Here is a 57,671-nt window from a genome sequence, read left to right on the forward strand (position 1 = left end):
TTGTCCCGCACCGGAAAAATGTTGGCCTGCGATCATGAAGGAGTGAGAGCCGATATCTTAATTTTAGGAAAGGCGTTAAGTGGAGGAGTATTGCCTATATCCGCAGTGCTTGCTGATGACGAGGTGATGCTTTGTATTAAAGCAGGCGAACATGGGTCTACTTATGGAGGCAATCCTTTAGCTTGCGCTGTTGCTATTGCTGCATTAGAGGTGCTTAAGGAAGAGAATCTAGCTGAGCGATCAGAAAAATTGGGTAATATCTTTAGAGCTGAATTAAGAAACTTAAATAATAAATACGTTAAAGAAGTACGTGGAAAGGGGCTGTTAAATGCTATTGTGATTGAACATAGCAACCCCGATGCAGCGCAGTATTTTTGTGTAGAGTTGTTAAAGAACGGCTTGTTAGCCAAACCAACTCATGGCGACAAAATTAGATTTGCTCCACCTTTGGTAATATCTGAGGAGGAACTAAAAAAGGCTATTGATATTATTGCTACAAGCCTTGATGTTTTGAATACAATTTAATAACGTGTTGTTATTTTTTTAAAGGTGGTCGTCTTAGACCACCTTTTCTGCATAATCATTATTTATGCAATTCACAATAAACCTATACCTGTCAATTAGGTCAAAAGGTTAAATTTAATAGCTTATGAAGCAGTTTTCCACATTTCTTTTGCTTTTCTTTGTCTTCTCTACAGTAGATGCTCAACGTCGTCAAATTCAGGAAGATATTTTTGGTAATTTAGAGTCCATTTCCAACGATAAATCTTACAAAGCCAAACTTGAACGTAATATTTTTGATGATCTGGTGTTTACGGACAGTAAAAATAATAAGCTGCATTTTGAAAAGAAATACTTAGAAAGAGAGTTCCCAGGTGTTCTGGCTGATAAGAAAAAGCAATCCGAAATGCTTACCCGGTTGATACGAGAAAATAGACGTCAGTCATCATATTCTGCAAAGTTTAGTATTGATATATTTGATAATCTAATAATTGAAGACAATCAAGGGTATAAACTGAAACGTGGGACTGATATTTTTGGCAATGAAAATGTTGTTGAGGAATACGGAGGTACAAAGACTTCTTTTAAGCGGACGCTGAACGGCGGACTAGAATACATTGATGGAACGGAGAAAGCTTCCCTATCAAAAGATATCTTTGATCGATGGATTTATAAAGATAGTTTCGGAAATGAGATTCAGTTTGGCAAGAGTTCCTGGGAAAGAATTCTTCGAAGATATCATAGCGAAGAGTCGGTATTTAACGGGCTACTTGACGACTACTTTTATCGTTAAGGTCAAATACCTTTTTATGTAAAATAAAGATCGACGTATGCTGTCTGATCTTATCTTTTTTGTAGATTCAAACCAAAATTGAAGGTCTTGAAAAAAATACAGCTACTTTTGGTTATTTTTATTCTTTGTTCATGTTCGAACAAGAAGACTCAAGAGGTGACTGCCGTTCGGTTGGATTTGTCTAAGAATTATCAACGGGCTTTTGATTATCTAGAAAAAGGACGGTCCGACAGTGCTTTTATAGCATTTGAAAAGATCAAAAGCTTAGCGGTCGAGGCAAAAGACAGCCTCAACATAGCCCGTTCTTTGATCCAGATGGCTTTTATCCTTAGAGAGGTTGGAGATTATTATGCTTCGCAAGAGTTCTCTTTAGAAGCAAATAGATACTTGGATAGTACGGACACTACCCATAAAACTTATTTCAGCTCCAATTATAATAGCCTAGCTAATGTGACAAGTGCGCTAAAAGATGTGCAGAATGCGCTCGAGTTTTATGATAAAGCTATACAATATTCTACAGATTCGCTGAATACTAAAGAGTTTTTAAATAATAAGGCAAGGACATTGTCGGATGCGGGAAAAGGGAACGAAGCGTTGAGGATTTATGAGCAGATATTAAATGATAGAAACAAGAATGATAACGAATATGCCCGTTCACTAACAAACTATGCCGTCGAACGCGAGAAGTTGGATAAAAAATACAACCCGTTATCGGATCTTCAAAAGGCATTACGGATTCGTTTGGGCAGGAATGATCAGTGGGGGTTAAACTCTAGCTTTAATCATCTTGCTTTGTATTATGAAGATAAAATACCGGACTCGGCTCTTCACTATGCAAAATTGAGATACGACATAGTTAGTAGACTCAAAAAACCTGATGAGTGTCTAAAAGCGCTGTATCAATTGATAGCGGTTAGTCCAGAGGATAAAGCTAAGACCCTTTTTGTTCGCTATAGAGCATTAGGGGATAGTTTACAACGGGTACGCTCAAAGTCAAAGAATCAGTTTGCGTTGATCCGCTATGAGGTTGAAAGGAGTAAGTCTGCAAATCTTAAGCTTGAAAAAGATATTAATGACAAATTGTATAGCATCAATATGCAAAGACTGTTAACGATAGGTGGGAGCATAGTAGTTTCAATTTTAGGCATATTCGGTTACGTGTGGTACAAGAGGCGTAAACAACGCCTACTGTTGGAGAATAATAATCGTATTAAAGAACATCAGTTGAAGACATCTAGAAAGGTTCATGACGTCGTTGCCAACGGATTGTATCGGGTTATGACGGAGATTGAAAACCGTGACGATATAGATCGAGAGGGTATATTGGATCGACTAGAGGGAATGTATGAAAAGTCAAGAGACATTTCTTACGAAGTTCCCACTTCTGATAGGATCGATACCCAGTTGTATAATGAATCATTGGGGATTATGTTGCGCTCCTTTGCTACTGAAAATCGTCAGGTAATTTTAGCCGGAAATGATTTGGAGCAATGGACGGCTGTGCCGGTTAATGTTAAAATTGAGATTGAACAGGTACTTCAAGAACTCATGGTAAACATGCGCAAGCACAGTGAAGCTGATCGGGTGGTGATTCGTTTTGAACGAGCTACAGACATTCTTCATATTTATTATATGGATAATGGTATTGGTATACCCTCAAATGTCAAGAAGGGGAATGGATTAAATAGTATAGTCAATCGGGTGGAAAGTATACGCGGCAAAATTACATTTGTTAATGAGCAGCGGGGAGGTCTGAAAGTTCATATTTCGACTCCTATCTCTTAAAAATCTATTGTATGTTTAAAAAGGTACTTATTGCAGAGGATCATGAAATAGCTAATATTTCAGTACAGAAGACACTCCAGGAACTGGGTATTGTCGACACCAAGTATGTGTATTATTGCGATGATGCATTGACTTGGATACGTAACGCGATTCGTGACGGAGATCCTTATGATTTGTTAATTACCGATTTATCGTTTGAAGATGATTATAATGCACAACATCTTTCGAGCGGGATTGATCTCATTAAAGCGGTAAAGATGATACAACCTCAGATTAAAATTATGGTTTTTTCTGCTGAAAACCGAAGTAGCGTGATCGAAGAGCTTTTTAAGATTCATGATATTGACGCATATGTCCGTAAAGCAAGGAGAGATGCACAACATTTGCGGGATGCTTTACAAAACACCTTTAATGATCGAAAATATCAATCTCCAGATGTTAAACAAGCCATGCGCGATCGCAACACGCATGAATTTAGTGTGCTGGATGTGGGGATTGTTTCTCTTTTGTCTCAGGGAGTACTGCAAAAAAATATCCCTCAATATTTGCAGGAAAAGGGTATCAAGCCCTCAGGATTAAGCAGTGTAGAAAAGCGACTTGGGATGATGAAGGATTTACTCGGATTCTCGAAGAATGAACAATTGGTTGCCTACTGTAAAGACATCGGTATAATATAGCATTTCGTATTGTAGTACTGACTTTCAAAGCTTTTTCCATACAATAGATATTTAATTGGTTAAAAAATGTTAAATGCATTTAGAATTTGCTGTCTAGATGTAAATTTGAGCCGAAATGAAAAGGACGTTATGGATGACGCTTATGGTAATTTGGATAGCTTGCTGTCCGCTATTGCTATTACTTTCCAGTCCAGTCGTGCCGTCTCCCTCGATAGCACATATCACAACATCTCACTTTAAGCCTTTTAAAAGGTTACAAGCGGAGCAACAGTCAGAATCTCCTTTTACACAGCAATCTATTATTGAAGGTACGAGTGAACTCGATTTATTTTCTGTTGTACAGAAATATTTGTCCTCACCTCACTTTTTCTTTTTGCTTGTTTATGGAGGACTGCTTATTCAATTTTTCTTTTTCTTCAAGCGACGGTTACCACTGTGTTATCACCTGGCTCCTCAAGCCCAGTATCGATATTTAACACAGCGTGTATTATTGATTTAGAATATCCACTTTGCCGAAAAGAATATCAACCCTGATACATTTCGGTTTTTATATTCCCTACAGATATTTTTCTAATGTTGAGCCTCTGCTTAGTTGCTGGTGGCAGTATACCGCTGATTTATATACGGGGATTTTTCTGGTGATCAAATAATCTATATCGTGATGACGAACTATATGTTGGTTGTTTACGAAGAGGAAATGGGTTATTCTATAAAAAAAACAAAAATTTATATTTCGATGAAAATCAATGCATTTATTGCAATTGGCGCTGCCCTATGGGTTTCCTGTTCGCCTAAACATGAAGAAAAGACAAGAGAAGAAAAGTACGCATTTACTTCGCCCTTAACAATTGATACTTGTCTAGTGCGAGAGTATGTTTCGCAGATCCGTTCACTAAAGAATATCGAGATAAGAGCACAAGAAAAGGGGTATCTGCAACAGATCTATGTGGATGAGGGACAGTATGTAACTCAAGGGCAGTTGCTTTTTAAGATCATGCCAACCTTGTATCAGGCGGAATTTGAAAAGGCTAAAGCGGAGGCTGATATGGCTTCGATCGAACTTCAAAATGCTGAAGCTTTGCTAGCGAAGAACATCGTAGCAACTAATGAGGTTAAAATGGCCAAAGCCAAATATGAACAAGCTAAGGCGGAAATGTCAATTGCAAAGGCCCACCTTTCGTTTACGGAGATTCGTGCCCCTTTTAGTGGTACAATAGATCGTATTCCACTGCGCCTTGGAAGCTTGATTGATGAAGGAGCGTTGTTGACCAATCTTTCGGACAATAATCAGATGCAGGTTTATTTTAACGTGTCTGAGCGCGAGTATTTAGACTATCAGCATGATAAAAAAACTCGGGGAGAGGACAATGTCGATTTACTTTTGGCTAATAATGAAGTATTACCCTACAAAGGTCATATTGAGTTGATTGAGAGCGAATTTGATAACGAAACAGGGAGCATCGCTTTTCGTGCCCGTTTTCCAAATTCGGAGGGTGTATTGAAAAATGGGCAGACCGGAAAAGTACAAATGAAAGTTCCGCTAAAGCAGGCCATAATTATACCTCAAAAAGCGACATATGAACTGCAAGATCGTAAATATGTTTTTTTGGTAGACAAAGCAGGGGTGGTTCACGCTAGACACATTGTCGTATCGGGGGCATTGCCCGACCTGTACATTGTAGCGTCTGGATTAGAGCCTGAAGAAGTGATATTGCTGGAGGGCGTCCAAAAGGTGAATGAAAATGATAAAGTGAAAGGGGAGTATATCAAACCACAAACTGCTATTGCTAATCTGCGCGTACAAGCAGAATAAGACTTAAAAAAGACAGAATATGTTCAACAAATTTATACATAGGCCCGTGTTGGCCATCGTTATTTCCTTGGTTATTGTTTTTCTTGGTGTTATTGCAATATTCTCCTTGCCTGTTACGCAGTTTCCATCGATTTCGCCGCCAAAAGTAAACATCACAGCCGAATACCCCGGAGCTAACGGGGAGTTAATGATTAAGTCCGTTATTATTCCTCTAGAAAGAGCTCTGAATGGTGTGCCGGGAATGAAATACATGGCTTCTGATGCCGGTAATGATGGAGAGGCTACCATCCAAGTCATATTTAATCTTGGTACAGATCCCAATCAAGCATCCTTAAATGTGCAGAATAGGGTGGCTTCCGTCGTTAATAAACTACCTCCTATCGTGGTGCGGGAAGGAGTAAAGGTGACACGGGAGGAATCAAATATGTTAATGTACATCAATATGTATTCGGAAGATACCACCTTGAATGGTAACTTCTTGTTTAACTATACGGATCTGAATGTCCTCTCTGAGTTGAAACGAGTGGATGGTGTGGGTACAGCCGAAATTTTGGGAAACCGGGAGTATGCCATGCGAATATGGTTGAAGCCGGATCGTATGTTGGCTTACAAGATTTCGGCCGAAGACGTTATGAAAGCACTTTCAGAGCAGAGTTTAGAAGCATCTCCAGGTAAAACGGGTGAAGCTTCGGGTAAGCGATCACAGGCTTTTCAATACGTATTAAAATATTCGGGTCGATATACGAATGAGGAGGGTTATGCAAATATTGTGGTTCGTGCTAATCCAAATGGTGAATTATTGCGATTAAAAGATGTTGCTGAGATAGAGTTTGGAAGCGCTTTGTACGATTTGTATTCCACACTGAATAACAAGCCTTCCGCAGCTATTACGCTGAAGCAATCGTATGGAAGTAATGCTTCACAGGTTATTAAAGATGTCAAAGCACGGATGAAGGAGCTCGAGCCCAGTTTTCCCAAAGGAATTAAGTACGAGATTAGTTATGATGTATCCAATTTTTTGGATGCATCTATGGAAAAAGTAGTGCATACTTTGGTTGAGGCCTTTATCCTGGTAGGAATTGTAGTGTTCTTATTTTTAGGTGATTGGCGTTCGACTTTGGTGCCTACCTTGGCGGTACCTGTTTCATTGATCGGGACATTTGTTTTGATGCAGGTCTTCGGTATTACCATAAATCTGATTACTTTATTTGCGTTGGTATTGGCTATAGGCATTGTTGTGGATGATGCTATAGTTGTAGTCGAAGCTGTACATGCTAAGATGGAAGCAGACCATCTATCTCCACTCAAAGCCACCAAAAAGGCTATTCATGAGATTGCCGGAGCAATTATCGCTATTACTTTTTTGATGGCGTCGGTATTTATTCCTGTTGCATTTATGTCGGGGCCCGTTGGCGTGTTTTATCGGCAGTTTTCGATAACAATGGCGACTTCTATTATCTTATCTGGTATTGTAGCGCTCACATTGACACCGGCACTATGCGCTATTTTATTAAAAAATAATCATAGTAAGAAGCGGAAGCTTTCTCCTTTGGATCGCTTCATTGCTGCATTCAATCGTTTTTTTGAAGGACAGCTCGGCATGTATCAATCTGTTCTGGCGAAGATTGTCAATAAGCGAGCTTTGACCTTTTTGATTATTTTTCTTTTCAGTGTTGGTGCATATTTTATGAACAATAGTTTACCGAGCGGATTCATCCCGAATGAGGATCAAGGTATGATATATGCCATCATCCAAACGCCTGCGGGAGCCTCTCTAGAGCGAACAAACCAAGTGGCAAATCGCTTGCAGACATTGGCTAAAGATATAGATGGTATAGCTTCAGTATCTTCAATTGCTGGTTACGAAATCCTAACTGAGGGTACCTCTGCGAATTCCGGTACTTGTCTGATCAATCTCAAAGATTGGAATGAACGTAAACATAGTGCACAAGAGATAATAGAGCAACTAGAAGAGAAGGCTAGTGATATTCCGGGAGCGCAGATAGAGTTCTTCCAACCACCCGCAGTTCCTGGGTATGGTGCGGCAGGCGGTTTTGAACTGCGGTTGTTGGACAAAGAGGGAAATGGCGATTTTCAGAAAATGGAGAAGATAAGCCGTGATTTTGTTGCAGAACTAAATAAACAACCAGAACTCTCTTCGGTTTTTACATTCTACAATGCGAGTTTTCCGCAGTATATGTTGAATATTGATAATGATATTGCTCAGCAAAAAGGGGTGACTATCGAGAATGCAATGAACACGCTATCTACGTTGATCGCTAGTAACTATGAAACGAATTTTATAAAGTTTGGACGTCAATATAAAGTGATGGTGCAAGCACTACCTGAGTATCGTGCATTGCCAGAGGATATCTTGAAATTATACGTAAAGAATGATAAGGAAGAAATGGTGCCATTTTCTGCTTTCATGCATATGGAAAAAGTATATGGATTATCTGAAATTACACGACATAACATGTTTAATGCCTCCGAAATCAGTGGAGCTGCAGCACCAGGACATAGTAGTGGTGAGGCTATTAAGGTAATCACAGCGGTCGCCGCTAAGAAATTACCTAGAGGGTACGGTATAGACTGGGCAGGTATATCCAAAGATGAGGTAGGACGGGGTAATCAAGCTATTTATATATTCTTGATCTGTTTGGGATTTGTGTACCTGGTGCTGGCTGCACAGTATGAGAGTTTTATTTTACCTCTCGCTGTTATTCTCTCGCTACCTGTCGGAATCTTTGGTGCCTTTTTTCTACTCAAACTTTTTGGGTTAGAGAATAATATTTACGCACAGATAGCTTTAGTCATGCTTATCGGTCTACTTGGCAAAAATGCGGTATTGATTGTAGAATTTGCAGTTCAAGAGCGTCGGAATGGAGCCAGTATTTTGCAGGCAGCAATGGAAGGAGCCCGTGTACGTTTTAGACCTATTTTGATGACATCTTTTGCTTTTATTGCAGGATTGATTCCATTGGTATTTGCTTCGGGCCCGGGGGCTTTAGGTAACCGTACTATTGGTACTGCAGCGGCCGGAGGAATGTTTTTCGGAACTGTCATTGGTGTCTTATTGATACCAGGGCTTTATTACATTTTTGCCCGGATGTCTGACGGAAAACAATTGATAAAAAATGAAGAAGACAACCCATTAACCGAAGAAATAGATCACCATGGATAATAAATTGAACTTAAAATATCTGGTATTTGCAGTTGTAAGCTTTATGATGACAGGCTGTAAGGTACCCGTGCTAACTGCACAGAAGCCAGTACTTAACCTGCCTCAAGTCTATTCGGAGGGAGAACAAGATAGTACTACTTGGGCCAATATACCTTGGAAGCAATTTTTTAAAGATCCTAATTTGCAGCAATTGATCGATACCGCCTTGTCCAATAGCAAGGAGTTGAAGATGGTCCTGCAAGAGGTAGAAATAGCCAAGAGCGACGTGGCGCTTCGCAGAAGTGATCTTTATCCGAAAGGAGGTGTTCGGATTGAGACGGGGATAGAGAAAGTTGGACGTTACACCAGTCAGGGAGCAGGCGATGCCTCGACGGATATGGAACCAGGACGACACATGCCAGATCCATTGAGTGATTTCGGGATTACTGCTTCTGCACACTGGGAAGTGGATATCTGGGGCAAACTACATCAAGCACAGGATGCGGCAAAGAACAGATATCTAGCAACTGTTGAAGGCAAAAATTTTGTGCTTAGCAATCTGATAGCAGAGATTGCTACTTCGTATTATGAGTTGGTTGCAGTGGATAATCAATTAGAGCTGGTTCGTCGTACGATCGATTTGCAAAGTCAAGCGTTAGAGGTCGTTATGGCACAACGTGCCGTAGGACGTGTGAATGAACTAGCTGTGCAAAAATTTAAGGCCGAATTGCTAAAAACACAGGGATTCGCCTATAAGCTTCAACAGCAAACTGTTGAAGTCGAAAATAAGATTAACTTTTTACTAGGGAGATATCCGCAGCGGATATCTCGGAATAGGGACGTTTTGATGACGGAACTTCCTTCAGAAGTAAAGTTGGGTATTCCTGCACAAATACTTCATAATAGACCGGATGTCCAACAGGCTGAACTGGAACTGAAGGCTGCTGATCTGGACGTTAAAGTAGCTAGAGCAGAGTTTTATCCTTCGCTAGATATCTCCGCTGCGGTAGGTTTGCAGGCTTTTAAACCATCTTATCTTATCAAAGCGCCGGAATCTATGTTGTATTCGCTGGCTGGAGATTTATTTGCCCCCCTAATTAATCGGGGAGCTATACAGGCCGAGTTTCGTGCTGCCAGTGCTCGTCAGTTGCAAGTATTGTATCATTATGAGCAGGTCGTACTTAATGCTTATTTGGAAGTAGCTAATCAAATGTCAAGTATATCAAATTTACAGGCTGAGATTGAAAAACAAGATAAGCAAGTGCAAATATTGAACGAAGCAATTATCGTCTCAAAAGAGTTGTTTATTGGAAATAGAGCAGAATATCTGGAAGTATTGACTACACAGAGGGACGTATTAGAATCTAAATTGGATTTGTTTGAACTGAAAAAATCACAGTTTTTGTCCCTGATCAATGTGTACAAGGCTGTAGGTGGTGGATGGAAATAATCAAATTTAAAGAAAAGTGCTGCTTTACGGGTTCCCGTAAATCTAATTTACCACAGTTCTTACCTTTGTGATCGTAAAATATGGTAGAGCATGTAAATACATGATTTAGCTATGGTTTACACACAAACACAGCAGACGGCCATGAGCATATTCTTCGATTCAAACATTACATTCCTTTTGAGAGAAGGAACTATTACCAATTCCATCATAAAGATGAAAAGAATCTGCAACCTGTTGACTCGACAATCTGAAAGCTTCGGTGACCTAGAGCGATCGATCTATTTGAGTCAACAGGAACATGGTCATGTTTATTATGTTGACGAAAGATCTATTCCCCTGCTTTTGGGAGTTTGTTTAACCCTGAACCATTTATTCCCTGATTCTTCTGATTTTGCTCAACTGCTGTTAGAGTCCAACGAAGAGACCGATAGAAGAGAATTTAACGCTGGAGTATTAGCTGATCCTCAGCTCTCGGATATTGTTGCGGAGTATGAGACGCATTTGAGTGAGCGATTTCACGATCGTACAGAGAGACAAAAACTGAGAGTGGCTATCTTAAATCTTTGTGCAGAATTTCGCTTCCATATCACACTAAGCAAGACTGTTTAATACTATATTAATCTTTGACCTTTTTATCAGGTGATCGTAAATGCAGATAAAAATTATTTGCTAATTTTGATATTAAGTACTACTTTAGATTAACAATAGATATAACGTAATCAAATAAAACCTTTTTTAAATCACATATTAAGTTTAAGGAGCGCTATGGTGAAGTTAAAATTCATATTAACTTAACCTAAGCTTCGATTAAAAAGGATAATTTTGTGTTTTTACTGATTTCTGACTACTGGAGCGGTCCACTCGACAGAAAATTAGCGAAAAATATGAAATCAATTATTTTAAAAAGAACCGAATTGAAACGTACAGCCTTTGCGCCTTTGTGCGTTTTTATCGGTATGACATGCGCGCTATCATCCTGCGATAAAGATAATAAAGAAGCTGGATTAATAGCTGGAATACAAGTTTCCGAAACGGAGAGTTTCGAGGAGAAGGCTGGAGAGATGATTTGGAAAGCCGATGGTGGTCTAGATACGTTGTACGTAACGAGTAATTCTGCATTACGTGTGTCGTTCGAAACGAATGAAGTCAATAACTGGGTGCGGGTAGATAAGATAGAGGCCATCGAAGGGACGAATAAGTCCCGTGTTATTTTGGACGTATTGCCCATGGATAAAACCTATAAGAAGCGTGTCGGTGTGTTGAATATTAATAATAGTGATGCTTATTCAGGCGTGTTTATCCGACTAAATCAGGGATATAATACGCGGATCGAAGAAAATTTCATTTGGTTAAAATATGGGATTGGCTCACCATTAGACTTAAGTAAAGCTATTGCTATGACACAATGGACCACCGCGCAGAAACAAATCGGCTGGACGAGTACAAATACAGGCTCTGCCCTAGGGATGAATGGTTATATGCTGTTAGGAACCAGTGCTAAAGGGGGAGATCTATCGTCACCAATATTTCCCGGATTGGAAAAAGATAGCCTGTTATTATTGACTTTTGATGCTATTGGATATACAGCTAAAGATGGGCAAAAAGATGCTAATAAGTTAACAGTAAGTTTGGTCGGTGCTGAATTTGCCGATGGTAAGTCTAGTAAGTTGATCAGTCTGGACTACTATGACTACCAATCTGCTCTGTTGACGACTAATATGTGGGACAAAGCTCATTTCTCTTTTGTAGTAAAGAAACCAAGTCTCAACCCTGCAGCTTCAACTATTCAGTTGCAGTTTATGACAGGAGACCATGACAGCAATGCAGCCAACAGGGTCTTTGTCGATAATATAAACCTCTATATAACGGATCAATTTATGCCTGTTAAGAAATAATAAAGAAACAATTTCTTAAACATAAGGTAACTTCAAGGATATACAAATTCGCTTAGTTTGCATAATTAATTGGGACTGATACTACAAGATGGAAGTAATGAATGGTGTTTTAGAAGATGATGAATTCGAAAGGTTTTTATTGGGGGATGCTAAGGTCTTTCAGAAAACTTTCGACTTCTATTTTCCTATCATATTCCGTTACGCCTTAAGTAAGGGGACAGAACGGGAAGATGCCGAGGATATAACCCAAGAGGCATTCACATTACTATTTTTACATCGTGACAAAATCAGGAGTTCTAGTGACCTCTATCCCTATTTATACGTGATTGCTAAACGTCTGTGTATATCCTTTTTTAGAAAGAAGATAAGTGGAGCAAAGATTGTTCAGGAAGCTTCCCTGGAATGGCCAGCTATTTCTTTGCATTTAGAACAAAAAATTGACTTTGTTGAATTGAACAGTCTCCTTCAACAGATAATAACTACATTACCTAGGCAGCAACAAGAAGTTTACCGTCGATTTAAACTTGATGATGAACCCCAAAAAGATATCGCTGAAAGCATGGGGGTCTCTAGACATACTGTTAAAAACCACCTTCAGGCTGCAAGCAAATTGGTACGTCTCAAGCTGCAGAAAATCTATTCTTTTCTTATCTAACGGTGTTTTACTTTTTTTAAAAAAAGTAAGATCTCCACTAGTACATTTCTTTTTGACTTTCGTTTATAGATAAAAATTGAGAACGATTGGACAAGAAAGAACTATATATTCTAGTAAAACAATATCGGGCAGGTACTATTGAAAAGAGTGACCTGGAACGCCTACGTAGTTTTCTCGAAACTGAGGAAGGAGTCCGGTCGCTAGAAGAGACATGGGACGACGAATTTGAGCCTTCATATTATGTCGGGGATAAGCCGGTACAGGAACGAGTCTTTCAGAAGATTTCCGACGATCCACGTATCGCTCCGGTAATAGCACAACCTAGACCTTCTTTCGCGAATAAATTCAACAAAATCGCTGTGGCCGCTGCATTAGTAGTTGGTATAGCTTCTGCATTATGGTGGTATGACAGGGAACAGATAGTGGAAGTTTATGCGACACAAAACGGAGAGACTATCTTGCCTGGAAGTAATAAAGCTCGGATTCAGTTTGAGGATGGTAATTTTATTGAGTTAGATCAGATTACAAGTGATACGATTATCGCTGATAAGGGGCTTCGTATCTTCAAAGCTGCTGATGGTAGCGTAAGCTATGCATACAATGATGATGGCGCTATTCGGAGAGAATTGTACAACACGATTGTGACGCCTAGAGGAGGAGAGTATAGTTTGATATTACCTGATGGATCTAAAGTATGGCTTAATGCAGCAACTAAGCTTAAGTATCCATTGAAATTTGCAAAGGACAGTAGAATGGTTGAGTTGGATGGTGAGGCTTATTTTGATGTGGCTAAACATAAAGAAGCACATAGTTCTGTACCTTTTTATGTAATGAGTGGTAAGCAGAAGATTGAAGTTTTAGGAACACAATTTAATGTAAATACCTATGGATCTACTTATAAAACGACATTGGTGGAGGGGCGTGTAGCTATGCATTATGAGGGAGTTTCCAAAACTCAGTTTTTGACACCTTCACAACAGGCCGTCTATTCTACACGAACAGGGATAAATACCGTAAAGGTTGTCGATCCTTCATACAGTACAGCCTGGCGATCCGGGAAATTTGCCTTCGATAATGTCTCTATTTATGAAGTAATGGATGAAATTGCCAGATGGTATGATGTAGAGGTAGTTTTTGAGGGAGATATGTCGCAGGTCAGATACTCAGGAAGTATCTCAAGATTTGAAAAATTTGAACAATTGTTACAATTAATAGAGTGGACCGACCTAGTAACATTTAAAGTGCAGGGAAGGAGGATAACTGTCATGAAATAGTGCTAGCTAGCCTTAGCATATAAAAAAGCAGGAACGTTGGAGCCGTCCCTGCCGGGTATGCCCTAAGGCATTTTTAGATTGAAACAGAATGTATTATTAATCTCAACCTATTAACAAATGTATGAAAAAAAAAGGTTAGGGGCGGGCTATGCCTTTAACTTACCTAAACTGAAAATTCCATTGTATATGAAATTGACATGGATTCTGATTTTAGTAGCCTCCATGCACCTTAGTGCAAGTACCTTTGGGCAAAAGATTACGCTGAAAGGGAAGAATGTTCGTTTGGCCACTCTATTGAAAGATTTTGAAAAACGTAGCGGGTATACCGTATTTTATGCACAGGGGATATTACCCAATAATACGATCAGTAATGTCGAATTGGTAGATGTTGAAGCCTTGGATGCCCTACGAAGACTATTGGTTCCATACCAATTGGATTTTAAACGTAAGGATCATAGCATCGTGTTATTCTCAAAAAATGATCAGAATAGAAAGAGTACACTAGGTAATACTGCTTCAATAGAGGCACAACAACACGTATTAAAAGGAAATACAAAGACAAGTACAGGGGCTGTGCTCGCCAATGTAACGGTGCGCGACAAATCCACAGGAAAAGTAACGCGGACCGATGAGTCTGGTACTTTTACGCTAGAGGTGGATCTTCCTACTGTATTGGAATTATCGCTATTGGGCTTTGATAAGAAAGAGATCAATGTAAACAGTGTTAGTGAGTTGCAAGTAGTAATGGTCGAGAAAGTTACCGATATGGAAGAAGCGGTAGTAATCGGTTATGGCCAAGTCAAGAAGAAGGATTTAACAGGCTCGGTTGTCAACATCAAAATGGAGGATGTTAAAGATGCACCTGTGTTGTCTGTCGATTTGGCTTTGCAAGGACGTGTGCCTGGTGCTGAGTTTACGGCGACGACGGGCGAGCCGGGAGCTACTACTTCAATACGTATACGAGGCACCCGATCAATAACAGCGAGTAATGAACCTCTGATCGTCGTGGATGGTGTAATGGATGCTGTGAGTAGTCTGACGGATATCAATACCTCGGATATCGAATCGATATCGGTTTTGAAAGATGCGTCGGCTACAGCAATCTATGGTACACGTGGTAGTAATGGTGTTATTATTGTCACAACTAAACAAGGGAAGTCTGGAAAAGATAATATTACGTTACGTAGTACAGTTGGCCTTTCTCAACTCCCAAGGAAGCTTGATATTATGAATGCTTCCCAGTATGCGCAGTATCGCAATGATTATGCACTATTCACATCGGCCGATCCATATGGCGATATTACCATTAATTCACCAATGTCGGCATACCCTTATCCAGATCCCAATGCACTGGGAAAAGGAACAGATTGGGTAGATGAGATAACTCGTATTGCGCCTTATCACACCCACAATCTTTCGTTATCCGGTGGTAAAAATAAAAGCAGTTACTATGCTTCGATTGCATATGATAATACACAGGGAATTATTCAAGAAAGTGGGTTAGGTCGCTTTACCGGACGTCTGAATCTAGACTACCAGCTTTTTCCATGGATGAAAGTAGGATTTAAGTACAGTTATACAAAACGGGATGAAAACAAAAACCTGGTTACTATCGGCGGCACTAATTGGTGGAGTGGTGCGATCTATTTAAATCCCATGATAAAGGTTTATGATAACTTTAATGATCTTTGGTACTCTGGGCAGAAGTTTAACTCGCCGCGTTCGATCCTGGATTCGGATGTCATCAATAATATTAAACACGACGGTACAACGAATACAGGGTATATTGAGATAGAACCTATTAAGAATCTAAAAGTAAATTCTCAACTGACTTATTATGCTTACGGTAGGCATACTTTTGAATACGAACCAGGAAATTTGCCAGCTAAAGCAGACAATGAAGGAGGAATGGCTTATAGAGCAGAGTATACACAGAGTAACCTGATGAGTCAGACGACATTGAATTATCTCAAGAAATGGGACGATGTACATCATCTGGATTTTACGGCTGGTTTTGTAGGACAGAAAATAACGGATGACAATCTTACGCTACGTGGTGAAGGTTACCAATCAGATGCGATCCTTTGGAATAATATGAATGCAATTCCTGATAAGGAAAACTACGTAGGAGGGTCAGGTAACACGACTAAGACCTCCATGTCTTACCTAGCCCGTGCCAATTATAATTACAAAAGCAAATACTATCTTACGGTAACAGGACGTAGGGATGGCGCTTCTAACTTTGCGAAGAATGAAAAGTGGGCGTTCTTTCCTTCTGCTGCGTTAAAATGGACAGTGAGCAATGAGGAGTTTTTAAAGAACTCTTCTTGGATTAATGATTTCTCTATACGTGCTAGTGCTGGACGTACCGGCAACGATGGTATCTCTTCCTATAGATCGTTGGCGGCACTTTCTTCTTCAACTAGCGGTTATCTCTTCAATGGATCACAACCAGTAGCATTCTATCCGTCACGGTTAGCTTCGGAAGAACTGTCCTGGGAAAAAACAGATATGTATAATATCGCCACAGATATTGCTTTGTTTAACAACAGGGTGAATATGACATTTGAAGCTTATCTATCCTACACCAAGGATCTTCTGCTCGATGTGCAGACTCCTACACAGACCGGATACGCTACACGTTTTGCCAACGTAGGAAAAACGTCTAATAGAGGTGTCGAGTTTAGCATTGAGACACGCAATATACAGAAAGACAAGTTCTCTTGGACCAGTACATTTTCGATCTCGCACAACAAGCAAAGAGTAGATGATATCGGACATTACGGTTATGTAAGTGCCTATACGGCGGCTGGCAATAACGGATACATGATGTATGGTTATGTGAAAGATTATCCGTTGAATGCCTTATGGGGATTCCAATATGCAGGTACATGGAAGTCACAGGAAGAAATAGATAGAAACAAAATCACTAGAGCTTATGTTTCTGCTTCTACACAACAGTATCGATTGGGTTCAGCTCGTTATATAGACGCTAATCACGATGGAATATTTAATGAAAATGACCTTACCTATTTAGGCAACGCAGATCCGTTGGTACATGGTGGTTTTCAGAATAATTTTAGATATGACCAGTGGACACTTGGGGTATTTCTCAACTATTCTTTGGGCGGTAAGATTTACAACATCTCCGAACAATGGATGGGAAATGGTAGCAACTTTGCCAATCAGTATGCATACATGTTGGATGCGTGGCACCCAGTTCGTAACCCTAATTCGGACCTGCCTAGGGCTGGATCTGTGGATAATATAGCGTCTAGTCGTATGGTTTATGATGCCAGCTTCCTGAGATTGAAGAGTGTATCTGTCGGGTATACTTTAGATTTGGGCAAGTGGACAAAAAATAAGTTGCGGGATGTACAGTTTGGTCTAGCTGGAGAAAATTTATTCGTTTGGAAGAAGTACAACGGATTCGACCCAGATGTTTCATCGTCTAGTGGTACTTCGACATTAAGAAGGCTTGATATTGGGGCCTATCCAAAGCCTAGAACTATTGTAGGCAGTATTCAAATCAGGTATTAAATCAAAAAAAGTCTATAAATGAAACGTTTATTTATATTTTTTCTTAGTAGTCTACTTTGGACAGGGTGTTCGATTGAAGAAGAACCTACATCCTTTGTCAATACGGACAATTATTACTTAACAGAAGCACAGTGTATTTCAGGGCTCAACTCTACATATATTCCTCTAAAAACTATTTATACCTATACGTATTTGATGGCTACAGAAGGAGTTAGTGATTTGATGTATATAGCATCAGGTACGCTAGACGCACAACTGGACATATCGCCTGCCCAGCCTCGGTTTGGACAGAATATGTGGACGTTGGGTTATCGTGGAGTAATGTATTGTAACTCTATCATCGATGGAATAAAGCGTTCGCCTCTCTCTGAGGATAGCAAGAATAGACTATTGGCAGAAGGAATGATTATGCGTGCTTATTACTATTGGTTCTTGACATCTACATTTGGCGATGTACCTTTTTATACGGAAGATGTAGCAAATGCCGAAGTTTTGGATCGGGTTTCAAAATTAGGAAGAATGCCGGCAGTTGCGACCCGTGATTATCTGATTGCGGAGTTACAGGAGTATTTGCCACATTTAGCCCAAGTACGTACCAATGATGTACCCGGCAATCGTTCGGGGGCAGCAATGGGATGGATGTTGATCGGTAAACTTGCACAGTGGAATAAGAAATGGGATGTGGCAAAGGATGCTATGCAGAAACTAGAAGCTATCTACGGTGATTTTAACAAATATCCATTGGGAGATATAGCCCTGAAGAATAAGAATATTTTAGAGTCTATTTTTGAGATTCAATTTACCTATTCCGAAACGGGACTACAGGTGACTACAAACTCAGGGGCTATATGTATGCCGACTCGCAGTACCGGAGCTATCTATGATGGCGTGGAGATACCCGAGTTGGGTACTAATGCGACCACTTGGTCTCCACTTCGTCCTAATAATTTCTTTTTTCAAAGCGTGATGCGTCGCGGTAGTGAGGATTTGCGTACGAATCTGAATATGGCTTGGGACTATAAGGGGGTAGCATTCAAAAGTACAGCTACACGACCTTGGTTAGGACCTAAATTTTGGACCTATAATATGTACAATGTCGCCGACGGGAATAATCAAAGAGTATTTCGTTATGCAGATGCCTTGTTGATGCAGGCAGAGAACTATATGGAACTTAGGGATCAAACTGCTGCTATTAAGTATCTGAATATGGTCCGTAACAGGGCGGGTTTAGCAGATTACGAGTTCAAAAATTGGGACCTATTGAGAGAAGAGATCCAAAAGGAGAGGGGCCGTGAGTTATTGGGCGAATATCAACGTAAGTACGACTTGGTACGCTGGGGAATATGGTATCAAGCTACTTATGACTATACAGACTATGCTGCACTAAAAAATAATATGCTGCCTTGTCATGAGTACTATCCTATACCGGATATAGAAGTGGTTAAATCGGGCAATAATCTAGATAATAAAGCTTACGAATTTTATGGAAAAGGTTAATACGTATATGAGAATGCAAAGTGTTAGATTATACTCTTTTCTAGGGGGGCTCTTTTTTGTGCTGGCCACATTACTGATAGTATCCTGTAAAGATAAGGACGAATCTGAACCTATAATAGAGGAGCCAAGCCCTGAGGAACTGGTGTTGCCTGATACATTGAAGGTGATCAGTTATAATATTCTTGAGGGCATGAAAAATGATAAGGCCAACAACTACAATAAATTTGTAGAATGGATCAAATCGCAAGCTCCGGATGTCTTAGCACTACAGGAAGTCAACGGGTTTAATCAACGTGATTTAGAAAAATTGGCAAAGCGCTATGGTCACAATTATGTGATTACCAATCCAAAGTCTACGGATAATTATCCAGTAGCGTTAACATCAAAATACCCTATAGAATCAAGACGCAGGATTACACTTAATGTGTCTCATGGAGCAATCTTCGCAAGACTTAAAAATACAGACTTGAATATTGTGGTTACTCATTTTTGGCCGCAAGCTTACTGGAAGACTGTGGGGGACAACTTGGGTAATGATTACCGCCTACAGGAAGCTAATGTCGTATTGGATAGTACAATACGTAAGTTTAGCAAGGAGAAGGACTGGGTGTTTATGGGGGATTTCAATTCGGTATCACGCAGAGATTATGAACCTTCAGTGACCACCAATAACTATTGGGCAATTGATGAAATTATGGAGGCAGGCTATGTCGATGCTATTCATTACCTACATGGTACTAAGGAAGATGGTACTGCCAAATACGATTTCCAATATCCAGGCCGGCGGATTGACTTTATATTCGGTACGGAATCGGTATTGAAAAAAGTCACTAAAGCTCAGCCGATCTACGACGAGTTTACAAAAGTCTATTCGGATCACCCTCCAATGATGTTTCATTTACTACTCTAGTATTTAACGTTCGAATAATTCAAAAATGAATAAGATAAACATATATAAATTGCTTTCCTATAAAAGTCTTGCACTTATTCTGTTAACCCTATTGATGGGCTGTGAAAGAAAGTTCGACTTGGGGCTATCGTTGTCGGTCAACTCCAACGAGATCCACCTCGAAGCTACAGAAGGAAAGACCAAAATTATGGTATACTCGGATGGTGGTTGGAATGTTGCGGTCAAAGAGGAAGCCGACTGGTTGGCGTTGGATCGCACCTCTGGAACAGAGAATTCAGATATTCTGTTTTCCTATTCTCAGAACTTTGGCGTATCACGATCTGCCACCTTGGTCATATCAAAAGGAAAAGAGAAACAGGAAGTAAAGGTAATACAGGCTGGACTGAATGCAGCGTTTCGATTCTCTAAGTCAAAATACACGATTACCAAAAATCCATTCCAGATTAACCTCCCTATCGTTAATGATTTAAAGTCTAATATTAAGAACATTAAGATAGATTATCTCTATGATGATGAGACTTCTGAAAAATGGGTTACAGGGGCTACTTTTCTAGATAACGGATTGCAGTTTAAAGCTTTGGAAAACAATGCTGGAAGAAATCGCACTGTACGTATTTATTTAACTGTAGTCGATGGCTTCGATAAAGAATATACCGTATTTACCGATGTAGACCAGTCATTACAGGATCCGGTTTTGGTACCTCGTAAGCAGGTGTCTGTACTTACGCGGAATGCCAAAATAGATACTGTTATTGTTAAGGGAAATGTAGGTGCACTATTTCCTGATTTTGAACATGTGATAACGTATGAGCAAGGGGCTGATTGGATAGAAAGGGTCGAGTTGGCCAATGATAGTTTATTGATGATTGCGGTTCGACAAAACAACTCTGGAGAGAGACGACATGCTCAGGTACAATTGAAGTATACGAACAATGGTGTCAATTATATCAATCTGATACACCAGGTGGAACAATCGGCTGATGATTTCGAGTATTTAACCATAGACGAACTGAAAGCGCTGATTCCAGCTGAAGCGGGTGAGATCAAACTGAGTATGCCTCTTAAGGTCTTGGAAGCCTTTGTGATTTCGGATGCAGGTAATGCGAATATGGACGTAAATCCTAATCGAGCATTCAATGATATAGACTATGATGAATCACCTAAGACTGCTTACGTACAGAATGCGGAAGGTAGTTCGGGCATACGTTTAAAATTCGTCAATAAGGGCGCAAATAGTTTAAAACGTTATAGTAAGGCGACGTTATCTATAGATGGTCTCGTATTGATGAAGGAAGCTAACCCTACTCGCTACACAATCAAAGGACTTACGCCCAGTACCATAGTTAAATCCGAGATAGGTAACGCAGCAAGCTTACCGATGAAAAATAAAGCTATAAATGAATTAAAGGATAGCGATATATATACCTACGTTAGTCTAAAAAATACAAGTGTATCTGTCCCATATGGTAGTTATGTAAATGTCAATATGGGCTATGCCGGCGTCTTTAATTGGAATCAGGCGGGTGCCAGTACACCTTATGTAGATGCAGTGCCTACTGCAATATATGATGACCAGGGAGGTAGTTTAAAAGCTATTGTCAATGTAGCTGCTTCTTGGAGCCGTAGTACATTGCCAACTGGATCTGGCACTTTTTCCGGTATCGTCGTGCATCATAAATTGATCAAATACGGTTATGGCGAAGGTGAAATCGGCCGCTATTCAATACGACCCGTGAGCCAGTCGGATATTAAGTTAAATGAAGGGGAAAAAGCAAGTACGCTAGTGGAGTGGAAATGGATGAACCCAAGTAATCTCTCTGCCACAGGTACTATACAGAAAGAGGGGGACAAAATCCTTCCTGCTGTAGGTAAGGGTGAGATGAATTGTACGGTGGCTGGAGCACCCTCTTCGTTAGGCGCACATCCTATTTACCATACCGATCCGGCTTCTAAGGTTGTCCCTAGTTCTGCAGTGCAGTATAACACAAAATGGTGGAATACGACGACAAATAGAGGAGAAGGCTTTGTGTTCAAATTCTCAACGACAGGGATCAGCGCGAGACAGTTGCTGTTCAATTTTAGCCAAGGAGGTGGATCTGGTACAACAGCAACATTGAATGTACCTACTTACTGGGAGATTGCGTATTCCTTGGATGGTGTTGATTATACGGTGCTTCCGAATTCGACATATGGTATCCGACCATTAGCGGGATGGGGTTTGAATCATATGTATACCGCTAATGGCTTGAACTCTTTTACATTTAAGTTGCCTAATGATTTGTTGAATAAACCAAACGTTTTTGTCAGGCTACAGGCACAGAAGGATATCTGTGGAGCCAATACCGCAGATGGAGCAGAGAGTGGAAAGATTATCGCTTCTATGGCTGCGGTAACTGTACGCTTGGGGGCAGTAGCTGTTAAGTATATACCTTAAAATTAAGATAGAAAGATGATTAAACTACAATATATCGGAGTCTTTTGCTTGCTCTTACTGATTTTTGCATGCAAAAAGGATGATGCAGAGTATCTCAAATTTTCGGAACTAGGGGCTGAAAAAAAGGAGTATACCATTCCGGCTACAGCTGGACAGCTGGAAGTCAAAGTATTGTCCAGTAGCAATTTTGAAGTTGTATTGCCTCAAGAGCAATCTTGGTTAAAGGTAAATAGTGATAAAATGAAAGGAGACACAAGCTTCTTGTTAGATCACGAAGCCAATGTAGGTTTTCCTCGTAAATCAGTTGTCGCTTTGTATGCTCCTGAAAGCGAGCGTTATGATACTGTTATGGTAAAACAGAACGGTACGAAGCAACCTATACTAAATTTTCCAACATTGAATACGACAGTATTGGGTGACGGAGGAATAGTAGTTAGTAAGTTAAAGACGAACATTCCCTTGGAAGATATGACCATAAAAGTTATTTATCCTACTCCAGATGTGGAGGCTTGGATAAACACAGATTTCGCATATGATCCCAATGCAGAAAATTTTAGTTTTACCGTAAAACCGAATACTTCGCAGACTGAATTACGAAACGTGCAGATTCGCCTTTCTTACAAAGATGGATGGGATGTTGAACATGTGTCCACACTGTATCTTTTGCAAGCTAATGCATTGAATGAGTTTGGAATGCAAGCCGATTTCTCTGAGATACGTGTTTGGGCAGGAGAGAAGATTACATCCGATTTATTTATCGAAGGGCATGTCGTTAGTGATGCAGGTAATCCTAATGTAGGCGATGCACCTCAAACGACACCAACAGCGATCAATTATACGGAAAATGACCGTACTGTATATGTACAAAGTTTAGATGGACGCTATGGTTTCCGTATTTTGACGAGCACGCCGTCTGATAATATCTTCAAAAGATATAGTAAGGTGCAGATTTTGTTGAAAGGTGTTGGTGTAGAACGAGAGTTGAATCCGAATCGCTATACGCTGACTGGTGTTACATCCATGATGGTGATGAGACAGGAAGAGGGAGCTGCTAGCCAAATCGCGATCAAGCAGAAGCATATGAGAGATCTAACAGATGACGATATTTATACCTTTGTGACATTGAAAGATGTGGAGTTTCCGATTCGAAAGGGATCCTTTACTCCGATTAATGAAGGTTATTCTACGTTGTTTTCGGCTCACCGTATCGGGAAGTATCCGTTATTAATGCGTGATAAAAATGGAGATGATTTCTTTACAATGACCAATACACGTACCGCTTATCGTAGAGATGGTAGCATGTTGCCGGCGGGTTCAGGAACGATATCCGGTGTCATTGTTCATGAGAAGTTTAGCCGTTTTGAGTACCAAGATGCCGCATTGGAGCAGGATTATGGTAATATTGGCCGCTATCAGATTCGTCATTTGGCAAAAGAGGATATCAAGATTGCAACAACGTTTACCAGTGGCTTTTCGGAATTACTTACAGAATATCAATATCCGAATATTACAAATGGTATAGCTTTGCCTACCTTGGGAAATAATGGTAGTATTACTTTTTCTGTTAATACAGTTAATCTGAGTAAAAGTGTAGACTATAGTTACTTGGGAGCTGTCGGGAAAGAAAACTTAGGAAATACAAACCAATACGGTAATGGGGTGTTGACAGGTGCTGGTAGTAAGCAGAATACCGAAACTACAACAAATTCAGATGGTAAGGGGGCTGTAACAAATGCCGCAATTACCGCTAAGGATACATGGTGGAATTATGAAAAAAATAGAGGAGAAGGATTTGTAGTAGATTTTTCAACTTTGGGAATCAATACAAACCAACTTTCGCTACAGTTTACTGCATTAAATCTAGTTGGTTCTACAGGTAAAGGAGCTCCTCGGTACTGGAAAGTAGAGTGGTCTGAGCATGGAAATATGGATGGGACTTGGACTAAGATCAAGAGTTATACAGTGCCAGACGCACCATTATTTGCAAATACGAATATACACCAATTAGCTGCTTACAAGAATATCAATATCAAGTTGCCGTTGGCATTGTTGGGCAAATCGAAGGTGTACATAAGATTGGTTGTCGAGAGAAACCTCGCTTCAAATGGAAACAGCTATGCTAGCGAACCGTTAGATGAAGCGACCTCGACGGGTATTGGTTATTTAGCAATTCGTTATAATAAATAGAGATATGATAAAAAAAATTATAGGACTGTTCGGATTGTGTGCACTAACTTGTATTACTGCGTTTGGACAATTACAAAACAATCTACCCCTACGTTTAAAAGTAGGGGTATATAATCTTGGTCACTTTAATCAAGGCCGATTGGGAGGATTTCAAGGTGATGGAAAAATGATGCAGGCAGAGCTGTTTCGTTGGAAGAGTTGGATTGGCCAACAAGGCCTTGATTTATTCGCCGTCAATGAATGGAATCGTTTTTTTGATAAAGACAGTACGGTGTTAGCAGAAGAAGCCCTGTTAAAGCCGTTTTATAAAAACGTATATTTCGGTAAGGAGAACAAATGGATATATAATGGCATTGCTACCAATTATACATTGGAAAACATACGCCAAGAGAAATGGGATGGCGATTACTATGCTGTAATTGGTGATTTGAAAGTCGGGGATAAGACCATTACAGTAATCTCTTCACATATCCCATGGCAGAAAGAATGGCATGATAGTTCTATTGCAGCCCTTTTGGCTAATTTAAAGAAATATGAATATTTTATCTGTATGGGGGATATGAATGCTTTTGATAAAGTTCAACTAAAATTTACCGAAGCTGGATTCAATATGGCGAATGGTGGAGCACAAGGGTGGTTTGCTACAGCAGCAGGTACTAATGCTGCTGAAGGTCGAGTGGGAGCCGTGCCCAACCGGAGTATTGATAATATAGTAACGAGTAGTAATATTAAAATTATGAATGTGACTGCGCCATTTACACATCTGAATGATTTGGATCATCTTCCGATTTTAGCAGACTTAATCGTCACATGGTAGTATGGTAGGGAGTTCAGCAAAAGAACTCCCTATGTTTTATACAGGCGGTATCATCTTATATATTCTCATCCTGCATCGCAGGCATATTGATCTCTTTGACGCAACTAGCGTTGGATGTATTTGTTATAAATCGAAGTGCGTTAATAACGTCCACTAGGGGAATAAACTCCTCATTATTCTGTTCATCTGCTGCCGTGGCCAAATATCCTAGATTTAAAATGGATACTCCGATTTTATAAGGGCGAAAATTTTCTCTTAAAGCATGTATAATCCCCCGCAGTGCAAATTTAGTAGCAGAAAAGATTACTTCCTTGCCACTATGGTTGTCCAGCCCCCATGTAGAACCGATCAAAATCACTTTGGCATTATCTGCTTGTTTCAGATTATGGATAACTGCCTGTACCGTTAATAGGCAGGACGTGATATTTGTATTTATGATAGAGATGATTTCGGATTGGGACAGGTGTTCGAAATCATAGTCCGGAGAAAAAGCTTGTTCCTCCCAGATTCCGACATTATATATAAAGTAATCTATCCTTTGGTTATGTATCTGATCTTTTAGAATCTGGGTGGACAAAGCTGGGTTTGATAGATCCATTGAAATCCACTTCATGTTTTTCTGTGTGTCTAAATAGTCGGGTTCACTTCTTGAAATACCTAATATCTTATCTGTTGTTTGGGGCAGCTGTTGTGCTATGGCTCTTCCAAGTCCTTTACTCACTCCAAAAATTAGATATGTTTTGTTGTCCATTCGCTTTTTAGTTGATTCTTTCGCTAATTTGCCGCACTGTTTTTACAGTTCGTTCTATCTTTTTCCGATCTGCCGTTGCTGTAATTATCTAGTCGATGATCGTGTTCTTTTTTTTCATTTGGACACCTTAACGGTAATGATTTTATGGCTATTTTTTTCGATGCCAATATCTAGTCTGTCGCGTTGGGTCAGGCTATGTTGCAATAGCGATAAATATGATTTAAAACTACTATGTTGCTGATCTAACCAGAAAGAGGAGGCCATAATGCCTATTTGTACCCGATAAGTAGAATCACCTTCTGGTTCCAATTGTTCAATCACTTGACCTTTGTACCATAGGATATCTTTTTTCTCTTGGTTTGTGGCACAGGAAAGCAAGAAAAATCCAGCTATTACGATAGAGAGAATATTTTTAAGCATACATTCTAAATTAGAATCAAATTTACATTTTTGACCGAATTTAAAACTGATAATACTATGTTTTTTGTCTCCAGATAAATGATACTGCTTTTAATGCCTTATGATATGCGGGACAAATCGACTTTGATCCGTTGTGATGGGCATATCCGATTCTCTAAAGGATATACCACAGGATTCCTGTCCGATTATCCAACTACCTATAATGGAGAATCCAGAGTCTTCACGATGTAAATTAGCCAGCTCTTGGTATACAAATCCCTCTTCACCGTATTCCCCTTCTGTAGAATAGATCATCTGTTTGTCGTAATACATCTCAATATTAGCTCCTTCTCTAGATAGAATGGGTTTCTTTACAAAATGTTTTAAATGATCTGGCTCTTTAAAGTAGGCCGCTAGCAGATTTGGATGATTTGGAAACAATTCCCATAAAATCGGGAGAATCGCTTTGTTGGATAATAGCATCTTCCAGGAGGGTTCGATCCATTGTGTTTGGTTGAGATCATTAATGATATGAACTCCAAATTCTTCACGTACCATCCATTCCCAAGGGTATAGTTTGAATATAGATTGAATAGATTCACCTTCTACATCTACAAAGTCGCGACCGGTCCAGCCGATATCATCTATATAGATTAGTTTGGTCTGTAGTCCTGCTTGGATGGCTGTATCCCGAAGATACTCCAGATTTGTAAGATCTTCGAGAGTCTCTTTTGCGCAGGCAAAATGTAAAATATCCCCTTTAAGGTAAGGTTTTAGTTCGCCCCAGCTGTTGATCAGTTGTTCGTGAATGCTATTGAATTGGTCGGTGAGTTCTGGAAAGTAGTGTTTTTTCCAGTACCACTGCACTATACCGGTTTCAAATAATGAAGTTGGTGTATCGGCATTGAACTCTAGCATTTTCAATGCTCCGCTGCTGGCATCGTAAGCGAAGTCAAATCTACCGTAGATAGAGGGGGCATCATTCTCCCAAGTACGTTCGATATGGTGAATTATAAACGGAGGAATATGGAAATGATGATAAAGTTTGTTTTTTATAATATAATCTACTGCCTCTAGACACATCGACCATAATTCGTTGGTCGCTTTATAGATAAGATCGGCTTCTTTGCTACTTATCTCATAGTAATAATCATCGACCCAATAGGGGGTTCCACCCAGACTATGGTATCCGTACCCAATAGCTTCCAATCGAGACTCCCAGCTGGGATCTATACGTAATTTCTTTATTTGCATTACGATCCAGCCGATGCTCTAGGGGTAGTGGTAGCACTCTTACCAAAACCACCTCGTTGTGCATTAAAAGCAGCAGCCTTCGCCGCATTGGTGCCGGATACAGACTGCGGGTGCAGGCTATTGTTAGCATATCCCAATACGCCTCCCATATGTCTGAATGCCATAAACCAAAGTAAAGAAGATCCCATACCACCACCGGTACCATGTCCGGAACGGTAGTTGTCTGTGACTTCTGTATAAGCTGCGGTAGAATCAGCTCGCATATATACACGTTGCTTTCCATCCGTATGCTGTTGTTGTGGTTGGGCACAAGACGCTAATACAGAGGTGATAAGTACAAGTTGGATATTTTTTGCAGATGACTTTCTCATTATTGTACAGTTACGTAGATAGGTACTTTACTCAAAGTTTTTGTCGAATCGACACCATCCCAAGTATTGGGAGCAGCTGCTGTAACGATAGTGTCGTTTTTTGCGGCGATCTGTTCTCCGTTGTACCAGATATGCTGGGTTGTGATGTGTAGTACAGAGTCTCCTTTTACAACCGTTTTCAAAGTGACTTCTCTTGCAGATTTTTTGTCTAGTTGTTCCAATTTTTGATCCTTTTCTTGATTACTACAAGAAACAAGTGCCAATATAGAAAATACTCCGATTAGATATTTCATAATGTCCATATACCTTACAAACTTACAAAAAATAGGTCTGATAGGCAATAGAGTAGATGTGAAAGGGAGTGGTCAGATTATTAATTTTTTAATAACTATCGTTATCAACGACTGCATTTACGGCTGTCGTTTTACGGAACGTGGTATAATCGCATCCATATCTAAAATTTGTACATCCATACATTTGAGATGTACAAATTTTATTCGATATGTTCTTAATAAAACGAAGTTCGCCACCACAGCGTTCACATTGCTGCGAAGGACTTGCTAATGGGCCAACATGATCGAGATGAAGTTCACGGATAAACTTGGACTGCTTGTTTCTGTTTAGTAGAAAATAAAACTTTTCCTTAGCCCTGGTCATAGCGACATAGAACACCCTTCGTTCTTCGCTGTTAGGATATTGGTCGTCACCTGACAACAGAAGATTTAGAACCTTATCATCACTTAACTCTGCAGGAAACCCATATTTACCGCTTTCGCAATTTATTAGGATAACAATATCGGCTTCAAGTCCTTTTGCACTGTGTACTGTTTGAAAATCAATTTTCTTATCCAGTTGTAGTTGATTATTGCGGACTGTATTTCCGTGTCTATCGATTTGAATATCGCGAAGTAGGCTGTGAATCTCGATGTAGGAGTGCTTTTTTGAAACTTTTACGTCAGGGGCATCTTGGATACGATTGATATCATGTTGATACCTACCTAGTAACAGCATGGATTTATGTTGTAGCTTTTGTCCATACTGCGCATACAGTTTTTGTAATACATGGAGCAGATCTTGGTTAAGATGTGATATGTTGTCCTGTGTGTATTCGAAAAAAACTTCTGTTTTTCTATTGCCTGGATTTCGTAGTGTCTTCTCTATTTGATAGGGGTTCTTTAGGATGAAACGGGATGAAATACTGATCATAGGTTCCGCAAATCGATACGTGTTTTCAATCTTTCTGACTACTGTATGCCCAAAGAACTCTCCAAATTGATTAAATAGTGTTAGATCACTGCCAGAAAAACGGTAAATAGATTGCCAGTCGTCTCCGACAGCAAATAATTTGCAATAGCGTTGTTTTTTTAAAGCTAAAAGGAGTTTGCAGCGATTGATCGAGAGGTCCTGAAATTCATCGACAATGATATACTTATAAGCGTGTTGGTACCGATTGTTTTTTACCTTTAACGTGGCGCTGTGGATTAAATCGTCAAAATCTACCTTTTTGAGAAACTTTAGTCTCTCTTGATAAGCTAGTTGTATGCGATGGACAATGTCGAAAAACTGTTCATTACGATTTTGAAGTTCTCCATCCTGTCTGAACTGCTGACTGTTACTTTGAATTAACCTGTCGAAGGTCTGACCACTGGATTTGAACAGCGTAATGAAGGTTTGTATTAATTTGAGGACGGCATCTATTTCTTTGCCATAGGCTTCTTCAAGGATTTTATAAATATCTTCATTCGATTTCCGTCGCAGTGGAACTCCGTATTTTGACAGATGACTGATTAGGGTCTCTTCAATTGTTTTTTCCTTAAACTCATGCGCATAGGATTTGATATATCTGCTGCGGTAAGACTCATGTAAGTCATCACTCCAGATTAAGGTATCCTTGTACTCAGCCGTAGGGAGATGGTCTATAAAGATCAGATGATCTTGAGGAAATGGACAGGTTTTGATCCGCTGTGCGTCATAACCGTTGAGATAGATTGTGAATGTGGGCTTATATCTTTTTAATTGTTTATCTAGAGCGGCTTTTTCCTCTTCGCGCAACGAGACAAAAAATGGGGTCTCATAGCTGTAGGGTATATCGTGTAAAAAAAGAAAATTGGCTATATAGCAGTGTTCTCCATTCTTGACAAATTCCCCAACCATGCTCTTATCATGTCCATGCATGAGGAACCGACGCTTGGCGAGTAAACCCTGTATGGATTCGAAATCGCTGTCTTTTAAATAATCGATATAAGCAGCATCGTTTTTAAATTCACTATTGTTTAAGATGGGACGGAGTCCGTTGAGTACAAAATCGTTGAATGAGGATAAATATGTTTTATCTGTGCACATACGGTGATGTATGTCAATGATTGTTCGTTCAACTTCGTTTGGGGGTAGAATAGCAGGTTCTGATTCTCCGTCTTTAATGATCTGATAAGCAAGAGCATGAAAAGTGCGACAATTGATACCTAAATGGGCTAGTTTTTCTTTTAGATCGTCTGCATTTTTTTTGGCAAAGGATAAGACTAGTATATCTGTTGGTTTAGCCAACTTATTGTAAAGTAAATAGGCTATCTTCGCTTGTACTGTAGTTGTTTTTCCACATCCAGCTCCAGCAATGACTAAGGTATTATCATCGTCATGTAGGATCGCATCAACCTGCTGTTTGTCCAAAGGATGCGAGAGCAAGGTCTGAAAATATTTTTTACTTCTGTTTTTCTCCCGTTCTAGAAAAGAGGTGTTGTGGGCTATTCTAAGCTTTTCGCCATGCGTTACATAAGTGCGTATAGCTTGGTAAGATGATGACAAGGAGTTATCTAGATGAATATTTTTTTTAAAAGTAATTGATGGAAGCTTACGCTCGATATATGCTACTTTTTGAGCCAATTCGTTATTTGAACAGTAGGAATCGGTAAAAGGTAGGATCTGTTTGTAAATGGTTTGGATAACAGATGCATGGGTATTAAGGTATTTATGGTATACAATATCATCAGCATCTGATTTTTGTTGTTTGTCTTCGTAGTGTTGTTTACTCCTCAGATAATTGTATCGTAGTGCAAGTCCTATAAGGACAAGGCAGATTGTAACTAGTATACTGGCAAATGTAAACATGAACTTGGCGTAATGCTGCGAAGATACAAGTTTATCGGAGCTAAAGTATCCTTCATGTCACGGTGTGGAAAACTATATCCGCTCCCAAGATCGAATTTGAAATATAGTCTTGGGAGCAGTGTATAATCTGTGCTATAATACGGTGTCTAGCGCCAGCCTAATGCAGGAGCTACATGGGTCAAGAATGACGACAATACATGTACATTGTATTCTACCCCTAGTGTATTGGGAATTGTTAACAGCAGAGTGTCAGCCTCCTGGATCGCTTCGTCTTCAGCAAGCTCTTTGATGAGTTGATCAGGTTCTGCTGCGTAGCTGCGCCCAAAGATCGTGCGTTTGTCGGTCTCAATGACGCCGATCTGATCGGATTTGTTGGCTTCTTGTCCAAAATAGTAACGGTCTAAATCATTGACCAAGGCAAAAATAGAGCGACTCACCGAAACTCTTGGTTTATGAGAATGGCCCGCTTGTTTCCAGGCTTCTCGGTACAATCTTATCTGTTCGGCTTGTTGTACATGGAATGGTTTCCCGCTTTCATCGTATTTCAGCGTCGAACTTTGTAAATGCATTCCATTTTCCGCTGCCCACACTGCAGTAGCATTGGACGCAGCACCCCACCAGATTCTATCACGCAAGCTTTCAGAATGGGGCTCCAACCGTAAAAGCCCTGGAGGATTAGGAAACATGGGGTAGGGATTGGGCTCTGCGAAACCTATACCGTTGAGTTTTTCTAGAAATTCAAGTCCTTTTTTGCGTCCCATATCAGCATCTGTGTCACCCTCGTCGGGTTCATAACCAAAATACCGCCAGCCATCTATCACTTGCTCAGGCGACCCTCTACTGATACCCAGTTGTAATCGGCCGCCCGAAATAATATCTGCTGCGCCAGCATCTTCTACCATATAAAGCGGGTTTTCGTAACGCATATCGATTACGCCGGTGCCGATTTCGATTTTACTGGTTTTAGCGCCTATTGCGGCCAGAAGAGGGAATGGTGAGGCTAATTGCTGAGCAAAGTGATGTACCCGGAAGTATGCTCCGTCTACACCTAGTTCTTCGGCGGCGACTGCCAAGTCAATAGACTGCAGCAATGTGTCGCTGGCCGAACGTGTACTGTAGGCAGGATGACTGCCCCAGTGACCAAAAGATAAGAAGCCTATTTTTTTCATATGTGTATAACGTATTTTTTATTTGTCATTAACTTGATATAATATTGTTTTTATTACATTGTTTCGAGACCCCGAGCGTATGCAGGAGGCCAAGGGACATCTACACCGAGATCATAGGCAAACTGAAGTACCAGGTGTGGGTTTTGTAAAAATCCACGACCTATTAATATAAGATCAGCTTGTTCCTGCTGTAGTATTTGCTCTGCTTGTTGGGCTCGTTTAATTAAGCCTACTGTCCCGGTTAGGATCGAGGTATCTTCTTTTATACGTTGTGCAAAAGGAACCTGATAACCATCTTTTACCATAATCTCCTGATGTCGGACCGCGCCACCTGATGATACATCTACCACCTCAACACCCATGGTCTTGACGATTTCGACAAGCCTAATCGACTCTTGTAAATTCCAGCCTCCATCGGCCCAATCGGTTGCCGAAATACGTAACCACAGGGATTGTTGTTGTAGTACGCTTTGTACGGCTTCAATGATCTGGACTAAAAAGCGGATTCTGTTTTCAAATGAGCCACCATAATCATCGGTGCGAAGATTGGTTAAAGGAGATAGAAACTGATGGATTAGATAACCGTGTGCACCATGAAGCTCTATAATATCATATCCTGCCTGTACCGCCCGTAAGGCGGAATCCTTAAAAGCGGTTATGAGTTGCTGTATTTGCGCGATGCTAAGAGCTACAGGGGCATGTTCTGTTACATGATAGGGGATTGCCGACGGCGCTAGGGTCTGCCACCCATTTTCTTGATCTGGTCTTATTTGTTTCCTACTGATCCAGGGTTTTTCTGTAGAAGCCTTTCGTCCTGCATGTGCGAGTTGGATCCCAATGAGACTGCCTTGCTGGTGGACAAAGTCAACAATATCTTTTAATGGAGCTATCTGTTTGTCGTTCCACAATCCCAAATCTCCATGGGAGATACGTCCATCTATGGTAACGGAAGTCGCTTCTTGAATAATTAGAGCGGCTTTTCCAATGGCAAATTGGCCAAGGTGAACAAGATGCCAATTATTGGCTAACCCGTCAATAGCAGAGTACTGACACATGGGAGATACCACAATCCTGTTCGATAATGTTTGGTTTTTTAACACAAGAGGTGTAAATAGTAAACTCATATGTATAAAAATACACTATTTATGTAGTGAAAAAAAGCCCATCTATTAGCGATAGGATTTTTCTAAAATTAATGACATAGAGACTACAGAAGTCTTTATCGTATAGTATAAAATCAATCATTTAGCAATGTCGTCGAGGCGTGTTGGGACGGTTTCAACCTATAAGTGATGACGAATGTTTTCTAGCGTTGATAAAGACGTAGAAAGTCAATTATTGCTTTTAAGAAGTTTCTAGGGGCTGCATAGTGAATGTTATGCGCTATATCGTCAAATATCTGATGTACGATTAAGTCTGGATGTTGAACAGCTAATGCACTGTTTGCCTCGCAAATGGGGATAGGATCATTGACTGAGCGAGCATCCATTATTAATACGGGGACGCTAAGGTTTTTGAATATTTTCGCAGGACGTACATTCACGATAGAAGCGGCATACTTACTGACTTTAGGACTACCAAATAAGACCTCAGACATATGGAGACTATCTTGCATATGGTAATATTCGGGCTGCCCAACATAGGTTATCCATAACGAATCTTTTGGCTTGATATAGCTAAGGATCTGAAACTGACTGCCTGTTTCATCGGGATCATATAGACTCTTATAAGCTTCAAATTTGTTGTAGTGATAACCAAAATACTTTTCTTTAATGTCCATTGGTACATTAACAAGCTGTAGTTTTTGTCTTAGGTGTACACTATCTAGGTTGAGGTAACTGTGGTCAAAGTCGACGGAGCCTCCATCTTCTAAGATTAGAGCATCTACATAACCAGGATACAATTTGTAGAAGTTGGTCGCAAGAAATCCTCCGCGAGAGAAACCGCCGATGACCGCCTGTTTAATATGTAGATGATCTAACAAAAACTTGATATCCGAGCAAAGATCATCAAAGGAGGCGTCAAATATGGGGACTCCCGTTTTGCCGGCATTATACTGATCGATAGCGATGACACGGTACTTATTGTCCACAAGATCCTGTGCAAAAGGCATGAATTCATAGGCATTGCTCAGACTGCCATGTAACCATACAAATACCTGTTGGGTAGTCGAGGTATCACCCCATTCGAGATACGATAGTTTAATGTTTTTAGTGTCGACATAGCGGCGGTGCTCGGTTTCGAACTGTTCGTATATAGCGAGATCTGATCGGAATTTGTCTTGTAGGAGTATATCGTTACGTTCCTGTGAATAGGATGCCAAAAAGCAGAAAAATGAAAGTAAGAATAGTTTAGATCGTAATAAGTACATAATATTTAGTTTGCGAACTATGCCTTTTTCAAACCTACATAAATTCGCCTTTACAAGCAATATAATTGCGTCGTAATATAAAAGCGAATTTTGTTGCTCTCCGCATCCATTTAGATTCTTTTATAGAGGAAATGTAAAAATAGTTTTTAGTGTAAAGAGGGGGGCGTATTGAAATTACGGAGATGTTACAGACAGAGCGGACTGTTTTTGATACGTTATATAAAGTTAAGTAGTGTTTTATTTTGCGAACGAGATATATCTTTAATCTGTTGAAGTTGTCTTATTATAATGATAAAACAATTTGTTCAGTCCCTTTTTCTCGGACTTCTATTGACCGGTACAGCAATAAATACATCGGTTGCACAGAAGACATCTGGCGGCATTCTCTTACGTAATGCAACAATAATAGATGGAAGATCCCATATAAAGCCTTATCAGGGATCTATACTAATAGAAGATGGCTTGATTAAAAAGATTACGAAGCAGCATATATCTGTGGACCAAGATGTACATCAGCTGGATTGTACTGGCAAATATATTGTCCCAGGTCTGTTTGAAGCACATATGCATCTAGCGACAGGCGATCTTTCTGATAGAAATAAAGCAAAGGCATCTACCGACAGAATCCTACTTAATATGGTTCACCATGGCATCACTACGGTACGTGATATGGCAGGGGATGCGCCCTATTTATTTGATTACAAAAGAAAAATCGATAAAGGGGAACTGTTGGGGCCTGATATTTTTTACGCAGCGCAATTTGCGGGACCCGACTATTTCGAAATGTTTTCCAGAGGGAGTCGCGTTAAGATGGGAAATAAGGCTTGGGAGCGTGCGATAACTGATACCACTGATATAGAAAAGGTAGTGAAAGAGGCTAAGGCCGCCGGTGTTACAGCTATTAAGACCTATGCTCAACTGTCAAAAGAAACGATGTTGAAAATTGTTAAATCAGCACGGAAAGAAGGACTGTTGGTATGGAGCCATGCTACCGTATTTCCGATACAGCCGACAGATGCGGTGGAGTTGTCTGTCAATAGTATATCGCATGCTGCCGATGTTATCTTTGAACAGATCCCCAGAGATAGCTTGACTTTAAGTTACGCCTGGTCACAGGTGTATAAGGGGCTAAAGGTAGATCCGAAAACACTGAACCCATTGTTTGTGTTAATGAAGAAGAATAAAGTCTATTTTGATCCTACAATTTTTCATGCAACGAACAATAAGTTATATTATGCAGTCGAAATCGCAAAGCTTGCTCATCAGTCAGGGGTAAAGATCGTATGTGGTACGGATTGGATTTATCCGGAAGATACTTCTATGGTTCCATTGTATGATGAAGCTCGGATTTATAAAGAAGATGTAGGAATGTCGGCATTAGAAGTTTTAGAGAGTCTCACGTATAATGCTGCGCTTGTGACAGGATTAAAAGATCGAGGGTGTTTAATGAAGGGACTGCGTGCTGATTTATTACTGTTGGACAAGAATCCGATGGAAGATATAAAAGCGCTGTTTCAACCTCAGATGGTCTTCTTGAAAGGTAATATTGTGAAGTAAGTCAACCCTACTTCACATCATTACTGATTTTAAAATCCGCGCATCTTCAAGTAGATATAGCGATTTCTTAAATATACTATCTCTTGTTTATTCGTCCTTTGAATCGACTGATGCCATTGGTAAAGGCTTCGACGACTATCCTTCCTTTCGGGAGATGGGTTAAGTCGTAGTTGTAAGTCGCATTTTTGACCGCTTTATATTCGTGTCTCTGCCACAGTACACCATCCACTGTGATCTGTACTCTCAGATCGCTTAGTTTGTTGGATACTACCGTAAGCTGTGTTTGATCGGTTACCGACCTAGGGTATAAGGAAAACGCATGTCTTGCTGTAGTCGTATCCATTGAAAAACCATCGGTAGCTTTGAAGCTAAACATTTCACCACTACCACAATCACTTTCAAATGCATGGATCAGGTTGCCTGCCATATCAAACAAACGAAGATGACCGTCTCCTTTTTGAGGTTGAGCCCAGAATTGTAAGCCATTGCCAGCAGTATCGATTAGCAGAAGTGAATGGTTTCCTTCCGACAGACGTATAGTATCTGTATACAGGGTTTCCGCGGTGAGCTGATTTGCCATTTTTTGATAAATTGTATCTTTTTGAGCGTTGATAAGAAATACGCTGTTATCTTCTGGATTTTTATTTGTGAGCAATTGCAGTACAAATTCTGAAGGGAATCTTGGAGGGGCCGTAAAAGTAGTCTGTGTATAATTATCTCCCGTCCAGGCATCTTTCTTTCCGTTAGGTTGGTTAAGCGTTAAATGAAATACGTTTTTGCCATCATGTTCCTGGATTATACCGGGTAACTGCACGTCAGCAACCTGATTGAATGGGAGATTGCCTTTCCAATGAAACGTTTTATCTGGAAACCCTTTGGTACCATACACGATAATCAATGAATGTAAGGGGGCAGCGCCTAGGTTTCTGAAAGAAATTCTTGGACCTGAACTCGCAGGATTCAATCTCGAAAAGCGCTGTTCATCGCTGGGTACCATAATAGTTTCAATAGCAACATCTGTTTTTTGTTTAGGAGCCTTATAATGGAACAAAAATGAAGAGATATTTTCTGTAGCTTGAATGTTGTCTGTTGCCACATAAGGCTCCATGATTAAGGAAACTTGATGTTTACCTGGTTTAGTAAACATGTCGATGATGTCTGGTTGTTGAAGGTCACCAGGACACCAGTATGCCCGATCATAGATCCAAGTACCACCTTGGGGGTATAGCGGATTATCGCCACATTTTTTCCACATGTCTCGTTTGTCTACCAGTTTGCCATTCAACGAAATTTCACGCCATCGGCTACAGAATTCACTACATCCACGAGGTCTATCCATACCATGACCAGTGTGTTGTATACGGATGCGACTTAACGTAGCTCCGTTTTTCGATTCATAGTTTATAGGCAAGAGGTGCGCTTCAATCTTCTCATTGGGGTCACCGTATTTATAAGCTTTATTCCATAAGGGTTCCATGCCCAGATACTCCACTACTGGAGGACCATACAGAATGTCAAAATCTATACTGAGCGCCCAACCTACCGTTTTATCTTCGTAACCGGTGTGTACATATACTATTTCAACACTGTCGCGTAGTAAGGGGGCGAAGTCCGTAACATCCACCTGCCACTTCCAGCTCCATCCCTTGTTAAATATGCTACCATAAGGTGTTAGCATTCTACCAAGTTCATAGTTGAGTTCCGGTCCATTAGTACCGCCTTTGCGACGCAATATGATATGATCTAGGTAGTCCCAGTGCGCCGTATTTAAGCTGTCAGGGCTACCCAGGGTTACGTGCATCGTCATCTTGCGAATGGAAGCATTTTTGTTAGGAAATATTCCCCAAGCCGGGTAAGGGTTTGCGGCAGTGATAGGGTCGCATATGATTGTCGTACGGTCATGCGTCGTCACATGGCTTATCGGTTTGTTTTGAGCACGAGCGCCATAAAACAATATCAGGAAAAATATGGATAGGATATGTTTTAAGTTCATGGATTTACAGTTGTTTTTTCAAACCTACATAAATTTGACTTGTCCCGCAATATAATTGCGGTTCGTTATACGTTACGTATTGCAGCATATTGGTTATTACTTTTCGTAATCTTGAATAGAATTGGAGAAATGGGTAATATTATTATTAACGGAAAGCTTTCTTCATCGTTTGATAATGTGTAGTAAGTTTGCCTATCGGCCTTGTCTCGTGTTAATCTGCTTTTATTTTCGGATGAATATTTTTCTATTATTTCTTTGTTATTTGGATTACCTTAGGAGCATACAAATGTCAGGAAGTCCCGTGTTTGACGTACTGGTCTTTAATAGTTATTAGTGATGTAATAAATGAAAAAGTTTGTCTTAATTGGAATTTTAGTGATTTCTTATATGGCTCATGGTCAGAGCCCAATGACCGAATCAAAAGAGGGAAAACAAAATTCGGCCATCTATTTTGATTACTATAGGGATTTTCAAAACTATGCAACAAATAAAAGTTGCAAATACCGTGATTTGTATGATAAGTATACAAAGATAGATTCTCTTCCTATCTATTACAAGATGACTAAAAAGCCTGACGAGTACCCCTCGCCTTGTTATGAGATAGTAGGGGATGGCACAGTAAGAACGGGTATGTCTTATCATTACACGTTTCTACTTCAGATGTTTTATAAGAGACTTAGCTGTCTTAAGGACGGAAGTAAGCTTGATTCTGATTTTATGAAGTATGAGGCGTACGACTCTTTTCGTCATGAGACCACCAGAGAGGCTATCGAGTTGCTCGGACTATATGAAAATAATCGAATAGGGGATGATGAACCTGATGTCTTATTTGAGCGTGCCAAAGCTTATTTCAAACAGGGGCTTTACATTCATTCCAATGCTATATTTGCTTTTTTAGCAACTGTAGACGAATCCTATTGTGAAGCATGCATAAATAATGTCGGTCTATCTTTTTATCACGAAAAGGCTTATAGAAAAGCCCTAGACTACTTTGAGTATGCTATAACATTATATCCAGAAGGATATTTGGGGTATTTAAATGCGGGCGCCGCTAAAAGTTATCTCCCGGTAGACTTAGGAGATCAAAATCAAAGTATTTACTACTTCAAAAAAGCCTATGAGCTTGCACCGGATAACCCTAATGTGATTAATAACTATAAAAATGCGATGAAGGGAGTATTGCAGCAGTTACAATAAAAAAAACCTCACATTATTGTGAGGTTTTTCAAGTGCGCCCACCTGGGCTCGAACCAGGGACCAAAAGATTATGAGTCTTCTACTCTAACCGACTGAGCTATAGGCGCGGTTTTTTATGTTGATCAAAAGTGCAACGTTGTTCCCTTTTGACGATGCAATTATCGATATTTGTAACGAGAAAACAAAATTTTCCATGCAAAAAATTGAAAATATTATTTTGGATTATGGCAACGTAATCTTCATGATTAACTTCGTTAGATCGCAAGAGGCTTTTACTCAATTAGGTATAGCAAATGCGGACGAAGTGTTCGCTCATCATGGGCAGATCGCATTATTTGATGAATTTGATAAGGGAAATGTCAGTCCAGCCGAATTTAGAGACGGCGTCCGAAAATTAACGAATAATTTTAAGTTGACCGACGATGATATTGACGAAGCTTGGAATGCATTATTGATTGGAGTTCCAGATGGTAAGCATGAGTTATTACTGGCGTTGAAAGAAAATTATAGAACTTTTCTACTGAGTAATAATAATGCGATTCATTACGCATATTGTATGCAGCATATTCAAGCCAAGTATGGCGTTGCGGATAATTCGGTATTCTTCGAAAAAACGTATTATTCCCATTTAGTAGGTATGCGTAAGCCAGATGCAGAAATATTCCAGCTCGTACTGAATGAAATGAACCTTGTGCCGGATCGTACCCTGTTTGTTGATGATAGTCCTCAACACCTTGAAGCCGCCTCCGCATTGGGTATTCATACCGCTTTATGTTCCGCAAAGAATCCTTTAGAGAAAATTGTGAAAGACTGGAATTTGCTTTAAAAAATATTTCAGATTATAAGATATAATCTTTACATTTGCAGGCACAAGAATTTTGCAAACGGAAGGAGGTATACAGGAACTATGATTATTATTAATGTTAAAGAGGGAGAATCTCTAGATAGAGCATTGAAACGCTTCAAGAAGAAATTTGAGAAGACGGGTGTAGTACGTGAGCTTCGTGCTCGTCAAGCATTCGAAAAGAAATCTGTATCACGTCGCATCCAAGTTAAAAAAGCGATTTACAAACAAGGGTTACAACAAGAACAAGCGTAATTATTGTTTACAGTATAAAAGAGACCAACTGAATAAGTTGGTCTTTTTTATTGTATATTATTTTATAATAAAAAGATTATTTTTTTTATCCTGAGCCACTTAGAAAAAAACAGATAAAATATGTTGTTTTTCTTTTTTAAAAATGACTTAAAATTGTATCTTCGTGCTCCACTAAGGGAGAGATGTCTGAGTGGTTGAAAGAGCAGACCTGGAAAGTCTGTATACGGGATGACTGTATCGTGGGTTCGAATCCCACTCTCTCCGCAAAAAAAAATCCTTTATCGAAAGATAAAGGATTTTTGCGTTTAGAGGAATGAAGAACCCTTCGGGCATAAAAAAAGCCTTCATTACAAAATGAAGGCTTTTTGATATTATTATTTTACCTAGACATCGATTGAATAACTCCCACATGCGACTTGAATGCAGTCCAGAATGAATTGAATTCATTATATGGGATATTGTACTCATGACAAGTCTGTTGTACGATACGATTAATCGCAGGGTAGTGTACGTGACTTATTTTAGGAAAGAGGTGATGTTCTACTTGATAATTAAGTCCGCCCAATATCCAGGTCAAGACCTTACTTTTAGTAGCAAAATTAGCAGTAGATTGGATCTGATGAATCATCCACTCTTCTTCAACTTTAGATTCATTGATAGTTTTAAACTCTGTATGAGCCACAACATGGGCCAGCTGAAATACTGTCGCTAAGCTTACTCCACATACAGCACCCGCTACCAATAAGCCGATGAGGGTCGGTAACCAACCAACCAGTACGATCGGCAAGACAATGAATAATCCAAAATGAAGGATTTTACTCGCCCAAAAAATAAGTTTCTCCTTGAGTGGGAAGTGAAATTTCTCTGAGGTAATCCCCATTTTTTGTCTAAAGTACTTTTCATAGTCCTGATAAAATACCCAAGCCAGATAAGACACCCCGTATAACAACGGGAAATAAAAGCGTTGATAACGATGATGCTTTTTTAATTCTTGATCATGGTGGATACGCATGAATTTTATTTCAATATCATGATCTTCACCGTCTATGTTGGTATATGTATGATGTGCAATATTATGTTTTAGCTTCCAGAAATAGATATTAGCTCCCAAAAGGTTAAGCGTGTAAGAGAGGGTAGTATTCAGATTTTTATTAGAGGAGAAAGAATTATGCCCAGCATCGTGCATGATGTTAAAACCAATTGCTGCTAGGTTGAAGCCAAAAAGTATACACAGCAAAATACTGATAGACCAATGTGGTTGTACAAATACCAAAATACTATATAAAGTAACAAAAGTAATTAAGAGAATCGTGGCTTTGATAAAAATCCTTCTATTCCCTGTTTTTTTTTGCAAAGTGTCTTTGAAATAATCGTTGATTTTTTGTTTAAGAGATTTTGAAAACAATGTATTTACATTGCTAAATTTGATTGATTGATTCATTAAATATTAAATGGGGTGTTCATATTGATTGCTAAATTACAGTTTCAAATTAAATTAGCTTTTCTGTAAATATACATTAAAAAAATGGTAATGCGTGAGGTGCTAGGTTAAATGAATGTTAAATAATTAACTATATCGGACTGTAGATTTAGCTGATATCAATACATATTTCCTGAACCTTAGAGGAGGATAAGAGCTTTCATCATTTACAATAGCAGATAGTTACGCTAAATGTATGGCCTTGTACTATCTTTTTTAGAGCTTTAAATATTTTAGAAACCTTATTAAGGTTTAGTCTGGATGGTGTTTGGTTTTTTTACCTTCGTATTAAATCTTAAAATAGAAAAGATAGTTTTGGTTTGGGATATACAACGTTTTTTGATTAAGTTTATACGAGGAAATATTTTGAACCTCTAATCCTCTGTATAACAAATTATTAATAAATTATGGCTTATAACATTCCAGAACAGTTTCAGGGGCTATCAGACGAACAGGTACAGCATTCCAGAGAAGAGTTTGGTTACAATCAGATGGACAGTATGCGTAAGAGTACTTGGTTAGATATGCTGTTAGGTATTCTGAAGGAACCTATGTTAATATTATTAATTGCTATTTCTGTTATTTATCTGACGATAGGCGATTACGGTGAAGCTGCATTTATGCTCGTCGCCATAATCTTAGTGTCGGCAATTTCGTTTTATCAGGACAATCGAAGTAAAAAGGCACTTGAAGCTTTAGAAAAGCTGAATGAGCCGCTAAGTAGCGTGATCCGTAATCGAAAGATCATATCGATTCCAACACATGAGATCGCGGTAGGGGACCTATGCATCACCGAGGAGGGAAAGATTATCAATGCTGACGGTAGGATTGTCCATAGCAACGATTTTTCCGTCAACGAATCCCCTCTTACAGGAGAGAGTCTTTCTGTATTTAAAAATGCAGAAAGTGACAACAATAAAGTGTACAGTGGCACGATTACAGTATCTGGATTGGCGGTATTCGAAGTGGAAAAGATAGGTAAGGAAACACGTATCGGTAAAATAGGAGCTTCTATAGCTGAGATTAAAGAGGAGGAATCTCCGCTACAAGTGCAGATCGGTAAATTTGTGAAAACTATGGCTGTCGTCGGGATAGCCGTCTTTCTTCTTGTTTGTGCTGTAAATTATTATCATACCCAGGATTTATTGGCAAGTTTGTTGAATGGTCTTACCTTAGCGATGTCTATACTTCCTGAGGAGATTCCTGTGGCATTTACGACATTTATGGCGCTGGGATCATGGAAACTTATGCAGCAGGGGATCATCATCAAAAAAAGCGCAATTGTAGAAACATTAGGTAGCACTACTGTCATTTGCACCGACAAAACGGGGACCATCACTGAGAATACAATGCAATTGAAGCATCTATATGACTACCAATCGGAAAAGATTTTTAATAGAAATGAATTCAATGATGCTAGGTTAGAAGCATTGATTGATTACGCGATGTGGAGCAGTGAACCCATACCATTTGATCCGATGGAAAAGACCCTACATCGAGTATATCAAGAGACGAGAACGGAAGACTCTAGGCCAAACTACATTCTATTTCACGAATACCCTTTGGAAGGTAAGCCTCCAATGATGACACATGTTTTCGAAAATGAAGTCAAACAGCGTATAGTAGCAGCCAAGGGGGCGCCAGAAGCTATTATTCAGGTATGTGATTTAAATGATCTTGATAAGGAAAAAGTAAGGTCCGTAATAACAACATTGGGACAACAGGGTTACCGTATACTAGGGGTTGCCAAATCGACTTTTGAAGGCAATGAATTTCCAGACAAGCAACAGGATTTTGACTTTAAGTTTTTAGGTTTAGTGGTGTTTTATGATCCACCCAAAAAAGGTATTAAAGAAGTTTTTAAACAGATTTACGAGGCAGGGATTAAAGTCAAAGTAGTAACCGGGGATAATGCTGATACAACTCGTAGTATTGCCACACAGGCAGGAATTCTTAATGCATCGAAAGCCATAGAAGGAAAAGAGATCATCGATTATTCAGATCTAGAAGTAGAAGAGGCGGCTAAAGATAATGTGCTATTTACCCGGATGTTTCCTGAGGCCAAGCTTACAGTGGTCAACGCATTGAAGCGGCAGGGAGAAGTTGTAGCCATGTTGGGAGACGGCGTGAACGATGGCCCTGCATTAAAGGCGGCCCATATTGGTATAGCGATGGGGAATAAGGGGACAGAAATCGCAAAAGCTGCTGCTTCCTTGGTGATTACTAATGACGACCTTGGCAAGTTGATTATAGGGATTGCTGCGGGTAGAAGAATATATACCAATATCAAGAAGGCAATACAATATATTATCTCGATTCATATTCCGATTATTCTCACAGTCTCATTGCCACTTTTCTTGGGCTGGATATTCCCACAGATATTTACGCCGGTACATGTCATCTTTTTGGAGCTTGTGATGGGACCGACCTGTTCGATCGTATACGAAAACGAACCTATGGAAAAGAATACGATGCAAATTCCGCCTCGTCCCATAACCGATACTTTTTTGAATTGGAAAGAGCTTAGTATGAGCGTTGTTCAGGGGGTGATTATTGCGATAGGGGTGCTCTTTGTTTATCAATTTACCGTGTCCCAAGGAGGTGGGGAGCAAAAGACACGAGCAATGGTATTTACTACACTGATTTTTGCCAATATATTATTAAGTTTCGTTAATAGATCTTTTTACTACTCTGTTTTAGAGAGTTTTAAAAATAAAAATGTGTTATTGGTAGCGATTACTCTCTTTACATTGTCGATGCTTCTCGTGATTTTGTATGTTAGTTCCGTGTCGGATTTCTTTTCTGTGACAAGTCTATCTATTTACGAGCTTGGTCTCTCGCTCGGGATAGCTTCCATTTCGGTACTATGGTTTGAAGGCTATAAATACATAAAGAGAAAATCAAGATAATGCCTTATGTTTAAGTTGTCTTTGTCTTAAATTTTAGTTTATAATTCAAGGGGTATGGAACAGGCTCTCGATGTTTTGATGGTATTTGGAAGGAATAGTTTGACAACAAGGGGTGTCCACTACCGAAATTGTCATGAGATAAGTTTTTATAAACAAAGCTTCCATAAATTTGGTTTAAGGTTATGAACTAGAATAAATTATTATGGACACAGCAATATCTCAAAAGTTAGCGGTCATTATCCCTGCCTACCGCATGCACACTCAAAGTTTTTTACAGGTATTGGATGGTATATCCGAAGAAGATGCTCTTAAAAGGGTAGATGGACGTACCAATCATCTTGTTTGGATGGCAGGAAATTACGTTAACATGCGTTATGGAATGGCGCATGTGTTAGGATTGCCAGACACAGACCCTAATCACGATTTATTCTTTATGGGAAAATCATTGGACGAAAAGAACCACTATCCAAGCTTAAAAGAACTGCTCGCAAATTTTCATTCGATCTCAGCTAAGGTGTATGCAAGATTACTGCTGGTTACCGATCAGGAATTGGCTGATGCATTCCCTATGGGGATGGGGATTCCTTTTATCGAAGAAGACAAGTTGAATTTTATCGGTATGTGTATAGGGCGGGAAGATTATCTTTGCGGACAGATGGCGTTAATGCGTCGTATATTAAATTACGAAAGTATAAGATACGACCTGTTGACCGACGTCGACTATTAGAAATACGCCTAGCAAAGTCATACTTCGTACAAGATAAAATGATGGCAATTGCCGAGGCATGGAACTTTGTTATGTCATTAAGTTCTAATGTCCTCTTTGCTTTCTGAAATAAATTAACGTCCTGTCTTGGTTAAACCTTCACAATACGTTTTCAATCGCAGGAGAAACATGGACCAGTTATAATTACACCATTGATAGTACTCGGTCATGGCGCGCCAGTCGGAATGTTTCAGTATTACTGCGGTTTGGTTATTCCGTTCCGAAAGGTCAAATGAAATCCGAGTCCCGATCCATTCCTTATCGGAATCCACACATTCCCAGCGGATACGAGTATCTTGTTGTAATTCAATGATCTTCATCTTGGTAATCTCGGCTTCATTAAAGTCAAACTCATTGATAAAGCCCACTTCCGGTTTAACAATAAGTTTTTTTGTCCAGATTTCAGAAAGACCATCTTGCGTAGTTAATACCTGATAGATTGAAGAAGCAGGTGCTTTTATATAATTTACAAGTTCAATGCTTTCCATTGTTTAGATGATTGTATAAAATGAACGTTCAGTATGCCCGTTTATTGATTTAATTCTCTATGTAAGCAAATTTAAAAAAGCAGAAACAGTTAAAACTTGCCATCTGACAAGTTTTAACTGTTTTTAAATTTATTGTTTTTGATGGATTGTCTTGAAAATTACTATATTAGGGAGTTAATCGACCAAAAGCTTTCCGATAGATAGCTTATAAACCACAATAACTGATTTATAGATTAGATGATATTTGTAATTGTACTTCTCAGCTTGTTACTGCTGATTGTCAGCATAAGCTATTTTAAGATCAATGCCTTTCTGTCTTTTCTCCTTGTATCTATATTAGCGGCTATTGCCCTTGGTCTTCCACTGTCTCAGATTCCAGCAACTCTTGAAAAAGGGATATCTGCGATTATGGGAGGACTGACACTCATTATTGTACTAGGCGCTATGCTCGGTAAAATAATTGCAGAAAGTGGAGCCGCGGAAAATATAGCTGCCGTAATGGTTCGGTTATTTGGAGTTAAACATTTACAATGGGGCATGGCATTTACAGGTTTTATCGTAGGTATCCCTCTCTTTTATGGGGTAGGCTTTGTGCTGCTTGTGCCTTTAATTTTTTCGATAGTTTACAAGTATAAACTACCCGCTGTTTATATTGGGCTACCAATGCTTGCCGCGTTATCGGTTACGCATGGTTTCATTCCCCCACATCCTTCTCCTGTTGCACTTGTCGTCCTGTTTGATGCCGATATGGGTCTGACACTGATTTATGGCTTATTAGTGGCTATACCTGCTATTGTTGTTGGAGGTCCATTATTTGGACGTACTTTAGGAAAGATTAAGAGTACTGATGCCAATTTTTTTCAACCGGTGCAACATGATCAGAACGAATCAAAGTATACGATACCAGGTACCGGTATTAGTTTTATCACTGCCCTGTTACCGGTCTTTCTCTTGATACTCTTTACCATACTCCCGTATGGTATTGCAGCGTCCAATATCTTTGCCCATGACCTTATCCGCTTTTTTGGTTCCCCATCAATTGTGATGTTGTTTGCCATCATTTTTGCGACGTTTACCTTAGGAATAAATCGAGGACGGTCCATCCGCGATGTGATGTTAATCTACACGGATGCGGTCAAAGATATAGCGATGATCCTATTGATTATAGCCGGATCCGGGGTATTTAAGCAAGTGATGGAAGAGAGCGGTGTAAGTGTGCTCTTAGCGGAGAGCCTCCGATCGTTAGCTATACACCCCTTGATATTAGCTTGGGTCATAACGGCCATTATTAGAGGGTGCGTAGGCTCGGCCACCGTCGCGGCATTGACCGCGGCTACTGTATTATTACCATTGACACACGCATCACATGTCAACCCCAATTTAATGGTACTCGCCATAGGGGCAGGAAGTTTGATGTTCTCACATGTCAATGACGCTGGTTTTTGGATGTTTAAGGAATACTTTGGATTGACAGTGAAGGACACATTACGCTCTTGGTCGGTGATGGAAGCTATTGTTGCGATTGTCGGACTTATAGCAGTACTGATATTGTCCTTTATTATATAAATAATGAATAATTTAAAAAGAAAAAAAGATGATGTATAATGCAGATGAGCAATTTGAAAAATTAGGATTAACATTACCTCCAGCGCCAACACCTAAAGGTGTTTATAAGCCCTACGTTATTGATGGAAAGTATCTCTACCTATCTGGTCATGGCCCTGTGCAGGATGATGCCAGCTTGATTATCGGTCGTATTGGTCGAGATATGGATGCAGAGGCAGGGAAGCATTCTGCCAGACAGGTCGGGCTGACGATGCTCTCTACAATAAAGACAAATCTAGGCTCGCTCAATAAGGTCAAAAGAGTGATCAAAGTTTTAGGGATGGTCAACTGCAGTTCCGATTTCGAGCGGCATCCTTATATTATTAATGGCTGTAGTGAGCTATTTGCAGCAGTATGGGGAGAGGAGAATGGTATCGGTACCCGCAGCGCGGTGGGATTCGGTTCCCTTCCCGATAATATTCCAGTAGAGATAGAAGCCTTATTTGAACTACACGAGGATTAGCAAATGAAACATTGGTATGAAGTAACCAACGTGGACAGCATTGATTCGCCGGCCCTTTTGGTGTATCCCGAGCGTATTAAAGAAAATATACAGATAATCAAGAGTTTTGTCGGTGAGCAGTGTAACCGTTTGCGTCCGCATGTCAAGACCAACAAGATGGTCGAGGTTTGTAAAATGATGATTGAAGAGGGGATACAGCAGTTTAAATGTTCTACCATTGCCGAGGCCGAGATGTTGGCGCTAAGCAATGCCAGAGATGTACTGATGGCCTATCAGCCTGTAGGACCAAAAGTAGACCGATGGATTCAACTTATAGAAGCTTATCCCAATACTAATTTTGCCTGTATTCTGGACAATGTAAGCAGTATAGAAGTTTTAGGGCGGCATGCAGCTAAAAAGGGATTAAGGCTCAACGTTTTTTTGGATATAGATGTTGGTATGGGGCGTACAGGAGCTTCAATTTCCGAGGTGCCTCATCTGTGGAATAGTCTCTGCGGTTACGATAGCTTGGTGTTGAAAGGTGTGCACGGCTACGACGGGCATATTAGCAATCCCGATCAGGACATACGTTTGCAGGAAAGCGAACTTAGCTATAAGATATTAAAAGAAGCTTTTGACTATTTGCAACTGAAAAATCCCAATATCTTAGAAATAGTCATAGGAGGTAGTCCTTCTTTTTCTAGCCATGCGACACGTTCCGATGTCGTATGTAGTCCGGGCACCTTCGTCTTTTGGGATTGGGGATACCGCCAGCGTATAGCTGAACAACCATTTCTCTACGCAGCAGTCTTGTTGACTAGAGTTATTTCCATTATTAGCCCTACCCGTATCTGTGTAGATCTGGGCTATAAGGCCGTCGCATCAGATCCTCCGCTTCCTAGGGTTCAGTTTTTAAACGCAAGCGGTCTTGAAGTCATCTTCCAGAGCGAAGAACATCTCGTATTGTCCGTGGATGATAGTAGCCGGTATTCATTAGGTACAGTATTGTACGCGGTACCGACACATATTTGCCCTACAGTCAACCTCTATAACAGTGTGTCTGTTATACAAGAATACCATAACAAGACAACATGGCAAGTGATCGGTAGAAATAGGAAGCTTAATATCTAACAACAAAATGAACAAACAACTCCCTTTTTTAATAGATGGGCATCTAGACTTGAGTATGAATGCGATGGAGTGGAATCGTGACCTGCGTCTGTCCATTAGCGAATTGAATGCCCGAGAACAGCATCTGCAGGACAAGCCAGATCGGAGTAAAGCTACAGTGACATTTGAAGAGTTACGTCGTGGCAATATCGGCCTCGTCGTTGCTACGCAGATCGCGCGGTTTGTCGAGCCAGGTAGCACACTTCCGGGTTGGTATTCCCCAGAGCAAGCTTGGGCGCAAACTCAGGGGCAATTAGCATGGTACAAGGCTATGGAAGCAGGTGGGCATATGTGCATGATTTGTACCAAAGAGCAGTTGGATCAGCACCTAAATCTCTGGAGAGACGGAACGTCTAACATGGACAAACCTATAGGGTATATCCTTAGTCTTGAGGGAGCCGACTCGCTGGTAGATATAAGCTATGTAGAGAAGGCTTATGCATACGGGCTTCGGGCTATAGGTCCGGCTCACTATGGACCAGGAAGGTACGCTAACGGAACCGATGCTAGTGGTAAGTTGAATGCAGATGGCGTTTCCCTCTTGCAGGAGATGGATCGTCTTCATATGATCCTAGATGCTACGCACCTCAATGACGATGCTTTTTGGGATGCGCTCAATCGCTATAAAGGACCTATATGGGCTAGTCACAATAACTGTCGCGTATTCGTAGATCACAACAGGCAGTTCAGTGATGATATGATCCGGGCACTGATCGAACGTCAGGCGGTCATAGGCGTAGCGCTGGATGCCTGGATGATGGTTCCTAACTGGGTACGTGGACAGTCCACACCAATAGGCACTGGCTGTAACATGGAGATCATGGCCAATAACATAGATCACATATGTCAGATTGCAGGCAGTACAGATTATGTTGCAGTAGGTAGTGATCTAGATGGTGCATTTGGACGGGAGCAGTGCCCTTATGATTTGGAAACAATAGCAGATATTCAGAAGATATTTACTATTCTCGAAAAAAGAGGATACAGTGTAGAGGACCAAGCTAAAATAGCTCATGGCAACTGGCTTCGTTTCATGAGGTCTTCATTATAATGTTGAATGCCTAGTGCCTTCAAATATGAACTAAATTCATTCCGCCTGTTTTTTCTTACAATCAGGAAAAACAGGCGGAAATATTTGCTGCCTCTCGAATGATGATCGAAGCACTGTAAGAACGTCGAAGGCGTTAGCTTTGCGATTTTTCTAATAAAGAAATGGCATCAAATAATACACCAGCTTCTCCTCTAAAGGTTCCAGAGCCCTCAGGTTTATTGTCTTTTGTATACCATTCGTAAAAACCCTTATTTTTAATAACACGATCCAGCATCGGTTTCATTTGTTCGTACGCTTCTTTTTCAAAACCATTTTTTACCAACTGCTGTATCATACGGCCACCGAACCATGTCCAATCCCCGCCATTTTGATAGCCATAAGGATACATACCTTTATTTTTGAATGAACCGGCTGGATACGTTGGGTAGATCGTTAAGCCTATTGTAGCAGCACCAGATTCTTTTACATTTTCCACCATTTTATCCAATGAAGTTTTTATTTGTTCTTTCGTTAACAAGTTGGCTTCGATCGCAATTGCAGTGCCCCCGTGATAGTAGATTTGGTTTTCATCAAAATCCGAAGAAAAGGGAGATCCATTGATGTAAATATGAGGTATGAATTTTTGATTCTTTCCATCCCAAAGATGCTTCATCGTATTGGTTGCAATACGATCTCGAATAGATTGCCACTGAGATGCTTTTTCAGGAACGAGTTCTATGTAATTATCTAAAGCAATCAAAAACATGGCATTATCATAAATGTCTAATGCGATGTGCGAATTTTCGTCCAGGTGAACACCCCAATCATGTTCAGGTTGTACATCTCCCCAATCGACCGTAGTAGCACCCCAGATCAAACCATATTCCTTGTTATATCGTTCATTCATCAAAAATTGGAGTGCAGCTTCCATTTTATCTCTAACATTACTGTTCCCCACTTTTACGGATAAAAAGGCGCTGTCCTGAGATGCTTTTACGTACTTGTAAACCGCTTGAATCAGTGATGTTTCTTGATCAGTTTCTACAGTGTTTTTATGGGCCGCGTAATCGGGAGCGAGTGGGTTTGTGATAGAGTAATAGTCAGATACTCCATTTTTAAAGCTCGATTTTTTCACAAAACCATCTGCGATATTACCATCTGGTTCCTGCAACTTAAAAAATAGGAGTAATTGGTCCTTAATCTGTTCGTGCGGGTGTACCTGCGTAGCAAGATTAATAAATGTGTTATAGTCTCTGATCCACACCTCGCCATAGCCGTCCCCAGCGTTAAAGCCAGATTTTATCGTAACAGTAGCCATATCTTTGACCAGCTGAAAACTACTGTCGTTTTTCATGTCGGTCTGCCACTTTTCCGATACTGCTTTATTTCCATTTGGATTGCAGGCAGAGAAGAGGATAGAAGATGTTAATAGAAAAAATAGGTTTTTCATCGTATGGAGTGTTTAATTAAAATGCGTCCCCTATCCGAATATCTTAATATAGCGTAGAATTACACATACAAGTGTTGCTCCAAGCCTTCAAAGTAGCACTATTCTGCAACAATAAAAATAGCCGAACCGACAGAGCGAATAGGGTCGATAAATCACATTTGTTTAAAGGTTTAAAAATTAATATGTATGAACATACAGATATATGTTTATTTTTTAATTACAATGTAATAAATCTTATTTTAGAACCTATGTTAAATATTTTTTATCCCATTTTAAACTTGTATTTATTTGTTTAGTAGTGCTTAGTGTGTTTTCTGACGCTCCTTTGTTCAATAAGTTGAGTTAACCTTATCCCTTATTTTTATTTTATGATAAGTATGAGTTTTTTTCTTGTTTTATTATTATGTGTGTACATTTTTTTAAGAGCCTCGTTAAGTCTTTTCACGGCTTGCAGTTATATAGGGGTAGCACTTACATTAATCCATTTGTCTTTCTGTCCAATAGTATGATTACCCAAGGATGTTGTTGATTTATTCCTTCGAATCTTTGTTTTTATGTATGGAGAATCTCCTCGCTATACTAAACCCCTATCGAAACTGTCCTTTAGACCAGGTGCTCGTCGTTTCCGTAATAAACTGCGACTCCTGTATGGCGGTAGCGTTCGTAAAGTTCATATGAAAGACATGTCCTCCAGTCTCTATTTCTAATCCCAGTCCAAGCGCATTATAATATTTTTCACCCCTTATTCCTTCCATATATCCCTTTTTAGATTCATCCCGTATAGGGAGGAAGTAGTCTGCTACAACGGCCATTCGTTTGCTTAGTTTTACCCGGCCACCTACACCAATGGCGAATACATTATTTTGATCACCATAGGCTGTATAATTACGATGTACGTAGGTCGGCACGACCTGTAGTGATAAGAATGAATTAAATTTTCGGGCTACAATGATTTGACTTACATAAGTCAATCTGTCGTTAAAATCAGGATAATGTACAGCCGATGTCAGGTCTTCCGAAGCCTTCATGGCACTAAGCGTTGCACTGCCAAACAAAGCGATACTTACAGGTACACTATTGTCTTGACGCTGCTGTAGTATACGATACTTGATGTTTCCTTCGTAAAGCTGTCTAGCGTCAGTTGCCCCTTTAGCCCTTGCAATGCCAATATTCAGATTATCCCATAATCCATAGTCAAATCCTATTCTGATATCCGTCGAGTTATCCAATCCAAAGAAATTTTTAGCCCCCCCAGCGTTCCCCGCAATATCTCCGAATCGGTGATCCACCCGAAAATCCAGTTCCCCTTTATTTATAGTTTCGGTTGTTCGGCCGTTAATTAGATTGCCAGCTTTGAAAATAGAGACAGTCTGACTGCTGCTAGGCCCCGAGTTTATCAATAGCGAGTCAAGGTTGTCCTGTCCGTTCGACAACTTTGGCGCGATAAACCCAATTATTGTTAGTACCGTTATTACGGTTTCTTTCATATTCATAGATTTTTTTATTGCTTATATGCTACTTCAAACTTTACTTTTACAACCTCAGCTATATTTTTACCCACCACTGTAGGAATCTTTATGTTATGATCAGCAAGCCGTACATCAAAACTTCCCTTAGCAATCAATATGTTATTAGCCGACCGAATCTGGACCTTTGTATGATATTGTTTGGAAATACCATGGATATTTAGCATGCCAGTGACCTCTAGTTCATAGGAACCCTCTTTTTCCAGTTTATTTGCTTCCAATACCTTACCTCTGAATTCGGAGGTCGGATAACGTTCACTTTCCATGTAGTTTTCGTTGAAATGTTCCTGCATCAATTTTTTCTCAAATTGAAAAGTAGAATTCCATACTTTAAATACAATATCGCCGGTCGTAGTACTGAACGCGGAGGCGCCCAGCTTGCTGATCGCTTCAATATCCTCAAGTGGGGCACTGCTGAAAAATGAAATCTGTGCATCTTTACAGCTCCAGGCTTTTGTTAGGGAAATTGCCGATGATAATAGACCGGTAAATACGGCTACAATGATTGCTATACTTTTCATGCTGAAAGAATTTAGTTTTCTGGCGTATTGCGAATATTAAACCAAGCGTTCAATAACTCGATTTCTTTTGCAGAGAGGGAGCCGTTCATAGGCATTACTTTTGTCACCAGCAGGACGTTGGCAATTTTAGCAGCATTTGATTTTACGGACGTATATCCCGAGAATGTCCATTTACCACTTCCGGCACCTCCACTGGCATGGCACGAGTTACATTTGTTTTCAAATAATACTTTCACATAGTTGTTGTACGATACATTGTCAACCGTAACCGTTGTAGGGGTAGGTTCTTCAGGTTTGGGTTCATCAGCCTGTTTTTTTGAACAGCCTGTGATTAATAATATTACTAATGTCAATAGACCTAATGAATTTACGATAGTCGATTTCATATATACTGTGTTTAAAAATGAATACCTAATTAAGCCTTTGGTGCTGTTGTAGTCTTTTCGTTGACGATAGGCCATACTCCAGGTTTTGGAAAACTTACCCCTTTGTTGTCGCCTCTTTTGCTATCCTGACCGAAGTAATACAAAGGCCAACCTTTATACGTTAATTGTGATTTTCCATATACAGTTATAATAGCAATCTGATCTTTTGTTACTATCGAAGGGATTGCTCCGGTATTGGATTGAAATATTGGCCATACAGCATCATTACTAAAGTCAGCTTTCGTGAATGTATTGGTGTTGAATTTATCAGGAGCAAAAGAATAAAGGGTACGTCCCTGACCATCCGTAAGGTATGACGTCAAAGCTTGCCCCTCTGTATAGTCATCTTTGTAAGATTTTCCATCAGCCCCAATGAGCTGAGCGTTTGCGACCATTAACAAATAATCCGGTTTTGCGACATACCATATCTTTAAAAAAGCATCTCCTTTTACATCATTTGTAGCAGCATCATTAGCATAGTAGTACAGTGGCCATCCTTTATAAGTAGACTGTTTGGTACCATCTTCTCGGGTTATTTCACCTATAAGAGATTTATCGAGTCCCAGATCTGAACTTGGGTCTGTGTTGTGGTATACAGGCCAGTTAGCGAGGCATGCCCCAGCGCAGCTAGCAATCCCTTTGCTGTCCTTAGCAAAAAAATATAAAGTTTTTCCTTTTGCATCGGTCAATACCTTTCCAAAATTTGCGTCCACCCGTGTTTGTAGTCCTTTTTTTTCTTCGACAGGAGGCGTTGTTTCATCATCCGAGCAAGCGCTCATAGAGGTCAATAACAAACATAGCTGCACGGCTACCAACGATTTTCTTACAATTTTCATTACTCTTTGGTTTAAATTACTTGATTCCTTATAACCAGTATTACGGTTGTAAATCGTAAAGGGTTGCCTGAATATGGTCCGTTTTTAGATTTTTTTTGATTATAGGCCCCGTGTCATTTATTTTAAAAAAATCGAAAAAAAAAGACAATGCTAGGCAACCATTTTAATAAATGCACCGTATTAGATAATAAAGAGTAAGAATCTTAAATTTACAGATACGAAATCATACCCCGTGGGAATACCTGAATTGGATGAAAGATTAGGAGAGCTAGTAAGGGGCTGTCTGCGCAATGATCGTAGGGCTCAAAAGGAACTCTATAGGCATTATTATGTGACAGCCATGGGGATATGTCTTCGTTATGCCAACAATAAGGAAGATGCCGCAAGTATTTTAAATGAGGGGTTTTACAAAGTGTTCTCTCATATTTCAAGTTATGATTTTACGCGATCTTTTACCATTTGGATCAGCAAGATTATGACCAATACAGCTATAGATTTTTACAGGGCAAACCTTCGCTTTACCAATCATACGCACGATTTAGAACACCTAGAATATGTAGATCATGAGGCGCAGAGTATCATAGGTAGATTGCATTATAAAGATCTGTTGCGCATGATACACTCGCTGTCGCCAGCATATCGAGCCGTGTTTAACTTGTATGCTATTGAGGGGTATCCTCATGAAGAGATTGCGCAGTTATTGGGTATTTCCATAGGTACTTCCAAATCTAATCTATTTAAGGCAAGAGCAAAGCTTATAGAAATGTTAAAAGTTTCAGATTTAGTTGGGAGTACAAAGAATATTAAATTGGAGGAGTAAGGAAGATGGAACGCAATGAAATAGACAAACTATTTAAAAAAGGATTAGAACATCCGGATGTGCATTTTGAAGAAGCACACTGGGATGCTATGGCTAAAAAGTTGGATCAGACCTCTTCAAAATCCCGGAGAAATCTGGTAGTAATTTTGTCACTTGGAGCAGCTGCAGCAGTGGTCTTATTATTTTTCGTAGTCAGAATGTTTGACCCTAGCGAGCCTGCCCCGACTACGAAAGACGCTAATTCAACATTAGCAGAGGAGCCGGCTGGTAGGATTGAAGGAAAGAAAGTTGAAATAGCACAGCCGGTTAATAAAAATATAAAGCAGAGGCAGCGAATCTTCGTTAATAAAGAAGGGTATATAGCAGCAATACGAACGACTGCTATAAAGCCAGACTTCATATTGTCAGAGCAAGAGACTGAGCCTGTTTTTGGAAGAGAGTTGGACAGTATAGAAGAGGTTCATCCTCGTTTCAGGAGGAGTAGCAATATCCCTGAACAGCTCACGTTTCGAGCGACGACTCGCGAACAGATTAAGATTTCTCCTATCTCGGATGAAGAGCCTTTATCGATTGGTATCGGCAAAAAAAGCTTGGGGACCTTAAGTATCTTGGTAGCCCCCGATCTGACCAGTGTTCGAGGGGCAGGGCAGAGCTCATTCAGTCAAAATATAGGATTGACTTACACATATCCTGTTACCAATCGTATCAGTATCTCTACAGGCGCTGTATATGCCCGCAAGAACTATAACTCACCGTACAGTTTTTATAAGCCAGTTATTAAATCTAGTTCGGGTTATTATTCAGATCACAGTCCCGATCAGGTTAGCGCTTACTGCGATGTTCTTGATATTCCCATCACAGTAGGAGTTAATGTATACAAAAGCCGAAAGAATAGTGTAAATGTCCATTTAGGGGCGTCGAGTTACTTCATGCTTCGGGAGAATTATACTTTTTTCTATGAAGGTGAAGTCGATAGGGCGTATGAGGTAAAGGGTAAGAATAGTCATGTCATGGGAGTTGCGGATTTTTCTGTTTCCTTTGAGCATAAACTATCGGATAAAATAAATATAGGCATTAGGCCATTTTATAAAATGCCACTCACAGGAATTGGTTATGGTCAGACCAAGTTAGATTCCAAGGGGGTCGCGGTTACACTCGGTCTTGATTTCTTCAAGAAAAAGTAGCAATAAGGTTATTTCGTTGATTAGCTTTTCATATTGACTCATTCTTCATAAACCTTTGGTCTGTACAGCAAATGGTTTCTTTTCTTTAGTTCAATAATTTTCATTTCTCTTTAGTTCTTATAGTACGTTGGACTAAATGATCCTTTGCAGAAAACTATATTCTGTTTTCTTCTAAGGCGGGTACAGTTAATTTTTGAAAAAAATCAAAACATTGTGTTTGAGGTTTTTGTGTTTTTTTTGTCTACGTAGTTTTGAATCAATTAACCCTTATTTGGTCTATAAAATACACGCATTGGATACCTAATATCTATCTCACTTTTTTCTAAATAGGACTACTTATAATCAAAACTTTTTTTTGTTCT

The 57,671-nt window shown here is 39.8% G+C and carries 47 protein-coding genes and 2 tRNA genes (1 of these 49 running past the window's edge); 31 read left to right on the forward strand and 18 right to left on the reverse strand.

Annotated elements, in window-relative coordinates:
• The 18 genes from rocD to B5X76_RS07510 form a co-directional block, all read left to right on the forward strand.
• Positions 1–525 carry the end of an ornithine--oxo-acid transaminase gene (gene rocD / locus B5X76_RS07430; RefSeq protein WP_079642478.1) on the forward strand. It extends 717 nt beyond the left edge of the window, so only the last 525 of its 1,242 coding nucleotides appear in the window; the start codon falls outside the window, past its left edge; the stop codon is at positions 523–525.
• Positions 526–649: 124 nt separating this feature from the next.
• The gene (locus tag B5X76_RS07435; protein WP_079642479.1) at positions 650–1,294 is read left to right on the forward strand and encodes a hypothetical protein; all 645 of its coding nucleotides are present in this window, start codon (positions 650–652) and stop codon (positions 1,292–1,294) included.
• A gap of 87 nt (positions 1,295–1,381) precedes the next feature.
• Positions 1,382–3,079, forward strand: coding sequence for a tetratricopeptide repeat-containing sensor histidine kinase (locus tag B5X76_RS07440; RefSeq protein ID WP_139375229.1), 1,698 nt, complete (start codon positions 1,382–1,384; stop codon positions 3,077–3,079).
• Between the two features lie 11 nt (positions 3,080–3,090).
• Positions 3,091–3,756, forward strand: a complete 666-nt coding sequence (locus tag B5X76_RS07445) for a response regulator (protein ID WP_079642481.1) — start codon at positions 3,091–3,093, stop codon at positions 3,754–3,756.
• 115 nt (positions 3,757–3,871) lie between these two features.
• Positions 3,872–4,255, forward strand: coding sequence for a hypothetical protein (locus B5X76_RS21630; RefSeq protein ID WP_139375230.1), 384 nt, complete (start codon positions 3,872–3,874; stop codon positions 4,253–4,255).
• Between the two features lie 237 nt (positions 4,256–4,492).
• Positions 4,493–5,569 carry an efflux RND transporter periplasmic adaptor subunit gene (locus B5X76_RS07450; protein ID WP_079642538.1) on the forward strand — a complete coding sequence of 359 codons (1,077 nt, stop codon included), beginning with the start codon at positions 4,493–4,495 and terminating at the stop codon, positions 5,567–5,569.
• A gap of 19 nt (positions 5,570–5,588) precedes the next feature.
• Positions 5,589–8,753, forward strand: coding sequence for an efflux RND transporter permease subunit (locus tag B5X76_RS07455; RefSeq protein ID WP_079642482.1), 3,165 nt, complete (start codon positions 5,589–5,591; stop codon positions 8,751–8,753).
• Positions 8,746–10,182 (forward strand): efflux transporter outer membrane subunit, encoded by a 1,437-nt coding sequence (locus tag B5X76_RS07460; RefSeq protein ID WP_079642483.1) that lies wholly within the window; start codon positions 8,746–8,748, stop codon positions 10,180–10,182. Before B5X76_RS07455 ends, B5X76_RS07460 begins: the two co-directional genes overlap by 8 nt.
• A gap of 111 nt (positions 10,183–10,293) precedes the next feature.
• Complete coding sequence (locus B5X76_RS07465) at positions 10,294–10,791, forward strand: hypothetical protein (protein WP_139375231.1); 498 nt, start codon at positions 10,294–10,296, stop codon at positions 10,789–10,791.
• 275 nt (positions 10,792–11,066) lie between these two features.
• Positions 11,067–12,077, forward strand: a complete 1,011-nt coding sequence (locus tag B5X76_RS07470; protein WP_079642485.1) for a hypothetical protein — start codon at positions 11,067–11,069, stop codon at positions 12,075–12,077.
• Between the two features lie 88 nt (positions 12,078–12,165).
• A complete protein-coding gene (locus tag B5X76_RS07475) occupies positions 12,166–12,732 on the forward strand; it encodes an RNA polymerase sigma factor (protein ID WP_079642486.1) in 567 nt (188 codons plus the stop codon).
• An 86-nt stretch (positions 12,733–12,818) separates the two neighbouring features.
• Positions 12,819–14,006, forward strand: a complete 1,188-nt coding sequence (locus B5X76_RS07480; protein ID WP_079642487.1) for a FecR family protein — start codon at positions 12,819–12,821, stop codon at positions 14,004–14,006.
• Between the two features lie 117 nt (positions 14,007–14,123).
• Positions 14,124–17,546: a SusC/RagA family TonB-linked outer membrane protein gene (locus tag B5X76_RS07485; protein WP_217699630.1), complete on the forward strand. Its 3,423-nt coding sequence runs from the start codon at positions 14,124–14,126 to the stop codon at positions 17,544–17,546.
• A gap of 18 nt (positions 17,547–17,564) precedes the next feature.
• Positions 17,565–19,043, forward strand: coding sequence for a RagB/SusD family nutrient uptake outer membrane protein (locus B5X76_RS07490; RefSeq protein WP_079642488.1), 1,479 nt, complete (start codon positions 17,565–17,567; stop codon positions 19,041–19,043).
• Positions 19,044–19,056: 13 nt separating this feature from the next.
• Positions 19,057–19,953, forward strand: a complete 897-nt coding sequence (locus tag B5X76_RS07495; RefSeq protein WP_176141010.1) for an endonuclease/exonuclease/phosphatase family protein — start codon at positions 19,057–19,059, stop codon at positions 19,951–19,953.
• A gap of 25 nt (positions 19,954–19,978) precedes the next feature.
• Positions 19,979–22,387 carry a BACON domain-containing protein gene (locus B5X76_RS07500; protein ID WP_079642490.1) on the forward strand — a complete coding sequence of 803 codons (2,409 nt, stop codon included), beginning with the start codon at positions 19,979–19,981 and terminating at the stop codon, positions 22,385–22,387.
• Between the two features lie 15 nt (positions 22,388–22,402).
• Complete coding sequence (locus B5X76_RS07505) at positions 22,403–24,574, forward strand: BACON domain-containing protein (RefSeq protein WP_079642491.1); 2,172 nt, start codon at positions 22,403–22,405, stop codon at positions 24,572–24,574.
• A gap of 4 nt (positions 24,575–24,578) precedes the next feature.
• Complete coding sequence (locus B5X76_RS07510) at positions 24,579–25,391, forward strand: endonuclease/exonuclease/phosphatase family protein (RefSeq protein WP_079642492.1); 813 nt, start codon at positions 24,579–24,581, stop codon at positions 25,389–25,391.
• Between the two features lie 55 nt (positions 25,392–25,446).
• On the opposite strand, the gene B5X76_RS07515 is transcribed toward B5X76_RS07510, so the two are convergent.
• From B5X76_RS07515 to B5X76_RS07555, 9 genes are all read right to left on the reverse strand, one after another.
• Positions 25,447–26,142, reverse strand: a complete 696-nt coding sequence (locus B5X76_RS07515; RefSeq protein ID WP_079642493.1) for an SDR family NAD(P)-dependent oxidoreductase — start codon at positions 26,140–26,142, stop codon at positions 25,447–25,449.
• Positions 26,143–26,256: 114 nt separating this feature from the next.
• The gene (locus tag B5X76_RS07520; protein ID WP_079642494.1) at positions 26,257–26,562 is read right to left on the reverse strand and encodes a hypothetical protein; all 306 of its coding nucleotides are present in this window, start codon (positions 26,560–26,562) and stop codon (positions 26,257–26,259) included.
• A gap of 90 nt (positions 26,563–26,652) precedes the next feature.
• Entirely contained in the window at positions 26,653–27,795 is a 1,143-nt protein-coding gene (locus B5X76_RS07525; RefSeq protein ID WP_079642495.1) for a glutathionylspermidine synthase family protein, read from the reverse strand.
• Positions 27,795–28,166, reverse strand: a complete 372-nt coding sequence (locus B5X76_RS07530; RefSeq protein WP_079642496.1) for a hypothetical protein — start codon at positions 28,164–28,166, stop codon at positions 27,795–27,797. The genes B5X76_RS07525 and B5X76_RS07530 overlap by 1 nt, the downstream gene beginning before the upstream one ends.
• On the reverse strand, positions 28,166–28,459 hold the full coding sequence (locus B5X76_RS07535) for a hypothetical protein (protein WP_079642497.1): 294 nt from the start codon (positions 28,457–28,459) through the stop codon (positions 28,166–28,168). The genes B5X76_RS07530 and B5X76_RS07535 overlap by 1 nt, the downstream gene beginning before the upstream one ends.
• 88 nt (positions 28,460–28,547) lie before the next feature.
• Positions 28,548–31,271: a UvrD-helicase domain-containing protein gene (locus B5X76_RS07540; protein ID WP_079642498.1), complete on the reverse strand. Its 2,724-nt coding sequence runs from the start codon at positions 31,269–31,271 to the stop codon at positions 28,548–28,550.
• 146 nt (positions 31,272–31,417) lie between these two features.
• The gene (locus B5X76_RS07545) at positions 31,418–32,440 is read right to left on the reverse strand and encodes an LLM class flavin-dependent oxidoreductase (RefSeq protein WP_079642499.1); all 1,023 of its coding nucleotides are present in this window, start codon (positions 32,438–32,440) and stop codon (positions 31,418–31,420) included.
• A gap of 53 nt (positions 32,441–32,493) precedes the next feature.
• On the reverse strand, positions 32,494–33,564 hold the full coding sequence (locus tag B5X76_RS07550; protein WP_079642500.1) for an NADH:flavin oxidoreductase/NADH oxidase: 1,071 nt from the start codon (positions 33,562–33,564) through the stop codon (positions 32,494–32,496).
• A gap of 182 nt (positions 33,565–33,746) precedes the next feature.
• Positions 33,747–34,811 (reverse strand): alpha/beta fold hydrolase, encoded by a 1,065-nt coding sequence (locus B5X76_RS07555; RefSeq protein ID WP_079642501.1) that lies wholly within the window; start codon positions 34,809–34,811, stop codon positions 33,747–33,749.
• Between the two features lie 288 nt (positions 34,812–35,099).
• Here B5X76_RS07555 and B5X76_RS07560 point away from each other — a divergent pair, with 288 nt between their 5' ends.
• On the forward strand, positions 35,100–36,368 hold the full coding sequence (locus B5X76_RS07560; RefSeq protein ID WP_079642502.1) for an amidohydrolase family protein: 1,269 nt from the start codon (positions 35,100–35,102) through the stop codon (positions 36,366–36,368).
• A 76-nt stretch (positions 36,369–36,444) separates the two neighbouring features.
• On the opposite strand, the gene B5X76_RS07565 is transcribed toward B5X76_RS07560, so the two are convergent.
• Complete coding sequence (locus B5X76_RS07565) at positions 36,445–38,361, reverse strand: peptide-N-glycosidase F-related protein (RefSeq protein WP_079642503.1); 1,917 nt, start codon at positions 38,359–38,361, stop codon at positions 36,445–36,447.
• A gap of 345 nt (positions 38,362–38,706) precedes the next feature.
• Between B5X76_RS07565 and B5X76_RS07570 the strand changes: the two genes are divergently transcribed.
• Positions 38,707–39,558 (forward strand): hypothetical protein, encoded by an 852-nt coding sequence (locus B5X76_RS07570; protein WP_079642504.1) that lies wholly within the window; start codon positions 38,707–38,709, stop codon positions 39,556–39,558.
• Between the two features lie 33 nt (positions 39,559–39,591).
• Here B5X76_RS07570 and B5X76_RS07575 read toward each other — a convergent pair.
• A tRNA-Ile gene (locus B5X76_RS07575) sits at positions 39,592–39,665 on the reverse strand.
• A gap of 86 nt (positions 39,666–39,751) precedes the next feature.
• On the opposite strand from B5X76_RS07575, the gene B5X76_RS07580 reads away from it, so the two are divergent.
• The 3 genes from B5X76_RS07580 to B5X76_RS07590 all read left to right on the forward strand — a co-directional run bounded on the left by B5X76_RS07580 (position 39,752) and on the right by B5X76_RS07590 (position 40,921).
• Positions 39,752–40,384, forward strand: coding sequence for an HAD family hydrolase (locus tag B5X76_RS07580; RefSeq protein WP_079642540.1), 633 nt, complete (start codon positions 39,752–39,754; stop codon positions 40,382–40,384).
• 81 nt (positions 40,385–40,465) lie between these two features.
• On the forward strand, positions 40,466–40,657 hold the full coding sequence (gene rpsU / locus B5X76_RS07585) for a 30S ribosomal protein S21 (RefSeq protein WP_021069236.1): 192 nt from the start codon (positions 40,466–40,468) through the stop codon (positions 40,655–40,657).
• 176 nt (positions 40,658–40,833) lie between these two features.
• A tRNA-Ser gene (locus tag B5X76_RS07590) sits at positions 40,834–40,921 on the forward strand.
• A 115-nt stretch (positions 40,922–41,036) separates the two neighbouring features.
• Here B5X76_RS07590 and B5X76_RS07595 read toward each other — a convergent pair.
• Positions 41,037–42,098 carry a fatty acid desaturase family protein gene (locus B5X76_RS07595; RefSeq protein WP_079642505.1) on the reverse strand — a complete coding sequence of 354 codons (1,062 nt, stop codon included), beginning with the start codon at positions 42,096–42,098 and terminating at the stop codon, positions 41,037–41,039.
• Between the two features lie 446 nt (positions 42,099–42,544).
• Here B5X76_RS07595 and B5X76_RS07600 point away from each other — a divergent pair, with 446 nt between their 5' ends.
• Both B5X76_RS07600 and B5X76_RS07605 read left to right on the forward strand, forming a co-directional pair.
• Complete coding sequence (locus B5X76_RS07600) at positions 42,545–45,046, forward strand: cation-translocating P-type ATPase (RefSeq protein ID WP_079642506.1); 2,502 nt, start codon at positions 42,545–42,547, stop codon at positions 45,044–45,046.
• A 202-nt stretch (positions 45,047–45,248) separates the two neighbouring features.
• A complete protein-coding gene (locus B5X76_RS07605; protein WP_079642507.1) occupies positions 45,249–45,773 on the forward strand; it encodes a hypothetical protein in 525 nt (174 codons plus the stop codon).
• A gap of 113 nt (positions 45,774–45,886) precedes the next feature.
• Here B5X76_RS07605 and B5X76_RS07610 read toward each other — a convergent pair whose 3' ends face one another.
• On the reverse strand, positions 45,887–46,300 hold the full coding sequence (locus B5X76_RS07610) for an SRPBCC family protein (protein ID WP_079642508.1): 414 nt from the start codon (positions 46,298–46,300) through the stop codon (positions 45,887–45,889).
• A 237-nt stretch (positions 46,301–46,537) separates the two neighbouring features.
• Between B5X76_RS07610 and B5X76_RS07615 the strand changes: the two genes are divergently transcribed.
• Genes B5X76_RS07615 through B5X76_RS07630 form a run of 4 tightly spaced genes read left to right on the forward strand, consistent with a single transcriptional unit; the run spans position 46,538 to position 50,568 of the window.
• Positions 46,538–47,866: a gluconate:H+ symporter gene (locus B5X76_RS07615; RefSeq protein WP_079642509.1), complete on the forward strand. Its 1,329-nt coding sequence runs from the start codon at positions 46,538–46,540 to the stop codon at positions 47,864–47,866.
• A gap of 28 nt (positions 47,867–47,894) precedes the next feature.
• The gene (locus B5X76_RS07620) at positions 47,895–48,368 is read left to right on the forward strand and encodes a RidA family protein (protein WP_245800992.1); all 474 of its coding nucleotides are present in this window, start codon (positions 47,895–47,897) and stop codon (positions 48,366–48,368) included.
• A gap of 3 nt (positions 48,369–48,371) precedes the next feature.
• Positions 48,372–49,478, forward strand: a complete 1,107-nt coding sequence (locus B5X76_RS07625) for a D-TA family PLP-dependent enzyme (protein WP_079642510.1) — start codon at positions 48,372–48,374, stop codon at positions 49,476–49,478.
• A 7-nt stretch (positions 49,479–49,485) separates the two neighbouring features.
• Positions 49,486–50,568, forward strand: coding sequence for a dipeptidase (locus tag B5X76_RS07630; protein ID WP_079642511.1), 1,083 nt, complete (start codon positions 49,486–49,488; stop codon positions 50,566–50,568).
• Between the two features lie 133 nt (positions 50,569–50,701).
• Here the strand turns inward: B5X76_RS07630 and B5X76_RS07635 are convergent, their stop codons facing one another.
• The 5 genes from B5X76_RS07635 to B5X76_RS07655 form a co-directional block, all read right to left on the reverse strand.
• Positions 50,702–51,997, reverse strand: a complete 1,296-nt coding sequence (locus tag B5X76_RS07635; RefSeq protein WP_079642512.1) for an amylo-alpha-1,6-glucosidase — start codon at positions 51,995–51,997, stop codon at positions 50,702–50,704.
• Between the two features lie 587 nt (positions 51,998–52,584).
• Positions 52,585–53,484 (reverse strand): DUF5777 family beta-barrel protein, encoded by a 900-nt coding sequence (locus B5X76_RS07640; RefSeq protein WP_139375232.1) that lies wholly within the window; start codon positions 53,482–53,484, stop codon positions 52,585–52,587.
• A gap of 14 nt (positions 53,485–53,498) precedes the next feature.
• Positions 53,499–54,044 carry a YceI family protein gene (locus B5X76_RS07645; RefSeq protein ID WP_079642514.1) on the reverse strand — a complete coding sequence of 182 codons (546 nt, stop codon included), beginning with the start codon at positions 54,042–54,044 and terminating at the stop codon, positions 53,499–53,501.
• Positions 54,045–54,055: 11 nt separating this feature from the next.
• Positions 54,056–54,430 carry a c-type cytochrome gene (locus tag B5X76_RS07650; RefSeq protein WP_079642515.1) on the reverse strand — a complete coding sequence of 125 codons (375 nt, stop codon included), beginning with the start codon at positions 54,428–54,430 and terminating at the stop codon, positions 54,056–54,058.
• 29 nt (positions 54,431–54,459) lie between these two features.
• Positions 54,460–55,305 carry a hypothetical protein gene (locus B5X76_RS07655; protein ID WP_079642516.1) on the reverse strand — a complete coding sequence of 282 codons (846 nt, stop codon included), beginning with the start codon at positions 55,303–55,305 and terminating at the stop codon, positions 54,460–54,462.
• 232 nt (positions 55,306–55,537) lie between these two features.
• On the opposite strand from B5X76_RS07655, the gene B5X76_RS07660 reads away from it, so the two are divergent.
• Positions 55,538–56,125 carry an RNA polymerase sigma factor gene (locus B5X76_RS07660; protein WP_245800994.1) on the forward strand — a complete coding sequence of 196 codons (588 nt, stop codon included), beginning with the start codon at positions 55,538–55,540 and terminating at the stop codon, positions 56,123–56,125.
• Positions 56,126–56,130: 5 nt separating this feature from the next.
• Positions 56,131–57,309: a hypothetical protein gene (locus B5X76_RS07665; protein WP_079642517.1), complete on the forward strand. Its 1,179-nt coding sequence runs from the start codon at positions 56,131–56,133 to the stop codon at positions 57,307–57,309.
• Positions 57,310–57,671 lie beyond the last annotated feature (362 nt).

Origin of the sequence: Sphingobacterium nematocida (genome assembly GCF_900168125.1) — a bacterium.
GTDB lineage: Bacteria > Bacteroidota > Bacteroidia > Sphingobacteriales > Sphingobacteriaceae > Sphingobacterium > Sphingobacterium nematocida.

Coding starts and splice junctions, on each gene's coding strand:
- B5X76_RS07610 (WP_079642508.1), bottom strand. CDS start 46,300: ATGGAAAGCATTGAACTTGTAAATTATATAAAAGCACCTGCTTCTTCA.
- B5X76_RS07445 (WP_079642481.1), top strand. CDS start 3,091: ATGTTTAAAAAGGTACTTATTGCAGAGGATCATGAAATAGCTAATATT.
- B5X76_RS07505 (WP_079642491.1), top strand. CDS start 22,403: ATGATTAAACTACAATATATCGGAGTCTTTTGCTTGCTCTTACTGATT.
- B5X76_RS07460 (WP_079642483.1), top strand. CDS start 8,746: ATGGATAATAAATTGAACTTAAAATATCTGGTATTTGCAGTTGTAAGC.
- B5X76_RS07435 (WP_079642479.1), top strand. CDS start 650: ATGAAGCAGTTTTCCACATTTCTTTTGCTTTTCTTTGTCTTCTCTACA.
- B5X76_RS07560 (WP_079642502.1), top strand. CDS start 35,100: ATGATAAAACAATTTGTTCAGTCCCTTTTTCTCGGACTTCTATTGACC.
- B5X76_RS21630 (WP_139375230.1), top strand. CDS start 3,872: ATGAAAAGGACGTTATGGATGACGCTTATGGTAATTTGGATAGCTTGC.
- B5X76_RS07515 (WP_079642493.1), bottom strand. CDS start 26,142: ATGGACAACAAAACATATCTAATTTTTGGAGTGAGTAAAGGACTTGGA.
- B5X76_RS07520 (WP_079642494.1), bottom strand. CDS start 26,562: ATGCTTAAAAATATTCTCTCTATCGTAATAGCTGGATTTTTCTTGCTT.
- B5X76_RS07525 (WP_079642495.1), bottom strand. CDS start 27,795: ATGCAAATAAAGAAATTACGTATAGATCCCAGCTGGGAGTCTCGATTG.
- B5X76_RS07450 (WP_079642538.1), top strand. CDS start 4,493: ATGAAAATCAATGCATTTATTGCAATTGGCGCTGCCCTATGGGTTTCC.
- B5X76_RS07495 (WP_176141010.1), top strand. CDS start 19,057: ATGCAAAGTGTTAGATTATACTCTTTTCTAGGGGGGCTCTTTTTTGTG.
- B5X76_RS07570 (WP_079642504.1), top strand. CDS start 38,707: ATGAAAAAGTTTGTCTTAATTGGAATTTTAGTGATTTCTTATATGGCT.
- B5X76_RS07555 (WP_079642501.1), bottom strand. CDS start 34,811: ATGTACTTATTACGATCTAAACTATTCTTACTTTCATTTTTCTGCTTT.
- B5X76_RS07630 (WP_079642511.1), top strand. CDS start 49,486: ATGAACAAACAACTCCCTTTTTTAATAGATGGGCATCTAGACTTGAGT.
- B5X76_RS07475 (WP_079642486.1), top strand. CDS start 12,166: ATGGAAGTAATGAATGGTGTTTTAGAAGATGATGAATTCGAAAGGTTT.
- B5X76_RS07535 (WP_079642497.1), bottom strand. CDS start 28,459: ATGAAATATCTAATCGGAGTATTTTCTATATTGGCACTTGTTTCTTGT.
- B5X76_RS07615 (WP_079642509.1), top strand. CDS start 46,538: ATGATATTTGTAATTGTACTTCTCAGCTTGTTACTGCTGATTGTCAGC.
- B5X76_RS07595 (WP_079642505.1), bottom strand. CDS start 42,098: ATGAATCAATCAATCAAATTTAGCAATGTAAATACATTGTTTTCAAAA.
- B5X76_RS07540 (WP_079642498.1), bottom strand. CDS start 31,271: ATGTTTACATTTGCCAGTATACTAGTTACAATCTGCCTTGTCCTTATA.
- B5X76_RS07490 (WP_079642488.1), top strand. CDS start 17,565: ATGAAACGTTTATTTATATTTTTTCTTAGTAGTCTACTTTGGACAGGG.
- rpsU (WP_021069236.1), top strand. CDS start 40,466: ATGATTATTATTAATGTTAAAGAGGGAGAATCTCTAGATAGAGCATTG.
- B5X76_RS07620 (WP_245800992.1), top strand. CDS start 47,895: ATGATGTATAATGCAGATGAGCAATTTGAAAAATTAGGATTAACATTA.
- B5X76_RS07545 (WP_079642499.1), bottom strand. CDS start 32,440: ATGAAAAAAATAGGCTTCTTATCTTTTGGTCACTGGGGCAGTCATCCT.
- B5X76_RS07550 (WP_079642500.1), bottom strand. CDS start 33,564: ATGAGTTTACTATTTACACCTCTTGTGTTAAAAAACCAAACATTATCG.
- B5X76_RS07565 (WP_079642503.1), bottom strand. CDS start 38,361: ATGAACTTAAAACATATCCTATCCATATTTTTCCTGATATTGTTTTAT.
- B5X76_RS07510 (WP_079642492.1), top strand. CDS start 24,579: ATGATAAAAAAAATTATAGGACTGTTCGGATTGTGTGCACTAACTTGT.
- B5X76_RS07455 (WP_079642482.1), top strand. CDS start 5,589: ATGTTCAACAAATTTATACATAGGCCCGTGTTGGCCATCGTTATTTCC.
- B5X76_RS07605 (WP_079642507.1), top strand. CDS start 45,249: ATGGACACAGCAATATCTCAAAAGTTAGCGGTCATTATCCCTGCCTAC.
- B5X76_RS07635 (WP_079642512.1), bottom strand. CDS start 51,997: ATGAAAAACCTATTTTTTCTATTAACATCTTCTATCCTCTTCTCTGCC.
- B5X76_RS07665 (WP_079642517.1), top strand. CDS start 56,131: ATGGAACGCAATGAAATAGACAAACTATTTAAAAAAGGATTAGAACAT.
- B5X76_RS07645 (WP_079642514.1), bottom strand. CDS start 54,044: ATGAAAAGTATAGCAATCATTGTAGCCGTATTTACCGGTCTATTATCA.
- B5X76_RS07530 (WP_079642496.1), bottom strand. CDS start 28,166: ATGAGAAAGTCATCTGCAAAAAATATCCAACTTGTACTTATCACCTCT.
- B5X76_RS07640 (WP_139375232.1), bottom strand. CDS start 53,484: ATGAAAGAAACCGTAATAACGGTACTAACAATAATTGGGTTTATCGCG.
- B5X76_RS07500 (WP_079642490.1), top strand. CDS start 19,979: ATGAATAAGATAAACATATATAAATTGCTTTCCTATAAAAGTCTTGCA.
- B5X76_RS07485 (WP_217699630.1), top strand. CDS start 14,124: ATGTATGAAAAAAAAAGGTTAGGGGCGGGCTATGCCTTTAACTTACCT.
- B5X76_RS07580 (WP_079642540.1), top strand. CDS start 39,752: ATGCAAAAAATTGAAAATATTATTTTGGATTATGGCAACGTAATCTTC.
- B5X76_RS07655 (WP_079642516.1), bottom strand. CDS start 55,305: ATGAAAATTGTAAGAAAATCGTTGGTAGCCGTGCAGCTATGTTTGTTA.
- B5X76_RS07465 (WP_139375231.1), top strand. CDS start 10,294: ATGGTTTACACACAAACACAGCAGACGGCCATGAGCATATTCTTCGAT.
- B5X76_RS07600 (WP_079642506.1), top strand. CDS start 42,545: ATGGCTTATAACATTCCAGAACAGTTTCAGGGGCTATCAGACGAACAG.
- B5X76_RS07470 (WP_079642485.1), top strand. CDS start 11,067: ATGAAATCAATTATTTTAAAAAGAACCGAATTGAAACGTACAGCCTTT.
- B5X76_RS07625 (WP_079642510.1), top strand. CDS start 48,372: ATGAAACATTGGTATGAAGTAACCAACGTGGACAGCATTGATTCGCCG.
- B5X76_RS07650 (WP_079642515.1), bottom strand. CDS start 54,430: ATGAAATCGACTATCGTAAATTCATTAGGTCTATTGACATTAGTAATA.